Consider the following 52,930-nt stretch of genomic DNA (forward strand, 5'->3'; position numbering starts at 1 on the left):
TAGCGCCGCAGGCTGTTCACGAGTCTGGCCTGCGTTGCTTCGAGTGCTGGAAAGCACTTCCCGTAGCCGCCGAGACTCAGTGACGGCGGCCAGTTCAAATTCCCCACGTACGGCCAGATCCAATTTTACGGACAGCAGCCATCAGTTGGGGGGAGCGCAGATTGCGCTCTACGGGGTGGGAGCCTTCGTCCGTGGCGAGTGTTGCGTACTGCGTGGCGGGGTGTCAGCCTGTTTCCGTCGGCGCTGTGCCTGCCCACGCGATGTCGTCCACCGCCAGTCCTGGGTCGGCGGCCAGGGTTGCCGGAGTCATTCCTGTGAACGCCAGGATCTCCCGGTGGAGATGGGACTGGTCGGCGTAACCGCACTCCGTTGCGACCCAGGCTGCACTGTGGCCCGCGGTCAAGCGGTGGGCGGCATGGCGGAAGCGGACCAGCGTCGCAGCGCGCTTGGGAGGCAGGCCTATCTGCGACCGGAACCGGGACCACAGGCGTCTGCGGCTCCAGCCGACCTCGGCCGCCAGATCCTCGACCCTGACCGAGCCGCGGCTGACGACGATCCGGTCCCAGGCCCTGACCACTTCCGGTTCCGCTGGTGGCCCCGTCCCACGGCGACGGGAGAGCAGGGCATCCGTCATCGCGAAACGGTCCTCCCATGACGGTGCATCGCCCAGTTGTTCCCGGAGCCGTGCCGCGTCCCGGCCCCACAGGTCGTCGAGGGCGACCACGGTACGGTCCAGTTCCGCCGGGCGGACACCCAGCACAGCGTGCGCGACCACCGGGGACAAGCGCACCTCTACGCACGTGACGTTCTCGCCCCGCATACGGACCGCACCGGGCACGAGCCCGGCGACGAGACTTCCACGCTGCTGCCAGCCGCTGGCGTCGCCCATGACGAGCGAGCCGTCGCCGAACGCGACAACCACAGTGACGGCCGGGTGCGGGATCACCGGCAGGTCGGCAGGGACCGCACTCCGGTCCCGGAATCCGGCCAGGCTGATGCCGGCTGCCCGGCTGGGCCTCAGCGGCCTCGCGACATCCCACCCGGCCACAGCCCCATGCTCGTACACGGTCAACGGCATGCCCCCATGCTAAGAAGAGAGCGCCTGGAACATTTGTCCAAGACGCCGGCGCGGAGCCACGGTGACAGTGGACTCATGAGCCACAACATCATCCAGGACGCCTTCCAGGCGTTTGCCAGCAGCAACCCTGACCAGATCTCTGCGGTCCTCACCGAGGACGCCGAATGGCTGTCACCCCCTGGAAACGCCACTGCCGTCGCGCTCAAGTCGACCAACCACATGGTGGGCAGGAAGGCAATCGTGCACTTCTTCACCGAGGGCTTCCCCCGCCTGTTCGCGCGTGACGTCAACGTCACCTTCCACGGGTCTCACACCGACGGCGACCGGGTGACCGTGGAGGCGACCATGACAGCGACGCTCGCCAACGGCAACCCCTACACCAACGACTACTGCTTCCTCTTCGAGCTCCGGGACGGGCTGATTCACCGCGTCCGCGAGTACGTGGACACAGCCCGCGGGCACCGCATGATCTTTGGCAACGTGCCAGAGCAGACTCCCCGACCCAGCCGTGACCCGGCGGCCCCGACTGAACAGGCAGGCCGGAACGGCGAACTCGCCTCGGCACGCGACCAGCAGCCTGAGCAGGCTCCGGTTGCTCTGCCAGCCGGCCGGTGGCGAGTCCGTGCGGTTCACACGACAGGCGACTTTCCCTGGGTTGGTGTCGTCCAGCTACTGCCCGATGGGCCGTAGTAAATGGTGACGGGAGGCAGCGTCGGGGCGGGGGTCAGTGCGCGAGCAGGATGCGTCTTCGAAGGAGGTCGAATCCGGCACGTCCGTAGTCCTGGCGTTTGAGGAGCTTGATTCTCGTGACGTTGCCTTCGACGGCGCCGGAGTTCAGCGGGAGGGTGAGGCCGGCGGTGACGGCGGCGAGGTCCTTGCGGAGCCCGTTGGCGAAGGTGCGGATCTCCTTGACCTGGGACTCGTTGGCCTGGGTGAGCCAGTCGCCCAGGCGGTGCCCGTCGCGGCGGCGGAGGATGGTGGCGAAGCCTCTGGCCAGATGGCAGGCTTCGGCGATCTCCGTGCAGCGGCTACAGACGTCCTTGAGGTCCTGGCAGGCCTGGTCGTTTTGATTCTCTGGGCGGCCGATGATCCACCGGACGACGTCGGCGACCGCGGGCGGTGGCGGGGGCACGGCTCGTGGCCCGTTGTGCCGGGCGAGGGTGTTGAGGAAGCGGCGGACACTCTTGCGGCAGCCCTGGTAGCCACGGGCGGCGATCTCGTCACGCAGGGTCTGTGCGCTGTTGCATCCTTCGGCCCACCGGCGTGCGAGATATGGCTTGTGCGGTGTCAGCGCACTGGAGCGGCTGGGCCTCTCACGCATCAGCGACTCGGCAGTGGCGGCGCGGGCATAGCGGCGAACGGTCTTGCGGTCGAGCCCGAGCCGTGCACTGATCGCGTCGATGGTCAGCCCCCGCTGGAACAGCTCCTGGACATCGCGGTGCCGTTCACGGATCTTGCGCTCGTAGGGGGTCTCCTCGCCGGAGGCCTTGGCGGAGTCGGCAGGTTGCCCGACGTCGGACTGCGGGCTTTTCAGGCAGGAGCGATGCCGGGTGACGGTCTTCTCCAGCCCTTTGGTGAGGTTGTGGAGCAAATGCCACCTGTCTGCGACCTGCGAGATTCCGGACCGGCCCCGTTCAGCGCCCTCGGCGAAGGCCCCTCCGCGGTCCCGGCAGACCGTGCCGATCTGCGGTGCCCGCGGAGCCAGTCGGCGAAGGTGTCGGACGTGTGATCAGGCAGGACATCGACGGGATGGTGGGCGGCCATATCGATGAGGATGGTTCCGAAGCGCCGGCCTCGGCGGAAGGCGAACTCGTCGACACCGAGCACCCTCAGCGCGGGCACCTCCGGCAGTTCCATGGAACGGATCATCCGCAGCAGGGTGGGCCCGCTCACCGGGGCGGCCAGGTGTTGGGCGAGGCGTTCGCCGGCCTGTCCGCCGAGAGCCAACGCGACCTGCTGAAGTAAGCGTTGAAGCGATATGGTCCGTCGGCCGTACCGGAAGGTGAGGTGCTCGAGCTGCTCGGCGAAGGTCTTCTTCCCGCAGTCGGCGTGGTCGCAGAAGAAGCGACGGACCTCGAGGTCGATCGCTGTCTCCTGCCCGGCAACCGCGGCGTCGGCGAGCCTGCGGCCGTAGCGGCTGTGCACGCGCGCCGAAGGCGTGCCGCACCCCGGGCACCAAGCAGTCGGCGCGCTGCATCGGGCGGAGATCCGTACGGACCTGCCGACCCGGACGACACCAGTGACAACGACCTCCGCCAGATGCGGGAAGAGAACTTTCAGCAGCTCAGAACCATGATCCCCCACCGGGAGGAGTTACCCCAAGATCACCCGCTCACGGAAAGTGCCGAAGAGCCAATTCCAACTGGCCACTAACAACTCAGCGGGGCTTTCGGGCTTTCACCGGCCAGCCGAACCGCAGACTCAGGCGCTGGCGCAGGCTCAAGGGTGGCATGTCCTTGCGAGGGGCCGGTAGCGCAGGTGGTGGTGTCCACTGGTACCCGGCCTCGTCGATACGGCCCAGTATCCACGCCCGCCGCTCTTCACCGGCGGCGTTCCACGGGTAGATCATCGGCCGGTCGTGCATCGCCTGTTCCCGCCTGCTGGGGATGGGACGGCCGCGGGAGGGCCGCCTGGGACGCGGGGTGGCCGCGGCCTGCATGTCGCTGCAAAATTCGGCCAGTTCGTTGATCTGCTCGATGACCTCGGCGGACGAATTCTCATGCGGGGACATCTTGGCGCGCCGGGCCAGAACACGTATGGCCAGGAGAGCCTCGTGTGCCAGGAAAGCAGCCAGCTCAGTGTCGCTGATCTCCCGCACACGGGAGCGGGCACGGGGTGTCACCATTCGCACATCCTGGCATGGCTACCCGTGGCAGGCGTCTTGGCCGTCGACGGCGTAGGGCGGGATGCTCCATCGCATCACCGTCTCTCCTGCCTCGTCGGCTTCGAGGGTGACCGGGTAGATCTGACCGGCGGTCCGCTCGCCGTGGTGCCTGATCGCGTGGTCGCCCTGGTCCCATTCGATCCCGAGCGCCTGGCAGCCGCCGACCTCGATCGCGCCGACGCGGAGCGGGTGGTGCCATCCGGCCCGCTGGAAGCGGTGGACATCGGTGTGTTCGTCGACCGAGACCATGAGGCCTTTGCCGTGGTGGCGGTCGCGCCAGGCGGACAGTTCGGCCGCGCGTGCAGTCGCTTCAGCTACCGGGACGTCCAGCCAGCCGTGCGGTCCGTCGACGCCGTACTGCGCGATCCGCTCACCACCGAACCGGGCGTATGCCTCCTCCTCGCACCGGCCCCAGTAGAAGACATCGGCGAGCCCGTCGGCCGGCTCGTCGTCCATTCCCGTCCAGGCGTCCAGTCCGGCGGCGTCGCCTATCACCATGCCGCAGCGGTCGACAGGCAGGTCCCCGAGCCGGACCGGCCGTTCCGCGGTCCCACGCCACGGAAGTCCGACGCTAACCTCCAGGGCCGCGATCGTCGCTTCCCCGTCGAACGGGGGCGGAGAAGCACCATCGCTCACGAAGATGACTCCTCCCAGCGGCACGGCGGCCCTGGCCCGCCGGCTATCGCCCGTTCCTCCCACGGATACGGCAGGCCCGTAGTCGATGGGTCCGTCTGTCTCCTCTCACCGGGGAGCCGACGTTGCCGCTTCCTTGCCGGATCGCCGCCTGCTACGGGCTGGATGAGAAGGTGCTGTTGGCCTGCCGGCAGTCGCGCGGTCATCGGCCCCGGCACGACGGCGGGATGCCGCGCGCGGATGCGCAGGTGCTGCTGGATGAGGCGGGCGGCAACGTGCAGCAGCCGGTAACGAAGTTGCCGGGACTCGGCATCGGCCGGCCCACCGTCCCGTAGCAAACGCGGGTCCAGTCGAGGAGGCCGATCGCTGCGAGGCCGCGTCCGAGCCAGGCCGCATTGATGGCGAAGTGGCGGGACGGCAAGCGGCCGAATCCGGTGTCCTTGCCGCACCGAATGTGGTCTTCGACAGTGGCGTGTCCGCGGTGCCGGACCCCAGGAACCGGGCGGAGCCCCACCGGAGCAGGGGGTGCCGGACCCGCCACCAGGCAGGGCCGACCCATGTTCCAGCGCGCATCCCATGACCGTCAGCCTTTCGGGAGGACACCCTGCTTCCCGCTTCTCCCGAACAGGAAGTCGCAGGCATCCCGCCAGCATCCGCGGAAAGCCTCACCAGTCCCGAACTCAACCGACGTGACAGTGTTTGGCGCTCGCCCACGTCAGTCCTCATCGCTCTCCGGGTAGTCCGGCGGCTCGGGGGCGTCGCCGAAGAAGTAGTCGTACGACGCCTGGAGGAACACGTACATCTCGTCCTCGGTCGGGAAGCGAATCACGCCCTCCGTGATGATGTCCCAGTCCGTCAGCGACATATCGCGGTTACGGATCACCTCGGCGAACCCGTCGCGCTGAGCCTTACGGGTCTTCGTGAAGATGCCCGGCGCGCTGAGGCTGTGCACCAGGTTCGCCTTGAGAACCTCGGGCTCATTGATGTACGAGGGGCCGAATGCGCTGCTGATGAAGTCTTGAGTATTTTCGTCCATGGAGCTTCCTAAGGGTGTCGTCCGGCTCTGGGGTCGGGGTACATAGTATGCAGTCCGCCGGTACTTTCGTTGAATTCAGCGACAATGCGCCCTCCACGGAAGTCCACGGGAAGATGATTGACGGTTCCGTCTCTGTTCTTGGGTTTCGCGGGATCGACGTAATATCCCTCGAATTTACCTGAATGGTCGCCCGGGCCAAAGATCTCCTCGATAGCGGCGTTGACTTTGGGCTTTCCGGTCTGCTCCGCCTTTTGGCGCAGGTACTGCTCGGCTTTGACGTAGTCCTCGGCGTTCTCGAACTTTGTCGCATAATCCCCGCAACCGTGAGGCCTGGTTCCACCATTCGCCTTGACGTCCTTGACGCGGCCGGTCTCCGGGTTCACATGGCGCCTGGTCTCGACATGGCCGTTTCCCTTGAATTTCACGTCGCCGTTGTCGCCGACCTTCGGCTCGCCCTTCCGAGCCTTCAGAGCCTCGGTACTCGGGTGCAGGTGTCGTTGCGGACCGTGGCCTTGGCTTTCGAACTCTGCGATCTTGGCATCTGTCTCGGCCTTGCGTTCAGCATCGTCCTCGTCGCCGCCGCCCTCCGCGGACTCCGACTCCTCCTCGGCGTCTTCACCGTCTTCACCGGTGCCCGCTGCCTGTCCCTCCGGATCCCTGTCGTCGCCAGGCTCGTCGGTCCCCGCCGGCGACTCGGCGCTCTCCGCACCGTCGTTACCGGGCTCCTCCCCGGAGTCTGCGTCCTCAGCAGTCGCCGGTTCCGGAGCATCGCCCGCCTGCCCGGCACCCGCATCGTGCGCATCTACAAGGCCTGTTTCGGAATCCGCGTCCACCGCGTCAACGGATTCCGGCGCGTCGACGTCGGCCTGCTCAGCCTCCGGCTCCGGGATATCGGCTTCTTCTGCATCCGCTGGCTCCCGGGCGTCGTCCGCCTGATCAACATCCGCCCCGCGTACGTCCGCCGGGCCGGTATCGACGTCTACTTCCTCAGCACTCGCCGGCCCTGGAGCCTCAGCGTCCCACTGCTCGGCTTCCGGCTCCGGGGCGTCGTCCGCCTCCTCGGCACCCGTCTCCTGCGAGTCCTCCGCAGCCGTCGGCTCCGGAGCATCGACCGGCGCCGTCGGATCCGGAGCCTCATCAGCCAGGTCCAGACCGCCCGCAACCGGCTCCGGAGCATCGTCCGCCTGCTCGGCACCCGCGTCCTGCGCGTCTACTGGGCCTGGCTCGGAGTCCGCGTCCGCCGCGTCCACCGGTTCCGGGGCGTCGGCTTCTTCTGCGTCCCTCGGCTCCGGGGAACCGTCTGCCTGCTCGGCATCCGTCGTGCGTGCGTCTGCCAGAACGGCTTCGAAGTCTGCGTCTGTGTCTGCACCCTCAGCAGTCGCCGGTTCCGGGGCGTCAGCGTCCCAACGCTCGGCTCCCGGCTCCGGAGCGTCGGTATCCTCGGGCCCGCTGCCGGATCCCTCTACGGCCTCCGATGCCGGGATCTCGTCCGCTTCCCCGGCACCCGATTCCTGCGAGTTCCTCGCGTCTGTCGGCCCCGGGGGCTCAGTGCCTGGCCGCTCGGTTCCCGGTTCCGGGGTGCCGGTCTTCTCCGGTGCGCTGCCCACCTCCTCTGCAGCCGTCGGCTCCGGAGCGTCGTCCGCCTCCCCGGTGTCCGCGGCGCGCGCATCCCCCAGCTCCGGCACATCCGCCGGCCTTGCGCCAGACTCTGAGCCTTCCTCGCCCGTCGGCTCCGGGGCATCAACGGGCTCCGGAGGCGGGGCTTCCGGGCATGGCGGGGGCTGCTCAGGCCGACGGTCGTCCATGATCAATATTCTGACACTGTCACGTCAAAAGACTGAAGCCGCATACACATGCGCACAAGAAGGCTCGAAGCATCCCATGGCACCGCAGCACCCTCCAGAGGGCGGTGCCGGCGATTCACCGTTCAGGAAGGCCGCGTTGCCGTGGAGGGCCTTCCTCTCGACGGTGCCAGCCACACCCGCCACGCGCCAGAAACCCGGCAGGGGCCCCGACCACGGGCCGGGGCTCGGTCTGCCTGCATATCTCGCTAGACCATCCGCCGGGCAGCGCATCCCCCACCCTTCTGCCGGAACAGCAGAGCCCCTACCCTCCCCCACACTGATGGTGCGAGACCCTCGACCGGCACTCCGGGCAGCGCGGACGGGCAGGTCGTCGTAGGGCCGCCGTTGCCCGCGGCGGACAGGACCCGCGGGCAACGGCGGCCCTCTGCCCCTCGCACGTCGTATAGGGCCGCCACTCTTTCCCTCACGTCCGGTGCGTGAAGTGCAAAGAACGCGACGAACCCGCCCGCTATGCGGCCGGAAGCCGAGCTCCCGCGGCGGTGCGGGATGCTGCTGTGCGGGCGCGCCGGGTGTGGCCGTGGGGGATCCCGCGGCGGGCTGGAGTCGTGAACGTAAGCTTCTGGTGCAGCAGGCGGATCATCTGGTCCAGGCGCAGGTCGATGTGGTGACGGCGCTGGTAGCGGATTTCTGCGAGGGTGTAGACGCTGGTTCCGAGTTGCTGGGCGAGGTAGGTGGCGGGCCAGCCGCGTTCGGCGAGTTGCTGAAGGCGGGCTGCTGCGCTGGCGGCTGGGGCCCGGCCGGGCAGCGGGGGCCTGTCCGTGCGGCGGGGATGGCGAGGCCGAGCAGTGCCTCTTGGGTCGGCCGGAGAATCCTGGGCGGCCGACGTGCTTCCTCCGGCCGGAGGAGCCGGCGGACGAGTGTGTCGGCAACGCCGGAGCGCGCCGCGATGTCGCCGGCGGACATACCGGCTTCACGCAGCCGGTTCAGGTGAGCAGCTGCCGGAGCGGAGCTGACATGGGCCCGGCGGCCTGCCGCGCGATCGGCCTCACGGCGCGAGCGTGCCTGGCGCGCGGCACGCAGACACTCACTGCGCCGACAGCCGTAGTCAGCGCAGGACAGGCTGCCGTGGCGTACGCGGCTGCGCACCGGTCGCAGGCGGCCTTCACCTGTGGAGGGGAGCTGCATGCCCTGCGCGGCCGCGCCCGGGCCCGTGTGCGCCACGCCGGCAGGGCGGTTTCGCGTGCTGGGGCCAGGAGCTGGAGTATCAGCCATAGAGCGCCGCACGGAGGTCGTCGACCATCGCGCTGAACTTGCGGTTCTCTTCGACGCGCTGGTCCGGGTCGCATTGTGTGACATGGAACTCGGAGAAGCCGTCCCGCGGCGCCGAGTAGAGCATCGGGAACATCTCAGCTGCGTCCTTCAGTGCCGTCTCGGCCCCGCCTTCCTGCCGGGTAAGGACATCGCGGATGTCCTGCAGCATCAGATACGGGGCACTGTACCTCCGGTCGCCTTCCCGGTACACGACGTCGATGACCTGAGAGAGAAGGGCGGTGGCCTGCTCAAGGCGCGACTCGGGTGTGGGCAGTGTCATCTCAAAGGTTCCGTTCCCAGGACGTCAGCCCTGTCGATAGCCCCATGACTCTCAAATGAATATCAGGGCGCGCTGACAAATCAGTGTCGGCCATCCGGCCGCGGTCCTCCAGCAGTCCTGGCCTGGAGCTGAACGGTTGATCACGACCGGTCTCTTGCGGGCCACACAGGTCAGAATCGGCACGCAGGTACTCGTCCCGTGCTCCTCCAGGCCCACGGCCAGGATCCCTTCCTGACGCCCACACGTCGGCACGGGAGGACCACCGGGATAGAGGTCGTCGCGGGGTCGTGGCGGAGCGGCCGGTGATGCCGCCTGCTGGTTCAGGGTCGGTGCACGGCGAGGCTGCCGTATACCTGTTCGCCGTCGATCATGCGCACGAGGACACGGCACTCCCACGAGCGGCGCCCTGCATCCGGGCCGGACCCGCCGTAGATGCGTGGGTCCGGGAAGAGGTAGTGGATGGCGTCAGGGCGGAGGTGCGCGTACAGCCACGGGCTCGCCGTTCCCAGCCCCAGCTGCAATTGCTGCGCCTGCTGGTAGAGAGCGAAGAGCCCGTCGCGGTCGAGGGCCTTCAGGCAGCGGGCCCGGCGCGGAAGCGGTCGGCAGCCGGGCGGGGTTTTCACCGGCCAGCCGGCCAGCAGACTCAAGGGCGGCACGCCCTTGAGAGGGGTCGGCAGCGCAGGTGGTGGTGTCCACTGGTACCCGGCCTCGTCGATGCGGCGTAGGATCCACGCCCGCCGCTCTTCACTGGCGACGTTCCACGGGTAGATCATCGGCCGGTCGTGCATCGCCTGTTCCCGCCTGCTGGGGGCGTGCCGCCACGGGGTCGTCTGACGCAGGGTGGCCGCGGCCTGCATGTCGCGGCAGAAGTCGGCCAGCTCGTCGATCTGGTCGATGACCTCAGCGGGCGAAGCCTCCTCCGGCGACATCTTGGCGCGCCGGGCCAGAACACGTATCTCCAGGAGCGCCTCGTGTGCCAGGAAAGCAGCCAGCTCAGTGTCGCTGATCTCCCGGACACGGGCGCGGGCACGGGGTGTCACCGTTCGCACATCCTGCCATGGCTGCTACCTCTGGCAGACGCCCGTCACCGACCAGGACGACAAGCAGGACGGCGGCAAGTTCCCCGCCCGCAGGATGTCGCTGCCCGGCGACCCGGAGGACATGCTCATCGACGAGGTATGCCGCGAGCCTCGCCTGCCGGCGTTCGGCGAACGGTTCATCGACTTGGCCGCCAGGCAGCACGAAGGACCGGACCCTGCTGATGGCTGGTTCTGCGCATAAGAGCGGTTCTGGCTCAGCTTTTGTTTGCGCCGTGAGGCGCCGTTGGTTCAGTGCTGGAGGGCACAGTTGTCCGCTGCCAAGTGCAGGTGACGAAGAGTTTCCAGTTCGGTGGTGGGGAAGGCGTGCAGGCGCCACTTCTGGAGGTAGCCGTCCTCGCCGTGGGTTCGCCGCACCTTCTCGGCAGCCACCAGAACCGCATGTGCCAGGGAGGTGCGAGGACGTGTTGACGTCCACATGAGGGTGCCCTTCCCATCCGGTGCGTCGAAGCTCGTCGACATGTCCGGGAAGCGACAGATCGTGATGTGCACGTCGCTGTTTCGGCGACGAAGAATCCACCGTGCCTCTGCCGGTTCGAGGTCGAACGAGAATCGTTGGATGCTATGGGGGCCGTAGAGGCCCGTCACGCCTTTCAACAAGTCGGCGAGCGCGTTTGTGCAGTAGCTGACGATGTCCTGGTGCTTCGTCGAGCCGTCCCAGATCCTGCACGTCGCCCAGCCGGAGCCGCTCAGTTCCCAGCTGAAGTGCAAGGACCTCGTCACTGAATCCCCCTGATCTTTTACGGACAACGCTACCGGGGTGCTGAAGACGTGGGACGGCCGGGTACACCACTCATCCGTGCGTATCCAGTCGGTCTTCGCGGCTTCCGTGTGTCGTTCGGTGTCGCCGCTTTCGAGCATGTCGGATCAGTAGGAGTGGTCCACCACGTTCACGTTGCCGACGTGCGCAACGATAGTGGCCCCCTGCTCTGCCGGGGTCGGTGATCACTGATCCGGGGAACCCACAGGCCGGCGCGTATCCGCACGCCGCGGGTCCTGGCAGGTTGCGGAGGCAAGGGTTTGCAGGTGGGCTGCGAGGTCGTAGCCTGCGGCTGTCAGCGCGATCGGGTAGGTGGTCTGGGTCATCCCGGGTGCGACGTTCGTTTCGAGGACGTGGACCTGGCCGTCGGGGGTGACGATGGCGTCGGTGCGGGAGAGGTGACGTAGGCCGAGCGTGCGGTGGGCTGCCACGGCGACCCGGGCGGCTTCGGCGGCCACTGGCTGGTCGAGGCGGGCGGGGGTGTGGAAGGTGGTGGCGCCTGCGGTGTAGCGGGCGCTGTAGTCATACAGGCCCGGGGCGGCGATCTCGGCGGCGGGCAGGGCGGTGGGTTCGCCGTCAATGTCGGCGACGGCGACGGTGATCTCGGTTCCGGTGATCCACTGCTCGATGAGGACTGGGTGGTAGCCGGGTGCGTCGAGGTTCAGCGGGACCATGGCCTGGCGGTCGGGCACCCAGGCGTGCGGGGACCGGTCCCCGGACTCCTGCGCCGCGCGGCCCGCGGTGCGGAACCAGGCGGTGGATTCCTGCCGGTTGCCGAGGTCGTGCAGGACGATCGCGGTCATGCCGGCCAGCTGGGCGGTCGCCCGGCAGACCCGGGTGCGGTCGGCGACGATCAGCGGCAGACCCAGGAGCGGGCGCATGCTCTGGAAGTCGGCGGCCAGATCCGCGAGGCGCTCGGCCGGTGGTTGGCCGTAATACCGGTACCCGTACTGCTCGGCCCTGGACTCCCACAGGCCGATGTCGGCCGTGCCACTGGTCAGTGTGACGTCGACGGCCTGCCGTGCTTCGAACAACGCGGCGAGTCCGGCGGAGGTCAGTCCCGCGGCAAGGAAGCACTGGGGGTGCCGGTGGCGACCGAGGAGGACTGGATCGAGATCCAGCCGGCGCAGCCGAGCGCGTCCCGTGTGGCCACGCAGCGGGATCATCGGATCGCCATGGCGTTCTCCGTGCTGGGCCTGCGGGTGCCCGGGATCGAGCTGGATGACCCGGGTTGCGTGGCCAAGACCTGCCCCACCTTCCACGGCTTGCTCGCCGACCTGACCGCTCAGTGGGAGAAAGAGTCCGTTTCATGACGGCGGAGACAGGGCGGGCGCTGGTGGTCGAAGCCAGGCGGATCGCCCATCGGGTGCACCTGCCCTGTCTGGGATAGACACGCCGCCATAGAAACCGGGGACGCGGCGCCGTCGGCACGTACCGATCATGCCGGGGTCACGTGTCCGTGCTCCCCTGCCTCCAGCGCATCACTCCCGGGCCCGAGCTCATCACGAAGTACGTCTCGCCGTCGCGCGGTGGCCGCGTCCACGACCGGGTGCGGAAATGGTGCAGTCTGCAGTCTGACGTCAGTGCGAACCTGGGCAAGGAAACACCGAATGCGGCGGCGATGGCCTCCAGCGCCCGGCGTTCACCCGACAGCCATGCGTGCCTGTCCGAGGCAGAGGCGAAGAAGAGGTCCGGGTCGAGAGCCGACGGAACTTGGCCACTGCGCACGACGTCGGCCTCCTGCGCAGCCGTGAACGCATACTGCTCCGCGCCGTTCTCCGCCACGGACACATGGAAGACCGGTGGGCCGCTGTTCTCCGCGTGACTGCTCCAGACCACCACTGCGCGGCCCGCGCGTGATGCCGCGGCGGCCGGGGAGACGAAGCGCTGCCTGTCGATGCGTCCCGCCTCGCGGTCGAAGGCGAAACTCCACCCGGCGGCTGCACGGCCCACGGCCACCCTCGGCTGGTCACTGTACGACGAGCACTCCCGGCGCCCGGAGTCCTGTTGCCACCGTGCCTCCCATGACGTCACGGGCTCGTCGAGGACGGCCTCTTCGTCCGGGCCCAGGAGCCCGGGCAGGTCCACCGGGTCCACGCCCTCCACCAGCACGAAACGGTAGCCCTCCGCGCCGGGGCCTTGCGTTTGCCCTGCCGCCAGCCAGGCCAGGCCGTCGGGGGACGGGGCCAGGATCGTGGGGGCCTCGCCCCGCGCATGGGGCCCTCGTGGTACGGCCAGCAACTCGCGTCTGCGATCGTGTGTCATCAAAGGCCCGAGAAGGGCGTCCTGTATCAGCCCGAAGGGCGCTACGTGGCTGCCGTCCAGCGGTTGCCACCGGGGAAGAGCGGTGATGACCGTGCGCCATGCCGTCTCCGTGTCACCCCAGCGGGCGAGCTCACGGGCCTCTGCCACAGCGTCGCCGAACGGGCCCGGTGCGGTGTAATGGGTGGGCGGCCGCCGGCGTCCGAAGGGTCCGACGATCCCGGCGGGCGCGTTGTTGTCATGGCCGGCGTCCCCCTGCGGGGGCGGGCACTCCTGATGCCATACCGCAGCGGACATGCCCCGCCCACCGAGGAAGAAGGTAGTCTCGCCCAGCACTTGGCGAATCTGGCCGAGAAGCGCCTCCGCCCGGGGCCTGCCGAAGGAGTCCGGCTCCGCGAGTGCGGCCCTTGCCTGCTCGTACTCGCCGCGCAGAGCCAAGTGCCAGGCTTCCTCCGCGACCGCGTCCAGAGCCCGGGTTGTGGCGTTGACGAACTCCTTCTCCCCGCCCCCGTGCGCCTTCAGGCAGTGGAACTGGCGGTACATGGCCTCCATGAACGCCCGAAACGATGCGTACCGCTCAGGGGGAGCGGCTGCCCACACGGAGTGGCGGTACACAGCCCATTCACCGTCCTCGGACACGTCCAGCGGATCCATGAGCACGTACGTGGAATCCGACTCCACGTCCAGTTGCAGTGCGCGACTCCACATGCCCGCTCGCAGGACCTCCTCCGGCGCGGCGTCCCCGGTGAGTTCCTCCCGGTAGAACTCACCGAAGCCGGACTCGTCCTCGTACCAGCGGGCATCCGCGGTTCCGGCGAGCAGTTCGACGAAACCGCCGGCTTCCCGCCACCCGTCGCTCACTTCCAGGAAAGCGCGGTACGACGGCGGGAAGTGGCACCCCAGCCGCTCCTCAGCGGCCGCTATCCGTGCCGCGGTAGCAGGAGCGAACCCCAGCCACCGATCCCGCAGCGCCGTCTCGTCCGGGAAATCGTCGGGGTCGCAGGCATCCGCCCACTCCTCACTCCACTGCTGAAGGAAGAGCCGCCAGCCGAAGGTCGCTTCAGTCATGCCCGGATGCTCCCACCCGGCACTGACATCACCGCGGAAGGCAGCTACCCGTCCGGGCCCATCGGTCAACGACGCCGGACCCTGGGCCTCGTCACCGGCGCGCTGTCAGGCGCGCTCCCTCGCCCGCGGCCAACGACCTCACCCACTTAAGGGCCACGGGGCCGCAGCCAGGGCTTCGCCGCATTCCTCCAAAGCGACTGGGACGCCGCCGTCGACGGCGTCCCTCTGCCTGGGCCTGCGGCGTGGACGAAGGCCAGGACACGCGCCGACTGGTCAAACGCCGGTCGTACGGGCGGCGTCCTTCCTTCTCCTGCGAACCCTGGTACCTCGGCTCAGCCGCCGTGAGCGTCTGAACGACAGAGCCGCTCAGGGTCATCGGCCTGCTCGCAGTCGGCGGGGTACCGCTCCATCCCCTCGCCTGTCACTGAGCGGCATGTGGGCGGTGGACGGCGTCGAGGAGCTGGGCGGCTGCGGCTGTTTTGGCTGCTCGGGCAGGTAGCGGCTGGTGGCGGGCTCGTCCGCCAGGACCAGGGCCTGGCCGCCACGGCGGCCGACATCGAGGAGTCCGGCCCAGCCCTCGACGGCACACGCCCGGTCGTAGTCCTCCACGGGGCTCGATTCCTCGCCCCAGTTCTCTGAACAGCCACCCCATTCCGCCAGCAAGGACACGGGCACGGCGATCAACGGACCTCCCAGGGACTCCACTCACCCGGCAGACCTGCGGTTCGAAGCGGACACACCGCACGAAAAGTGATCCATGCGGGCAGTGTGCCGCCAGCCACTGACAACGCGCCGCTGGAACGGATCGGGCTCCCTGGCTGCCCACGCCTGACGGGACGGAGGCAGTACTGATCCGGGCGCAGAAGGGAGATGCCCCGCCCCCGCCTTGGGTCAGAAGGTGTCCCATCGCGCAGACTGATCGTTTGTGCGGAGTGTGCCGAGACGGTGCTGCAACTGCCTTGCTGCCTGGGTATCGCCTGCGTCGGCGCGTCGGATGAAGGCGCCGAGCGTGTGGAGATCTCGGATGGCGATGAGGACAGGGAGCCCGTCCCAGGTGCGCGGGTCGTACCCGTAGGCGCGGGTAAAGGCGGAGATCGCCTGCTCCGTCCGGCCAAAGCGCACTCCTTGAAGTGTGTTGGCGAGGTCGAGTTCGCGTGGGCCGATGGCGGCTTCGTCCCAGTCGCCGAGGCCGACGGTCGATGCGCCGTCCCAGAGGGTGTTGCCGGGGTAGGCGTCGCCGTGCACGAGGCCGGGGCCGAGCGGAGAGTCGAGGCCCTGATAGGCGTGGAGGAGGGTGTTGATGGTTTCCGTCAGCCAGGTGCGTATACCCTGCTGGAGGCTGGCACTGCTGGCGACTGTCTGCCTCAGGGAGGCCAGAGGATGGTAGGCCGGCAGCTCGATGGGCGGTGGCGTGAGGTCGTGGAGCTGCCGCAGGAGCGCGCCGAGGTGCTCGGCTGGCGGCTGTGCCCGCTCGTCTTGCGGATAGTGCTTCCAGAAGCTGATGGTGTAGGCATCGAGCTGCACTGGCTGGAAGAGTGGTTCGGTGGCGAGGAAGCCCTGGCCGGTGAGCCAGCGTGTCAGGGCGACAGTTGTCCTGACGTCGTTGGCCTTGTCTGATGGGCTGACCCTGATGACCGCGTTCTCGGCCGGCAGAAGGAAGACGGCTGTGGCGTGGTTGCGTAGTGAGGCGAGTCCGCGGGTGTCCAGTCCCAGGGCGCGGCAGGCGGCGTATGCGGCGTGTCCTGGTCGTGCAGGGGTGGTGGTCACCGCACGGACGGTACCGCGTTCGCGCCCTGGATGACGTGGTACCCGCGCGTGAGTTCGGCCAGGTGCCGGGCGGCTGGTACGGAGCGGAGCGCCGGTTCTCGCAGGAGGCTCTGGACACGATGGATTCCTGTGCTCAGCTGGCGGATCTGCAGCGCGGGAGGAAGTCCGATGATCTGTGGTAGGTGGCGGCCGGCTGCTTCGAAGTCGCCCTGGGTAAGGCGGGCGGTGATGAGGTCAGTTCGGGCGAGGGCTTCGTCGCCGTAGGAGCGTTCCTCGTCAGGACCTGCGCTGTACTGCCTGAGGGCGGCGGTCGCGTGGTATTCCGCCCGCTGGTGGTCGCCGAGCAGGCTGTTGGCTTTGTTCACGAGAACCGGTTCTCGTGAACAAAGCCAAGCTGTAGACCGTGCCGGTGTAGTAGTGCTGTTTGGCCCGGGGGAAGGTGAGGATCCCGCCGAACTGGGTCAGCTCGTCCTCCACCGGCACCTCGTCCTGGGCGGCGTGCATGGCCTTCAGGGCCGCGAGGGGGATATCGCCATTGGCACTTCCCGGGATACGAAGACCGCTGGGTCGACACCAACGACGTCTGGGGCTTCCCTGACTACCGCTCCAGCAACTACCCCTGGCTGGAAAAGACTGACCGCGCCGGCGCCGCGCAGTTCCTCGAAGTGGAGTACGGGTTCGTCGGCGTACTGGACCACTGGTGAATGAGTACGCGCGTATTCACACAGGACGCGCCTGGCTCGCCATGCTCGCCGAGTGCACGCCGTTGAGCCAGCCCCGGCCTGCGCACCCGGTGACGCGGATCGTGCCGAGCGAGGACGGGATGCCCTGCAGAGCAGCCGGCACTCGGCATTGGACTTCCAGCGTCTTGAGGCTTCGGCACAAGGGCGGCCCGCCCGGCCGACGTGCGAAGGACCAGTCGGGCTCCAGCAGCTACAGTGGCACTCCTCCAGCACGACCGCGCAGCGGCAGCCCGGCATACAGGGTGATGTCCACCAGATGGCCGGGCGCCGCCTTCACTGCTGACCCGTCCGGGGGGCTGCCTACCGTGGTGCGTCGACGCAGCAGTAAAGATGGTGTCCTTTGCACCTCAGCGAAAAGGACACTTTGATGACTGATCAGTTTGCATACTTCGTGGGAACCGGGCCGACCGCGATGACTCTGTACACGGAGGAACGGCCGTCGAGCCTCTGGCGGCGGTCGGGTGAGCAGTGGGAGTACCTGTCACTGCTCGACTGGGCGTGGCGCAAGGTGGAGGCCAAGGAAGAGGCACAGTTCCTGTTCAGGGCGGGGGATCTCCATCCGGTATCAGCACAGCGTGCTGCCGAGATTGAGGCCGACCGTCAGGTGTGTGTGCGGTACTGGGCGCGTTATACAGATCTGCAGGACTGGGAGGAGGGCGAGCCGCCCACCACGGTGGTCCGGCGCCGACGCAGCCCTGAGGACATTCGCGACGAGTCCTACCGAGATGCCAAGAACTTCTGGGGTCCCACCGATGCAATCCTCGACGTTCACGAGGGCCGGACCTCGGACTGGCCCCATCTGGTCGAGCTGAGCGCGAAGGAGGCCGACGCGCTGCTGCACGAGCTGTTCGGGATCACCAGTGCCATCGACCTGTAATGCAAGCGGCTTCGGCGTCTTCCAGAAGCGGCTCGGCGGAACTGGCTCGGCGGCCCCGACGGCGAGGATCACCTGCAGCAGCCCGCTCCCGGCAATGCCCTTCTTACCGTCCTCGTGTGTGCGGTAAATAGACATGGCACTGGTCAAGAAGGGCTCACGCAGCATCACCGTCGACGACGTCATGGATCCGGTCCAGCTCGTTTCCGATCGCCGTCCGCAGCACGTCGTGTTGCGGACCCAGTCTGAACTGTTCGTCTCTCCATCGGTCTGGCGGGTACAGCCACACGGGCTTGCCCACCAGCTCGGCTGGCTCCCACTCGAAGCGCGGCCAGATGTGAGCGTGCAGGAAGGGGTCGGTGTTCCCGAGGATCTCCAGGTTGACCCGGCGGAAATCGGGGTCGAGGCGTTGGCAGGCCCGCTCGACCGCTTCACCGAGCTGGTCCATATCGGCCAGGAACGCCAGCCTCTTGGGCTTGGGAAGGTCAGACAGTCGTTGGATGCCCGGTTCGTCGATGAGGAGCACCGAGTAGCCCGGCAGGAACTGGACGTCGCCCATCACCGCGATTCCGGCCGCAAGTCGTCGCAGGACTGTCGGGTTCTCGCCGCGCAGGGCAGTGCCGATCCGGTCCATCCGCCAGTCACCAGCCTTGTCTGAGGCCGGTCCGTCCTTTGTCTGGGGGCCGGTCACAGGATGTTCCAGGGCAGGTCGGTGTCGCTGTGACGGAGGCCTTCGATGCGGCGTTCGATTTTCGCGAGGCTGCCGGGGGTGCGGTGGGTTTTGCGGGCGTTGGTGGTGACCATGCGCAGTTCGCGCAGGTCGCGGAGGGTTTCATATCCGGGCAAGCTGGTCACGTCGTATCCGTATGCGGTGGCGAAGTCGTTGTAGTGGGTGGTGCCGTGTCCGAAGCGCCGGCAGTGGACTTCGATGGTGACGAGGGCCCATTCCGGCTGGCCGAGGGAGAGGGTGTCCCAGTCGCACAGGACTGCGCCGTCGCCGTCGTGGAGGGCATTGCGGTGCTGGGGGTCGCCTTGGAGGACTCCTTCGGGCAGGGCGGGATGCTCCATCGCATCACCGTGTCCAGTCACCGTCTCCGACGCCTCTGTTTGGCACCGAGGTACAGGTAGCTCTGCTGTTCCTAGGCCTTAGGGGTCCGGATGAGCGTCCCGTTCTCGTTGCGCTGGTAGACGCGATCTACGTTCTTCCGGATCTTTTTGTCGACTTCGTCGTCGAGGTTGATGCCGTTCATCTGAGCGATGGCCATGAGGTAGATGGCGACGTCGGCAAGTTCCTCGCCGAAGTCTTCCTTCTTCTTGCGCCAGGCCGTGAAAGCCTCGCCGACCTCTGCCGTCATCAGTCCGAACTCAAGGGCAACATCGCTGGTATTGAAGCCCTTTGCGAGCTTGTTTTCCCATGCGAGTTTCTGGGCTTCGCGGATATCCAAGGTTGCTCCAGCTCGGGTAAGGGCCTGTTCTGCCTGACGCTGGAGCAGCGTAGCGGGATATGTGGGGGCTATGCGCTGGTTTTGCTGATGTTGCTTGGTGGGAGCAGCGTGGTGTGTGCGGTGTCGATGGTGAGTACGGGTGCGTATGAGCTGAGTGCTTCGAAGACTCTGGTGTATCCGGCGAGGAGTTCGCTGATCTCGTCTTTGGCGGGGGCGGTGCCGTCGCGGTGGAGGAGGCGCTGGTGGACGAGGTCCGGAGTGGTGGTGAGGTGGATGAAGAGGCCCTGGCGTGCCGTGACGGTGTCGGCGAGGTCGATGACCTGGGCCCAGCTGAGGCGGGAGGTGCCTCGGAGTAGGGGGCCGTAGACGAGTTCGCTGAGGAAGCACCGGTCCAGGGCCAGGAGGCCGGGCTGGGTGAGGAGGGTTCGGTACCGGTCAGGCAGGTCTTGGTGGTCGGGGGTGCGGAGTGAGTGCACGACGGTGAAGCCGTAGCGTGCGGCCAGATCGTTGGCCATGGTGGTCTTCCCCACGCCGTCGCAGCCGTCGAGGACGAGGGTGCGCCGGTTGCCGAGTTCGTTGGCGAGATCGGGGAAGGTCACCGCAGTTCCCTCTCCAGGTCGTTGCTGGTGGTGATGAGCAGGGTGGCGGAGTACTGGATCATCAGGTTGCGGGCGTTGGGTTCGCGGCCGTCGGCGTGCGTGAACACGGTGCGCGGTAGGTAGGCGACGGATCGTTGGCCGCGGGCCGCGGCCGCGCCTAGCAGTACTGCTGCTCCGGGAGGGGACTCGGGGCCGGTGACGTCCGCGACGAGGAGTTCGGCCTTGAGCGCGGCGTTCCAGTCGTGCTGAGCGGCGGTGATGGGGTCGGCAGCGAAGAAGCGGCTGGCTATCGCAGGGGTATGGCCGCTGGCTCGAACGGCGTCTTCGACTTCGGGGCGGGGGCGTGAGAGGGGCGTGGGTTCGAGGTAGCAGGTGCCCGTGCGCCTCGGCGCCGGGGGTTCCGGCTTGGGTTCGGGGAGGTGCAGGGCTGCGCGTACGCATTCGTCTACGGCGGTGTTGATCTGCCGGAGATTGCGGGCGGCGAAGCGGTCGAAGCGTGAGGGGCCGTGGGCTGGTTCTTTTGGTCCCAGGCGGTGAGTGCGGCAGATGTGCGTGGCCAGGGTTTGCAGCAGGGGGTCGGGGAAGTGGAGGCAGGGCCCGTCGGGGGTGAGGGAGTAGGTCTGGAAGTCGGTGGTGATCAGGATGATGGGGACGCCGAGTGCTGCGGCGTAGCCGATCTCCATGCAGACGCCGTCGTCGAGGCTGGGGCCGTGGAGGATGGCGATCACGCGGTGATCGTGCGGAGCCGGTCGCTGTCGAGTTGGTAGAGGCGCTGTCCCTTGACGTCGGCGATGAGGTCTTCTTCGTTGGTGTCGCAGAAGGGGAGGAAGATGTTGTCGTGGCCCAGTTTGCGGCCGAGTTCGTCGGCGAGGCGGGCGGCCAGTGCGCGGTCGTGGGCTGCGAAGAGGCGGTGGGCGATGTAGAGCACCGATGGTCTCCCGGGGTGACGGCTCATGTGTGGTGTGGCAGGGGCAGGCGGGGCGTGGTGGTGTGGCGGCTGGCGGCCTGGACGGCGTGCGTGAGTGCCTCGCCGGGGGTTGTGCCGGCGGCGCGGTGTGCCAGGTAGGTGCCGGCGAGGGTGTCGCCAGCACCGGTGACGTCGATGGGGCTGGTGGCCGGTGGCTTGCATGAGGCGCGTTCGGTGCCATGGGTCAGGAGACGGGCTGGTCGGGGCCCGTCGGTGACGATCAGTTCCGCTATCGCGCTGGAGGTGGCGTGCTGGGTGAGGATGCGGTATTCGGCCTGGTTGACGAAGACGGTGTGCGCGGCGTCGAGCCAGGGTGTGGCGGCTTCGATGTACTCGGCAGCGCTGGGCAGGTGGAAGTCGAGGCTGAAGGCGCCTTTGCTGGCGGTGAGGGTGTGGAGGATGGCCGGGGCGTTCAGCGGCCGGCGGCAGCTGAGGTGGTAGAGGTCGCGCGGATGTCCGGTGATATGTGCTGTCGGCGTACAAGTGAACGTGCACCACTGCGTACGGATGAAAGTGCACCGTTGTTGATGCGGTGAGGTTGGTGTCGCGCGAGTCTTCTGTCGTCCTGTTCGGGGTCGGTGGAGGGCGGCGAGAGTGGTCTTGGATCCGCATCGCTGGTTGGAGCTGAGGCGGTTTCGCGGTCTGTATGAGTCCGGCGCGATGAGCCTGCGGGAGATCGCGAAGGAGACCGGGCTGAACCGGCGCACGGTCGCCAAGTACCTGTCGGGCGAGACTCCGGTCGCGCCGCCGCGAAGGGCGCCCAACGGGCAGCCGTACCGGCGGATCGTGGATGACGTCGCGCCGTTGATCGACGCGATGCTGCGGGCCGAGATCCTGCTCAAAGGGGCCGTGATCCACGAGCGCCTGGTGGCCGAGTACGGGTTCACCGGCAGCTATCAGCGGATCAAGATGTACTTGCAGGAAGCCCGCCCGCGGGTCGCGGAGGAAATGGGCATCAGCCCGAGTGAACTGGCGGGCCTGCACCGCAGGTTCGAGGTGGTGCCTGGGGCCCAGGCCCAGGTGGACTGGGGTGACGAGGGGAAGGTCCTCGCCCACGTCGGGATCCCGAAGGTCTACTCGTTCCACATGACCTTGTCCTACTCGCGCGATCCGTTCTGCTGCTTCACCACCAGCCAGGACCTGGCTGGCCACCTTCTTCGACTGCCATCGCCAGGCGTTCGCCCACTTCGGCGGTGTCCCGATGTCGATCGTTTACGACCGCACCAAAACGGTGGTCCGCCGGCACGTCGCACCAGGTGAAGCCGTTCCCCTGCATCCGGAGGCTGTCGCCTTCGCCGGGCACTACGACTTCGATCCCGATGTGCTGGCCGCCTACCGGCCCACGGGCAAGGGCCGGGTCGAGCGGCAGGTGCTGATCGTCCGCGAGCACGTCTTGGCTGGCCGGGCCTTCTCCTCGGTTGAGGAACTCAATGCCGCGTTCACCGCCTGGGTGCCGCTGCGGCGGGCGAAGGTGCATGGCACCCACGGAGAGGTCATCGGTCTCAGGGCGATCCGCGACCACGTGGCCCTCCGCCCGCTGCCGCCGGCGCCCTATGTGGTCACTCAACGACACTTCCGCCACGTCGGCAAGGACTGCCTCGTCGCCTTCGACGCGAATCTCTACTCGGTGCCGGCCCGCAAGGTCCGCCCCCGTCAACTGGTCGAAGTCAGGGCCACGAAATCCCAGGTCATGCTGCATGCCACCGCCCCCGATCGCACTGGCGAAACCCTGCTGGCCGCCCACCCGCGGGCGGTCGGCCGAGGCGCCCGCATCGTGGATGAGAAGCACTGGGACGGCCTGCCCACGGGAGCCGGCCGCCGCGTCACAGCCGGCGATGGGAGCCTGCCCCGGCCCCGCCGGCAGAACACAGGCCCCGAAACCGGGCCGCTGGCGGCCCTGCTGAACCGGGCCGCGGTCACCCAGATCGAGGTCGGCCGCCGGCCTCTGTCGGTCTATGACGAACTGACCGGCACCCGCCCCTTCACCACCAAGCCGAGCGCGAAGGAATCGTCTTGAGCGAGCTGGTCTCCACCCGCATCCGCAACACGGCCGGCAAGCTGGGCCTGCCGCACCTGGCCGAGGCCCTGACTCAGTACGCTCAGCGGGCTGACGAGGCCAAGATGGGCTACCTCGACTTCATCGACCTGGTCCTCTCCGAAGAACTCGCCGTCCGTGAGGATCGCCGCTTCCGCACCGGTCTGCGGATCTCGAAGCTGCCGCACCACAAGACACTGGACGACTACGACTTCTCGTTCCAGCCCGAGCTCGACCCGCGCAAGGTCAAGGACCTCGCCACATTGTCGTTCGTCGAGGCCAAGGCCAACGCTGCCCTGCTCGGGCCGCCGGGAGTGGGCAAGACGCATATCGCCGTCGCTCTCGCGGTCGCGGCCTGCCGGGCCGGGTACTCGATCTACTTCACCAGCCTCGACGACATGGTCCGCAACCTCAAGACTGCCGAGGGCACCGGACGGCTGACCAGCAAGCTCGGCAGCTACCTCCGACCGGCGGTTCTCGTGGTCGACGAGGTGGGCTACCAGCCCCTCGAGCGCGCGGAGGCCAACCTGGTGTTCCAGGTCATCTCAAAGCGCTACGAGAAGGGCTCGATCATCCTGACTTCGAACAAGACCTTCAGCGAGTGGGGACAGGTGTTCGGTGACGAGGTTCTGGCCACCGCCATCCTCGACCGACTCCTGCACCACTGCGACGTGATCTCCATCAACGGCCCCAGCTACCGGCTCAAGAACCGGCTCGCTGCCATCGAGCGAGACCAGGAAAGCGCAGCCTAATAGTTCGTGTGGTCGACAATGAGCGCATGGACGTCCCTGAGCTGCTCGAATCAGCTTCTCTGCTTGTTCCGGAAGAGACCGCCACCGAGAACGACATCACGGTGCGAGACATCTGGGACTACCTCGTCCACGACGAGTGGGAGATCGCCCTGGGCCTGCTGGAGGAACTTGGGGACGGTCGCTCGCTCCCGCTGGCGTTTTGGGAGAAGCTCGCCGACACGGCTGAGCAGCTCCGGCTTGAGCGGAGCGCGGCCTGGTGCCATTGGCGGTGCTCCGAGATTCGTCATGGCGTAATCCGGGCGGATCTGACGCTCCGTCCTGCCGCGGAGGCGCGACGCACCACGGCAATCTCCGGCGCCGGAGTTCTGCGACCCATGTGGGACATCGGACATCTCTCGCCCACCGGTGGACGTGCGGTCAGCATCGCCTCGCTTTGGGTTGAGGACATGCCCTATCTGGAGCCCGGCGGGCGAGCCACGGTTCGACTCGTGCCCCTCACTCCCTCCCACTGGACGCAACTCCAGCCCGGCCAGCAGATCGCGATGCACGAGGACCGAACCGTAGTCGGCACGGCAGTCATCCTGGAGGTTCATCGCCCTGCCACCGCCATGCCCGCAGGGTGACGTGACTGGCTCACAGCCTCCCTTCTGGTGCACGTATCTCCGTACTTGGTGGAGCACTCACAGGAGTACGCCAACATGTGCCAGGGCCTGCCTGGTCAGATGCCCGGATGCGCCGTAGGTGGAGTGACACGTGGTGACGTGGCCTTGCGGGTCGTAGGTGATGTCGAATGCCGCGGAGGCCGAGGGTGCTGGGAGCGTGGTCAGGGTGGACCAATCGAGGTTTTGGAGTGCCAGGACGGTGGGCAGCTGGGCGAGATCTGCGCCGACGACCGCGACAGGTGCCACGCGATGTCCGGCACGGGCGGCGGCGAGTGCCATGTGGAGGGCGGCTCCGCCGAGTTGCTCGCAGGCCTCGCGGCCGGGGCGGCGTATGAGGTCGCGGGAGATGTTCCCGATGACCGCGATCCGCTGCATGGCATGACGCCTTCCTGGTCGGGCTGGCGGCTCAGGTGCTGGTGTGGGGGCAGTTGACGACGCGGTTGCACAGCGGCCGCCGTCGCCAGAGGTGTCCGGGCGGCCGGTTGAGGTAGAGGCGCTTGAAGTAGATCAGGACCAGATGCATCCACCACGTGGGCTCCGTGTCCAGCGGGATGGTGACGTCGTGCTGGCGCGCCAGGTCGAGGAGCTCGGCAGCGTGGTGGTGGACCGCGTGCTGCAGGATCTGCCGCAGATACTCGTGTGCCGCGGGCCCGTGAGGCAGGCCGAAGCCGAGCGCGGGGGCGAGCTTGGTGACCATGCCGGAGTCCACGGGGATGACCCCGCAGTGGTAGCCGCGAGCGTAGAGGACGGCGCATTGCGCGACCTTGAACGAGGCGCCGCTGACACGATCGGCGAACTCCTCGATGAAGGCGTCGGTGCCGAGGGCGTCCAGGTTGGTGCCGTCCTTCTCCCAGCGCAGCAGGGCGTCGGCCAGGGAACGCAGGTAGGTGACGCGGGTACGGGTGAGACCCAGGGGGGTGATGAGCTTGCTGAGGTCATCATCCGGGAGTGCGGCCAACGCCTCGAAACCGAGCTCGTCGGCGCGGCGCAGGACGCCCGCGTAGGTGCTGATCATGCGGTAGCTGATGCGGGTGGACCAGCCGGCGGCGAGCATCCGCATGCGGGGGTCCGTGATGCGGGTGGGCCACCACCGGTTCTCGTCGTGGTTGGCCTCGACCTCCCGCTGGACGTCCGGAAGAGCTGCGGCGGCGGTGGCGAGAGCGTATACGCGAGCGGCGCTCGTAGCGTCCGGCAGGGTAGGGCGGCTGGCACGTCTCACGGGTCGGCTTTCTTGTGCGGGCCTGTGGCATAGCGGGCGATGGCGGCGTTGGAGGACACGACCGGGAGGCCGAGCTCGGTCGTGAGTTCGGTCAGGACGGGTAGCGTGCGCCAGCCGGTGCAGGAGAGCACGAGGGCGTCGGCCTGGCGCAGTGCCGAGGGCGGCAGGCCGGATACGAGGGTGCGGATGCCGGCCGGGGGGATGGCGGGGTAGCCGTCGGCCAGGTCCAGGGACGCTTCGGCAAGGATGGTGAAGCCGCGGTCGGTCAGGGCTCGGGCTTCGGCGCGGGTGACGTCGCGGGGGTAGGGGGTGGTGAGGACGATGCGCCGGCTGCCGTCGTGGTCGAGCACGGTGGTCAGGGCGTCGAAGGCGGTCACGACGCCGTGCGGCAGGGGCGGGCCGGCGGCGGTGAAGCCGGCCGAGGTGCACGCCAGCACGGTGGCGTGCAGGGGCAGGCGCTGGAGGGAGTCGACGGCGGTGGCCGCGGCGGCGCGCAGGCCGTGCCAGAAGGTGTCGTCGATGGCGGTGGTCCGGGAGGCCGGCACCAGGCGAGCGTAGTGGCACACCACGTGGGCGGACGCCAGGCGCGGCAGTTCCTCCTCCACCGCTTGGTTCGCCCAGGGGAGCAGGACGCCGACATGCCGCCGGAACGGCCCGGCGACGGCCTCCTCGGCGGCGGGCCCGTGCGTGGTCGGCCCGGGATCAGGCGGCATCGCGCTTGCCGTAGATCACGCGGGGGGCGTGGCCAGTGACCACGAGATCGGCCGGAGTGGCCACCGGCACGGCCGTGCCCTTTTCGACGACCTGGATGGAGTACGAGCCCAGGCGCCTAAACCAGGTGCCGTCCTGGTCGACGAAGTAGGAGTGCAGGCCCGGCAGGCGCAGGCCGGCCCGGTAGACGCGCTGCTTCATCGGCTCGTCCCAGCCGTGGTTGATGTCCGCTTTCCACGAGGCGAACTGTTCAGCGGATGCCGCGATCGCGTGGGCCTCCTCGGCCAATCGGGTACCGGGGAAAGCCCGCGCCCGGCGGACGTTGGTGCGGTGGCACAGGAGCCCGGCGTCGAGGATGCGGCCCAGGCCGCGGAGGTTGGCCATGTGGGTGGCGTGGCTCTCACCGGGCAGGCCGTAGATCAGGTTGAGGCCCGGCAAGAGCTTCGGCAGCCCGCCGGGACCGCGCTCAGCACCGGCGTCGTTCACGTTCTCGACGGCGCGCACCAGGATGTCGGGGGTGCAGGTGAGGCGGTTGCGTTCGATGACCACCGGGTCGAAGGACTCGATGCCCATGGGGGCACAGTTGCCTTCCGTGCAGAACTCCGCCACGGTTCGAGCGATGCGCTGGCCGGAGCGCGAGGCGACCGCGAGCGGGTCGGCATTGTCGATGTGGAGGACCTCCAGCTCCGCACACCGCTCGCGGATTCCGGCCAGCAGGGCACGGATCGCCTCAGCGTCACGGCCCCGGTAGGAGAAGAAGCACGTCTGCTGGCCGAGGCGGAAGTTGCGGACGCCGGCCGTGTAGAGCTGCTCCACCTCCTCCAGGACATCGTCCACGTCGCGGTGGAGGACCTGCGGCGACTTCACGGGTTCGTTGCAGAACGTGCAGAAGCTCCGGCGGGTGCACCCGCGGTAGAGCTCGATCTCGGCGATGGGCGTCCACGGCATCTGTCCGAGGAGGCCGTCAAAGCCCTTGCGCTCAGCGCCCAACTGCGCGTAGGGCGCGGCAGTCCGGCTGCCCTCCGTCACGTTGGCTGCGGTGATGGTGTGGGTGTGGACGGCGTCGAACAGGCCTGCGTACGCGGCGGAGCCCGCCACGGCGTAGGTGGCCAGGGGGCCGAGGAGATAGCGGCGGCCCCGGACGCAGGCCACCGCCCTGCTGATCTCCTGTTCGAATCCGTTGACGGCGTGCAGATGCACGGAGGGCACCTTGTCCCCCGCGATGACCACGACGGCTTCGGCATCCCGCAGGAGGTCGACCGCCTGATCCCGGTTGGCAGTCGTCGAGTACGTCAGGCGGTCGCTCAAGGGCGGCGGGACGGCAGGGCGATTCCCGGCCAGGCACCAGCGGACATCGTCGATGGTCAGGTACCGCACGTCCTTCCCCGGCCGCGCCGCCGCCAGCGCCGACCAGGCATTGCGGACATATGTCGAGAGGTAGGGCGGCACTCCCAGACCGCTGGGCTCGACGGTGTAGCAGTCCAGGATGACTAAAGGCCTGGTCACCGGTTACTACTCCTTCCCCTGGGCGGCCGCGTCCCGGCTCAGGCGGTGCTCACGGGCACCCGCCGCGACCCGGCCTGGCCTCCTTGGAGTCCCTCAGTGTCGTCGCTGGCGCAGCCGCGGTGGAGTAGGCGTGGAGGTTGTCCGGTTGCGCGCAGGTTGCACGGCTGGCAGCGCGGGGTCAGAACCCTGGGACACAGTGTGATCGACGCGGCATTATCAGGGGCATGACCGATGAGGCGGCGGCTACCCCACCCAACAAGGCTCTGCTGGGACTGATGAAGGAGGCCGGCTGCTCGAACGCCAAGCTCGCAGCGATGGTCAACGCACTCGGTGCTCGCCAGGGTGTCGTCACGCGCTACACCAAAGCCTCGGTAACCCGCTGGGTTCAGGGCATGCAGCCCCGCGACCACACCCCCGAGTTCATCGCCAGCGCGCTGGCGGAATTCCTCGGGCGTTCCATCTCGCCCGCAGATGTCGGCTATGTGACTGCAGCTCAGCGCCCTGTCATCGCACGCGCTATCACCTACTGTGATGATGTGGGTGAGACACTGCATACGCTGGCCGAGTTGGGCTCCACCGACGTCTCCCGCCGCAGCCTGCTGGGCTCCGTCCCGTTCGTCGCCGGCGCGTTACTCGATCCGCAGCGCAAGTGGCTGCTGTGGCTGCTGGAGAACGACCAAGCGCCCCGCCTTGCCGTGGTGGCCGACAGCGGCCCGCTTGAGCGCGTGGAGGCGATGATCTCCATGTTTGACGAGATGGACAACCGCTTCGGTGGGGCCGACGTGCGTACCAGCATCATCCAGTACCTCAGCACCAACGTCATTCCGATGCTCCAGCGCCGGGGGCTGGACGAGCACGATCGCAGCCGCCTGTTCACCGCCGGTGCCAAGCTCGCCGCGACCGCCGGGTGGTGTTCCTACGACGCGGCAGAGTACGGGCTCGCCGAGCGGTACATGATCCAGGCCCTGCGCCTGTGCGCTGAAAGCGGCGACCGGGTCCTTGGCGGGCAGATCCTGGCCGGAATGTCCCACCTCTGGCCACAAACCTCGGCCACCCCAGCGAAGGCGTCGCTCTCGCCAGTGCAGGCCTGGCCACCACCAAGCGCTCCGGCAGCCCCCTGGGCGTGATGCGCCTGAACGCCATGGCGGCCCGGGGGCACGCGGCCATGGGTCAGGGCCGCGAGACCGCCACGGCGCTCTCGGCAGCTCAGAATGCCCTGGACTCGAGCAAGGGCGCGCACCAGGAGTCACGTTGGGTGCGGTTCCTCGACGACCAATACCTCGAAGCCGAAGCCGCAGCGTGCCACCGCGACCTGGGTGAAGCGACGGCAGCGGAGCGGCTCGCCGAGGCGTCCGTACAGGCCAACGCCGACCGCCGGCGCCGCCAGGCCATCAGCCGCTCGGTCCTGGCCACCGCCCAGTTGCAGCAGAACCGGCTCGACGAGGCCCTGGACACCGCTGACCAGGCTCTGGCCGAACTCGGCGGCGTGCACTCCGAGCGCTCTGCCCAGGCGCTGCGCGACTTCAGGGCCCGCCTTGCTCCCCGCCGGGGCGAAGCCGTCGTTCGCGAGTTCGAACGCAAAGCCCTGCCACTCCTCGGGCCCGCAGCGTAGGACGCAACGGGTCAGTAACCCTGCGGCGTCGGAGCATTCTGTGCACGATCCACCGGGACATTCGCACCGGAAACCCCGCTGGCCAGGTCAGACAGGAGAAACGCCACCACCTCGGCGACCTCCTTCGGGTCCACCAGCTCCCCGCCGGGGAACTCACGACGGAAGTCCGCGAAGGCTGCCGGATCCTCACGGCGCATGCGGTCCCACCGTTTGCCGGGGATGAGCATGGAGCCGGGCGAGACCGCGTTGACCCGGATCCCGTCCGGACCCAGTTCCCGGGCCAGAGAAGCCGCAAGGTGAATCTGCCCGGCCTTCGCCATGCCGTATTGCGCCTGAGGGCCCGGTTTCCACCCCGAGATGGAGGCAATCAACACCACCGAACCGCCTCCAGCAGCGCGCAGATGCGGCACCGCCGCGGCAGCCAACCTCGCCGAATGCCAGGCGTTCAGCTCCCACGTCGCCATCCAGTCCGCCGGGGCAGCTTCCTCGACACCACCACCACGGGCGCCACCCGCGCACGCCACCACACCGTAAAGACCACCGTTCTCGGCTGCTGCTTCGGCAACGAAACGCTCCAAGCCCTCCGGGGCCGCCACATCCAGAGCCCGGGTGAAAGGCCGGGGCAGACCCTCGTCCTCCAAGCCGCGGCACAGCGCTTCCAGCGTTTCCTCCCGCCGGCCGCAGGCAGAGACGCGAGCACCACGGGCGGACAACAGCCGGACAATCTGCTGGCCCAAGCCCCGTGACCCACCGGTCACCACGACGTGACGGCCCTGAAGGCCCAGTCCTTGCCCTGCGTTCGCGTGCAACCCCTGCGTCACCATGCCCCTCCCATGCAACCCATGTATGCCGCCATGCTCGATTACAGCCTCCACGACTACTTCATATCCAGTCACGGTGGCGCTTCCCTGGAGCCTCCCCGTCCGGAATCCGTCAGCTGAACTTGCGCGGGCACCAACCTCCCCAGCCCGAGCCGGCGGACAGACGACAGACACAACGCGGTGAGGAGACACAGTTGATGGCCAACCCAGCGCCCCAGCCGACCAGGGAGTCACCCCGCCCCCTGGCCCCGGTCAACCGAGTGCTTATCACCAGCACCATCACAGCACGCCTACTCACCCCGCCACACTCTCGAACCAGCCCCCTCAGGGCTGAGCAGCAGCTCCCGGGCACGCACACCACCCGCCAGAACGTGCCCCAGACAGCCCACTACCTCAAGCCCGCCACCGCCGGCCTACCAGCAGGCAACGCAGGCACGGCCCTTACTTCGGAAGCGATCTCAATATGTCGACTTGCATGACCACGGCGGATGCTGCGCCCATCAGGCTCCGCGTTCCCGCTCGTGCCCGGTCAGCGTCCCCTGCCGTGCAGGCCCTGGGCAAAGAAGCCGTCCAGCAGTGCAGTCAGGAGCTCCGCCGGTGGGGCACCGTGCGGTTGGACGGTCTCACTGACCGGGATGCAGCAGCTCGATTCGCGGCGCGGGTCATGCGGATCCAGCGGAGCCCCGAAAGCGGTCCGGACGGCCTGGCGTCCACCGGCAAAACCAGCACGCGCCAGGCCGTCACCAGTACGAGGACCGTTGCGCCGGTGAGCCCCGCAACCGCAGGGGCCGGTCAGGCGGATCCGCCTCGGCTGGTGCTGCTCGCCTGCCTGCGCGCTCCCAAGCACGGGTTCCCGGTCCGTCTGGTGGACGGATGGCGGGTCTATCACGAGCTGCAGCGCCGGAACCCGGTGTCCGCGGTGGTGTTCTCGGATGAAGCGGCCGCCCTCTTCGCCGGCCGGGGCGGTGGTGCACGCAGCCCGATATTCGCACGCGGGACTGACGGGAGAGTGGCCTTCCGGATGGGAGCCAGGGGGGTGCGAGCGCTGGTGCCCAGCGGCAGCAGTGCGCCTGGGGGATCTGGAGGAGGCGGTGAGAATGGCGTCCTGCACGGTGCATCTGCGTGCCGGCCAGGGCCTTCTCCTGGACAACCACCGGTGGGCTTCGTGCCTTCTGCGTGCAGCCGGGCCGCACCGTATGGTCCACGCAGCCGGAGCAGAACAGCGCGCCATCACGCTGCCTTACGGCTTCCGTCCCGCTCCCCTGAGCGCGCGGAGTGGGCTGTGAGTGCGGCGGCGGAGGGGGTGCTCCCGGGGAGCGCGGTGGGAATGCGAGGCCGAGCCTCCGGTGTGTTGATGGCCGTGTGCCGCCGGGCGTGCGGGGCCGTCGGTGCGCCGGGTCAGCGTTAGCCCTGGGCGGGGGTGTCCCAGTAGCGGTGGAGCATTTCTGCGGGCCAGGCGGGGGTGGTGACGGTGGAGCGGGGTCCCATCTGCGGGAAGTAGGGGGCGAGGTCTACGACCGGGGTGCCGTCGATGGCGTCGAGGTCGGTGACGTGCAGGTCGCGCCCTTGTACGTGCAGGAGGCGGGGGAAGGAGAGGGCGAGCTGGTTGGGGCGGCGGTGGTTGCGGTGGACGAAGGTGCCGGTGGCCGGCCATCGGGCATCGCCGCGGGGGCTGCGTGCGTGCAGGGCGACGTCGTCGGGTGTGACGCGGTGGAAGTGCCAGACGACGGTGAGGTGGGAGAACTCCTCGATGCCTTGCAGGGTCTCCAGGGGGTAGTGGGGGTGGAGGCGGATGATGGATTCGACGCCGCCCTGGTGGTCGTCGGCTGGTGTGGTGTGGCCGCCGACGACGGTGGCGATGCTGTTGATCTCGAAGGACTGTGCGGTCATCGTCTCCCCTTCCCTCACCCTCGGCGGTCTCCGGTCGGGAGTGCCGGGGCGCTGTGCGCTGTCATGGCCGGGTCAGCCTACGCGGGTGAGTACCGCCCGGGCCCTGGCATCGAGGGCGGTGGCAGCGGGGTTTCCGCGGCGGCGGAAGGGCGACAGGGCGCGGCGCATGTGCACGACGGTGTCGCGGGCGCGTCCGGAGTGGATGCCGCCCATGGCGTCCAGGGCGTAGTTCCAGGTGGCGCAGGCGGCGTCGAGCGACCCTTGCTGGGCCTGGATGGCGCCGAGGTAGCCGAGGGTGACGGAGTGGGTCCGGGCGAAGGTCTGCTGGCGGCGGGTGCGTACGCTGCGCCGGAATTCTCGTTCGGCTGCGGAGAGGTCGGCGAGGTCGCGGAGGGTGCAGGCGGTTTCGTGGGCGAGGCTGGCTTCGGCGAAGAACCAGATTCGCCCTGGCTCGTGGTCGCCTTCCCGGGTGTTGCTCAGGTCATCCTCCGCACGGAGCAGCGCGTCGACTGCGTCGTTCTTGCGTCCGGCGGCGGCGAGGCTGCGTGCATGGACCACGCCCAGGAGGGCTTTTTCACGGTGGCTGGCCTGTGCGTAGCGTCCGCGGTCGAGGGAGGCGTCGGCCAGGGTGACTGCTGCGCGGGTGTGCCCGAGGTCGAGGGCCTGGTGGGCCATGGCGCGCAGGATGTGGCCGGCCAGGGGGGCATCGTCTGCTTCGGCGGCCAGGCGGACGGCCAGGGAGAAGTATTCCTGGGCCAGGGCATGTTCGCCGGCGTCGAAGGCTGTCCATCCGGCCAGGTAGGCGGCTTCTCCGGCGGCGGTGAACATGTGCTGGCGTACCTGTTCGGTGCGGAACCGGCCGTTGAGGTAGGTGGCGATGTCGGTGCGCAGGTAGGCCACGAGGGCGGAGCGTGCGTCGCCGCCGCCGCGGCGCTGGTCGCGGCGGGAGAAGAACGTCACCATCTCCTGCACGCTCTCCACGTCCCCGGCGTCGATGGGCCGGGTGGAGGTGGGGCGGCGTTCGCGGGCTGCGCGGGGGGCCTGGTCCCACCAGGCGGGATCGGGGAGTATCAGCCCGGCCACGGAGTAGGCCGTGCCGGTCAGTATCTGCCTGCGCTCCATGTCCAGGTCCTTCCCCGTGGTGTCGACCAGTGCGCTGAGCGGATCGGCGCTCCACAAGGCCGCCGGTTCGCCCTGACTGGCGGTCAGGCCGATCTCGGTCAGGGTGATGGTGCGGCCCAGGCCGCGCGAGAGCGTCTCGCACAAGATACGGGGCGCCTTCCCGCTGGGCTGCACGCCGCGGATCCACTGGTTGATATGCGAGCGCGTCGTGCCGGACAGCTCGGTGACGCCGGTCTCCTGTGCGACGTGGGCAACGTGCCGGGCCGTCTGTGCTTGAGACCAGCCTGCTTCTGCGATTGCCGCCTCGAGCTTGGTGTTGCGTGTGTGCGCCATGGGTGCGCCCCTGTCCGCGAAACGATCTTTACCAGCTTTACCCGGTTCCTCGCGCTCCCGGCAGTACCCGCGAGCGATCAGAGACGGTTTCCTCAGCACAACGATATCGACCAACTCCGCTTACATCACGGGAGGTTCACTCCCAGCGGCGCCTTGCCCAGTGTGCCTGGACGGCGCGCGGTGAGAGGCCCAGGACTCCGGAGGAGCAGATGACGGTGATCACCAGGCCGCGCAGGCACAGCGACGCCGCGCCCAGCTGCCAGCCGGAAGCCCCCGGCGCGGACACGGCGCCGGCGCTGCGCAAGCGCCCCCGTTTAAGGGCCGTGCGTATCGAGAGCCGGGGTGTCGCTCCGTGCCGGAAGGCGATCGGGCAGGCCCGCAGAGCGGTGCGCTGCACCCTCGCCCGCTGGGCTGTCGAGCCGGACATCGGCTTCGACACCGAGCTGGTCCTCAGCGAGCTGCTGGCCAACGCCCTTCAGCACGCCACCCCCGCCGGTGAGGAGATCGGACTGAGCGTCACCGAGGCCGGTGGCACAGTACTGGTCGAAGTCGAGGACGGCGGCACCGGCGGCGCCGCGGCGCTTCCGTCGCCAACCTGCCCGGACGACGACGCCCAGCACGGGCGCGGACTGCTGCTGGTCGAATCGCTGGCCCTGTGGGGCTGGCGCACCCTGGACAACGGCCACCGCATCGTATGGGCCATGCTCACGCCATCACCCGCCAGCAGCAACGGCAGCCGCGCATGACCACCACGACCGCGTCCCCCGCCCCCGTTGGGTGGGATACTCCCCTTGCGTCCTGCCAGAACAGCCCGGCCGTCCTGCAGCGCATCCTGACCAGCCTGTCCAGCCACCTCACGCCAGCAAGGCCTGCCGGCCGTCCGGGAGCGCACGTATGACCTCTTGGAGGAGGTCATGGGCCAGCACGCCACCCTCAGCCCCGCCCGCATCCCGGCCGTCACCGGCGAGCTGCTGCCCGTCCTGGCGGACCTGCTGGGCTACCTGGAGGTCCCGAAGCTGCGGCTCGGGGACATGCCCTCGGGCCGCAGCTTCGGCAGTACCGGGCCTGTTGCTGTCAGGGCTGGGACAGCGTCAGGCCGGGCAGCTGTGGGTGCCGCAGGTACTGCCCCCGCGGTCGTCGACGTGCAAGGTGCCCACACTTCGGCAGGGCCCGGCCGGCGCCACTTGGTGTCGGCGTGCGGGAGGATCTACAGGGCATGCGGCACCCGCATGTCGTGGGATCGGCGCACCCATGGGAACTCACCGAGGCGGGCGAGGCCGACCTCGGCGTGCTGGCCGGGGGCCGGCGCGTCGCCACCGTCCGCACCGGCCACGGCCTCTGGGCCGACCACATCATCGCCCAGCACCTCGTGCGCACACAGCCCCGCCACACCGTGGCCGAACTCGACGCCCTGGCCGAACTCGTCGACCTGCTGGATCACTGGGACAACCACGGACTGTCTTGCGCCCGGGAACTCCTCGCCGTGGTCCTTACGTTCGCCGCCCGCTACCGCGACCACCCCGACCACCCAGAGCGGAGACGGACATGATCCCGGGTGTCAGGCCCAGCACCTCTCCCGCGGGCGCGAGAGCGGCTGACCGTCTCGTCGCCCGCCGTGATGGACAGCAGGTTGGATCCGCTCGGACAGTCTGCGGCGTCGGTCCTCCAGTTCCTCATGGAGCTCTCTGGACGGCAGGCCTCCGAGGCCGTCCGCCGGTCGAAGGGCTTTCACGTACGCCCTTGGCATGGAAGAGAGCGTTCCTGGCTTCCGCCACGGCGTCACTCACCTACAGCAACGCTGCTACTTGCTGCCCTTCACCTTAGCTACTGCTTTGGCGAGGCTCTCCTCCACCATGTCCGGGGGGCCGGTGAGAATGAGGCCGACGTTGCCGACCCTCACCCCGGCTACCTCGGTCACTTCGGTCTTGCCATCACCGGTAGCCGTTGAGACAACCCGGTACTGCTCTTCGCCCAGTTTCTGTGCTGGCAGCGGCGCCTTCTCCATGGTGATCGAGATCTTGCCGTGCTGTCCCGGACTTTCCGGAACCTCCAAGGGACCACAGGTACTCAAGACGTCGAAGACAACCTTCAAGCCCGCCGCCAGCTTCTTGGAGGTATCGGAGGAGAGCTGCTCGGTCAGCACGGGACGGCCGTCTCCGACTTCCAGGGCGAACCCTGCGTTGACCTCAGCGGCCATATCGAGCTCTTTGGGGTCTTTGACTCCATAGCGGGCGAAATCTGGTTCACAGGGCCCGAAGGTACTGTTGTCCTTGTGGTCGCTCTCGGGGAGGGCCTTGTAGGCGGGCCCTACATCAGAGGCTGTCAGCAGCCGCTGCCGTAGCTTCTGGGCCGTCTCCGGGACGCCACCCGGGTGGACAGGGCGTTCCGCCGGCCCAGCGTGGGGGTCAGCCGGCTTGACATCAGTGTCGGGCGAGCGGCCGGGCACCTGCGAGGATCCACAGGCAGAGAGAGCCAGGACAATCGTGCAAACACCCGCCAGGCTCTTCAGGCGGGCTATTCCAGGGTGGGCCACAGTTCCTTCTACTCCTTCGGGATGCAATGTGCTTGTCCGATACAGGATCTCAGGCCGATGACGGCTCAAGTTGCCCTCAGCCCGGAACGTCAGGCCGACCTGACCGCGGTCGCGCCCACCGGATCCTTCGAACCTGGACGACACGGCCGATGTCGCCACCGCCGTCGACGGACGGGCGAACCCCGAGCCAGTCACCACCAGCGGCAACTACGAAGTCCCCGTTGAAGCTCCCAGCCGCAACGAGCCCGTCCACGCTCGCCTTGCTGTACTGACTTCCGCACCGCGATGCGGCCTGCGGGCACCGGTGGTTTCGCTGATGACCTCGCTCGCGCTTGCCGGTGCCCTGCGCGATGCCCTTCAACAAGGACACCACCACAGTATGCGGGCCGATGTACGTCGCCCAGGCAGCGAGGTTGTCCCGCAGGGACTGGGCGGGGATGGAGAGCACGAGGTAGTCCGCCCCGTCCAGGGCGGCAGCCGGATCGGTCGTCGCCGCCACGGCCGGCGGCAACTGGGCGTCGGGGAAGTAGGCGGGGTTGCGACCGCAGGTGTTGATGGCGTCGGCGATCTCGCTCCGGCGGGCGTACAGGACAACGTCGCTGCCTGCGTCGGCCAGCACCTGGCGAACGCGGTCCCCCAAGACCCGGCCGAGAACACCGCTGCCCGGGCTGGGCGCTGCTGGCTCACTGCACGATCCCTTCGCCGGTCGCGAGGCGTCCGTCTCGGCGGCCGGGTGCGGGGCACCCTACCGGCCCTCGCAGGGGTCGCTGGCGAAGTTTGCGGCGCCCGAGCGTAGGGGGGCCGCGCCAACAAGCAGCTCAAGCCGCCTCCTCCCTCTCCGTGTGCGGAGCCCTGTCCCGGCCTCCCGCGCTACAGGTCCGAAACCAGGTCACCCATGCCGCCACCCTGGCCCACGGCCTGGGCTAGAGGGATAGGGGCCCTCCCCGGCACTCCATGGCCCGGTGCCCGAGCGGAGGCAGTCACGCTCCCTGCCCGGCCGTCAAGGAGGCTGGGGCCCTGACCGGCTGTCAGGGCCCTGATCGGAGTCGAACCGGGCAGCTGCGAGTGCCGCAAGTGCGGCCCGCTGCGGCGGACTGGCCCGTATCCGCCTTCAAGGTTCAGCCGGTGAGCGGGCCGCCAACGGTGATTGCGGGCATGCTCTGGCGCCTTGGGGGGGCTGCGGGTGCCGTGACCGGCTTGCCGACATCCAGCAGGTTCATCGTGACAGTCGCGGCGGCGGCTTTGCCTTGCCCAAGCGGGCAGTGCAGGCGGGCGCGGATGACGCGTCCTTGCTGGTCCACCCAGGCCTCTGCGGTGGCGGGGATGTCCTTCCCCAGCTGGTCTCGCAGGGTGTCGAGCGCTACTGCCTTGTCCTCGACCATGCGGAGTTTGAGGGTCTCGTGGTCGAGCTTGCCCCGGTAGCGCGTGGCCGGCACGCCGTTGATGGTCTCTTCGCCGGCCTTCTTGGCGCCCCGCATCCGGGCTACCTGGTCCAGTACGTACTTGGGATCGTTGAGGGGCGCGCGGAACATGTAGTGGCTCTGTGTTTCCGCGCGGGGCACGGACCGCCAGGCGGTGTCCCCGTCGACGGCCTCCATCATCCGGAAGTAGGCAGTGTCACCGGCGAAGATCTGTTCCGAACGCGCGGCCTTGCCGCTGCCGTCCATCTGGAGGGCGACCTTCATCTGGCCTTTATCGGCACCCACGTCGAGGGCGCCCCGCATGGTGAGCACCATGGTCTTGGTGCCGTCCCCCATCTCGATCCGTTCGTCGATGCCAGCGGCGCTCTTCACTGTTGCCGCGACAGCAGCCCGCACAGTTGCCTCCTGGCCGCTCGACGCCTTGGAGGCCTCCTGCACCGAAGGCGCCGCGGGACGGGCGGAGCAGGCAGTGGTGAGCAGAACGACGGTGCCAAGGAAGACGATAGAACCTCTCATTTCCCCCCTGGGAAATAGAAGGATGCCGCGAAACATCCTGATTAACATAGAGTTGAGTATATATGTTAAATATGATGGTTTGGTGATCGTCGACAAGCTTGTGAACCAGGTGGATCAGCCCCGGCAGGTCAGGGGCAATTGCCGCCATCGGCGGTGGACTTTGCAACGACGCGACCCATTTCGCTCTCCGCGACAGCTGGCAGCACCGCGACGCCTCAACGACGTCCCCGATCGGCGGGCCTGACTCGCTTGTTAGGATCCGGGGACCTCGACGGAAAGGGTTCCATGAGCGACGGATACAAGGATGTCAAGGCAGCGGCGAAGGATGCGCGCAAGAACATCTGGAACATGTGGCTGTTCGCCGGCGTAGTGGCGGTCGCCGTCGCCTGGTTCACCGACGATGATTCGGTCATGGGCACGATCGCCGACTTCGTCGCCAAGTGGGGATGGATCCCCTCAACCATCATTGCCGCTTAGGGTCGGTGATCTCGCCATAGAGCCCTGAGACAATCATGGTCTGCGGTCCCTGGCCGGAAATGTTGGCGTACTGCCCGCCTGCTCCCTTCATGTTCCGTTCGTTGCCGCCGCTCCGCTGCCCCGCCATGCCCTTGTCCAGATCCTGGCTGAGGTCCTTCTCCATCGTGTAGTCACCTCCCAGGAGAGAAGACGGCACGGAAAGCCGGTATCGCGTAGAAGAGCTGTCACCCTCGCGCGAGTCGCCACTACCGGACCCGCTGGGTGCCGGCGCCGCTATCAGGCCCGGCTCGTCATTCCCACCGAAAACCAGGAGCACGACCGTGCCCACAGCAACCACACCGGCCAGCGCTCCCACGACGATGCCAGTGATCGCCCAAGGCCCGATCCTCCGAGACACCGGTGCGGCAGGCGGTGGTCCCCACATGCCCGGCTGCGGGTGTGCCGGCCACTGCTGCGGCGCGCCATACGGCGGGGCCGGAGGCTGGGACGGCTGATGAGGCGGCGGCATCGTCACAGGTCGGGTGTCCTTTCAGGAACTTGAATCGCTGTGATGCAGTGGGTTTCGCCGGTGCTCCCCCGCACCGGCGAGATCATCTAGTCAGATGATCTCGCACTCCGGCTCTCCATTGCTGCGCCCCAGGGCTTGCCGATCCTGCTGAGGCAGCCGACATCACGGTGCCAACAACGTCGGCCTGCACGGTCGGGGCTCCGAGCCCGCGCCCATCCATGTCCAGCAGTTGACCACCGGACCCCCTCGACCTCGCCTCCGGCCCGGAAGCAGTCCACGTCCGCCACCATCGCAACCTGGCCAAGCAGTTAGCCCTGGACATCCTCAATATCGCTACCCCGAGCAGACCCACGTGCAGCACCGCACCAGTCCAGGGCGCTGATGGCCCGGTCAAGCCGGTGCCGGTCGGCCGGACTACCGACGGCGCGGCGCGGCCTGGGAAGATCACTTCATGCTGCGAACTCTGGAGATCACCGCCGAAGTGGTTGTGCCCCGGCACGATGAACCGTTCCACAACCTGCACTGGCAGAAGCAGTTGGAGCTGAGCCTGGACTGCTTCATCTGCCGGCGTACCGACCGCACCACCCTCTTCCGCCACGGTGAGGAGCAGGCGCTCTGCTCGGGCAGCTCGGATGCGGAGCACCCTGCCGCCGGCCGCATCTCTGCCTTCGACGTCACCACAGAGCCCGAACGGCAGATACTCCGGACGGTCATCGACTTCTGGTGGGCGCCCTTTCAGGACAAAAAACGAAACCAACCCGCCGTCGCACCCACCCGCGCGCCCTGGGTACGCCTCTACCTGGGTTACCTGTGCCCCGAGGCACGGCAGACCAAATCCCTCGGCGTGCAAAGCAACGTGCAACGCCCCGCGAGCGAAAACTGCACACACTGCGCTCACCCACTCGCCACCAGCACCCAGGCCCCCCGTATCCGCCTGCTCACCTGAGCCCACGGCAGCAGGCAGCCCCCTGGGGGCAGCGGGAACGGAAAGCAGCCCGGCGGTAATCCGGGGCGCTACGGGCCGACGTCAGCCGACGACCAGCACATCAGGACTGCGACGAGAGAAGGGGACATCCCGATGGGAACTTACATATCAGTCAGAGGATGGCTGGAGTGCGACGACAAGCAGCTTGCCGCCATCCAGGAGATCATCTCGGCCCACGAAGACGATCACTACTCAAACGGGTGGAGCACACCCCGTCGACACATCAACTGGACCCACTACCTCTTCTACGGCGCCGACGTCCGCGAATCAGCCCTGGACTGGTTCACTGACCAGATCACAGAGATCGCCCAAATTCCTGACACCGACGGATACCTCGTCCGCGGACTGTTCCTCGCCACCCATGAAGTCACCGGGACCATGGAATGGCAGATCCGCAACGGCCAGCTCTTCGCCTCCCCAGCCGGCACCAGCTACCAGTACCTGACCGAATAGCCTTGGTAGGCGGCAGGGAGGGCGTGGCCACCGCAGGCGGCGACAGCGCGGGGACCGCCGAGTACCCCGGGCTGCGCCAGACCCACCTGTACAGGACGAGTCGGCCATGTCCGTCCCACATCGGCAGGCTCACCAGGACCACCCGGACGTCCTCGCCGTCCTCCACGCTGTCCAGCCGCAGGCCCGGGGCTCCCGCCACGAAACAGTTCTTCCCCAGCGGGGACGCAGAAATCCCTCAGCGCCGACTCGTGCGTGACGTCCAGGACGGCCGACGCCCTGCTTCCCCGCCAATGCGAGTCCGTCGCCCTCTCCCGCTTTGACCGGGGCGCGCGTGAGGTCATTCCGCGCCACTCGTCGAACACCGCGGGGGAGTTCAGGTTGGCGACCAGGCCGGCGATAAGGTGCGCGTTGGGCGATCCGATCTGGGGGTCGACCTGATCGACCCCCTGGTGGCGGGTCATGTCTCCGTCAGCCGGGGCGAAAGGGCCAGCTACCTCGACCCCCAGGCCGGGGAGATCACCTACGCCGACCTCCCGGAGGTAGCCCCGCGGATACGTCGGCGCCATCAGGACAGCAGGCGTGCCCGAGGGCGCCCGCGGCCTCCTGGTCGCCGACGACTCCGTGGCGACCGTCGTCGCCGTCCTCGGCCTGTGGTGGCACGGCTGCGTCCCCGTGGTGATCAGCCCGATGTTCGCCGCGGCGCTGGCCGGGGCGAGGAGGTAGGCGCGGTCCATCTGCAGGACGTCGATCTCGGTGGCGTCGACGAAGAGGCGAGTTCGAGGAAACCCTGGTGGAGGTCGGCGCGTATCTCGTAGCGGATGCGCAGGCGTTTGAACTGGTGGAGCCAGGCGAAACTGCGCTCTACCACCCAACGGGCCTTGCCCAGTCCGGAGCCGTGTGGGGCACCTCGGCGGGCGATCTTCGGGGTGATCCCTCGGCTGCGAAGGAGCCGTCGGTACTTGCCGAAGTCGTACCCGCGGTCGGCAAACAGCTTCCTGGGCCGGTGTCGGGGCCGCCCGCGTCGGCCGAGGATGCGGGGAATGGCATCGAGCAGGGGCATAAGCTGAGTGACATCGTGTCGGTCCCCGCCGGTCAGCGACACCGCAAGCGGAGTGCCGCGTCGGTCGACGATCAAGTGGTGCTTGCTGCCCGGGCGGCCGCGATCGACCGGCGACGGCCCGGTGCGAAGCCCCCTTTGAGGGCGCGGACGTGCGAGCCATCGACGGCGCAGTCGTCCATTTCCAGCAGGCCAGCGCCCCGGAGCTCGGCAAGCAGGGCGGCGTGCAGCCGGGGCCAGACGGCGGCTTCGGTCCAGTCCCGCAGACGGCGCCAGGCCGTCACCCCGGAGCAGCCCACCACCTGACGTGGCACGTCACGCCAGGCCACTCCGGTGCGCAGCACGTAGAGGATGCCCGCCAGCGCGATGCGGTCCGGTGTCCGGCGCCGTCCCGCGTACCGGTGTCTCCGCGCTGGACAGGCCGGGAGTAGCGGAGCCACTCGCGTCCACAGGTCGTCAGGCACAAGATCATCTTTCACGCCTGGCAGAGTGCCAGAAGAACGCGTTTGAAGTGGGCGTTTCCGCCCGGCACACTCGTCCGATGAGCGAGAGCACACAGCCGAGCGGCTGGGACGGCCCCTGGTACCGAGTCCGCACAGAACAGTTCGAGGCAGCGTTCCTGCCAGACGCTGATGAAGACCTGGACGCTGTGAATGACATTGACGTCCAGGTACACCTGCGCGACGGCTCTCGGTGGAGCGCGACCATCTGCACGGTTGGCCACGTTCAGACGCTGATGGAACGGTGGGCGACGAGCGGGGAGGCCCTCGACGGGCGCTACTACTGGTGCTCGGACGGTCTCATCGTCCGCGATGCTGGCATCAGCAACATGGTCGAGGTGCTCGCGGGCCTGATCGACAACGGCGAGTTCACCCAGGTCCTGAATCGGCTTGATGACTGACACCGCCTGACAAGCCTCCCCAGCTCGCATTCTGAAACGATCAGTTACTCGGCAGAGGCAGCTCAGCCATACCCTCCTCGGTCAGGACCGCTTGCTTCCCACCCCGCTCAATCCCCCGAGCCACATGCTCATACGGCACGTCCTCACCACACACACTGCACTCCCGCCGACGGCGCACCCGCCCGCCGTCCGCGTCATGCACCTCGTGCAGCTCCAGGCCGTGCTCGCTGATCGCGGGCACCAACTGCACCGGCACGGACACCAGCCAGAACCCGATCGCACCCGACCACAACGCATGCCCTCTCGGCATGCCACCAGCCTGCGCAAGGCAACGACATCCCGCAGCTCGGTGCCCCCTCCGTGGACCGCTACAGCGTGGACTGAGGCGGGTGTGCCGGTGCCAGAGGGGTCCGGGTTTGCCTGGCTGCTGACGACGGTGAAGACGCCGGTGGTGGTGGCAGCTGGGCCGACGGAGGCGGCGCGGTCCAGGCTGTGGGCGCCCGCCTCCGCTACCTCGCCGGGGGCCTGCAGTACCGCCACATGGTCCGGGCCCTCGTCGGCACGGTGGCCTCCCGCGTAGCCGACGGCGACCCAGGGCCCCGGCCCGGTGCGGAGCGGCCCAGGCAGGGGACACGGCCGCGGATCACGGCGCATCCCGCATCCCACGGGCGGACTGCTCATCCCCTGCCGCCTGGGCGGTAGGCGTTGGTGAGTGCGGGCTAGAGCCGACTCTAGCCCGGGTCCTCGCCCGGGAGGCCGGTGGAGAAGGCGGGCCGGCCCTGCACTGGGTCGGCCGGCCGGAGGTCGTGTGCTGCTGCGGTCACGGCGCGCTCGACGATGGTGTAGGCGAGACCGGCGTCCATGCCGTCGGCTCCCAGCCCGGCCAGAGGGACGTGGACCTCCACCACGTCGCCGCGTGAGGTGCGCCCCACGGCGACGTCCGTGGTGCGGTGGCCGTCGGTCTCCACCCGGAGCAGTTCGATCGGTTCGGCGAGATACGCGTACCAGGCGTCGCTTCGCCGCCCGAGTTCGTCGAGGAGCCAGCCGTGGCCGGCGAGTGGTGAGGGTGCGGAGTCCGCCGGTTCCTCCTCGTCGGCGAGCCGGGCGGGGCCGGCCGTGGCGATCGACTCCAGGAGTGCGTCGCGGCCGGCCTCGGGGTCGGGCAGGAGGGTGACGGCGGGGGTGCCGGGCCATTGCACGGTTACCCGGGCGCGGCCGGAGGTGAAGTCGGCGCTCCGGACGCACAGGCCGAGCCCGGCACTCCCGCGCTGAACGGCGCCCAGGTCGACGAGCAACGGCGCCCACCACTCGGCCGCGGGCAGTGTGCGGGACGGCCGGACCGGGCGTCGGCTCATCGGGCAGACCCTCCTGGTGCGGGGCGGATCAGATGTTGACGGCGTTCTTGACCCAGTCGGGGCAACGCCCCTGCACGCCCTCGCAGTAGGCGGTGATGACGCCCTTGGGCAGCATCGGGACCTTGAAGCTGAAGTCTACTCCCGCACGGACGGGCTGGACCTTGTCGACCCGGCAAGTCCTGAAGATCCACCAGCCGCTGCACTTCACGTGCAGCACGTCGGTGAAGTAGTTCCAGGTGTCCGGATACCCGGCGAACTTCTGCTTCCCCGCCGCCCCCGGGCGCGGGTACTTCGTGGTGGCCTCGACGGCCTTCATGGTGAGGTTGTGCTTCTGTTCTATCTTGGCGAGCCCGAAGCCCTTGTCCCTGACGGGGTCGTAGTAGCCCTGCCGCATGTAGACGGTCCAGCCGTCACGGTCCTTCCACTGCCCCACCAGGGTGTCGGGGCCGCTGAGCTTCTTACTCTCCGCATTGCTCTCCGCTCCGGCGGTACGGGGTGCCTTCCCGGCGCCGAGCTGTTTCACTGCGGAATCCGCAATCCCGTGCTTCCGGCCGAGGTCGGCCAGCTGGAACGAGGAGTTCCGCGGAATTCCGGATCCGTTGTCGAAGACGGAGAACTCCACGTCTCCGGACGAGCCTTCAGTGGAGGGCGCCGCTGCCATTGCGGACGCCGGCGCCGCTGCGAACAGCCCGGCCGCGAGGCCGAGTGCCGCCGAGGCGACGGCGTACCGACGCGCATTCACCTTGTACATGATCCCCCTTGAGGTGCCTGCCGTGCACTTCCGTTGCTGCCGGACCCTCACGGTGTGATCCGGCCACCAGCAAGCTAGGTAGACCACGCGTGACGCGTCGACCCCTGTGGGAACGAATCGGCCAGCCGCAGCAGCCGTCGGCAGCAAAGGCCATTTGCAACAAGGGGGTTGTCCGCATCACAGCTCATGCGCTTGGGGTCGTACGCTGAGAGTAGGTTCCGTTTTCAGCAGACCAGGGCCTGCAATGTGACCGAAAGCTTTCGGACATGGCCGGACAGCGACCGTCTTCCGGTCCGCCCGGCACGAGCGCGTGCCGGGCGGACCAGGCCGGCCCGGGGGAAGGACACGTCAGGTAAGCTCCCCCACGGTCGTCGTGGCGCAGTTCTTGAGGGCGTCCCAGATGCCCTCGCCCAGGGACTCGAAGAGCTTCTCCGGGTTGTTCTGCAGCCAGGAGACGCTGTCGTCCTACTTGCCGATCGAGAACTGCTGTTCGAGGTGGAACCCGACCAGGTGCACGTCCAGCAGGTAGGCGTCGCAGCTGGCCGTCAGGCACAGGCTGACGCCGTGCCCGTCGACGGTGAGGTCGAAGCCGCCCTGCGCGTGGATGCCGACCAGGGGTCGAGGTCGAGGTGGGCCGTGTTGTCCGTGCCGTGGACGGTGAAGACGGTGGCTGAGGACTGGGGGTCGCGCTGGATGGCGAGTGCCTGATGGACTGCGTCCGCGTGGCCGTGGGCGTCCAGGTCGATTTCCCAGACGACGGTGAAGTTGGGCATGGCGGTGCCTTTCGCTGCCCAGGGTGAGGTGCGCCAGCCGGGGGGCCGGGGTCAGCCGCTCCGAGAGGTTATGCGGTCAGGACGAGGCGTGCGGCGTCGAGGCTGCGGTCGTTGACGCACAGGTATCCGTTACCGCCGGAGGGGTCCAGATCGTCGAGCCAGCGGTCCTCGTCGTGGCGGAGATGCTCCAACAGCACGTCTTCGTCTGCGGCCACGCGGGAGGTGACCTCGACCTGGGCGGTGAAGACGTACTCGACTTCCTCAATGACCGTGAGCTCCACGGCGACGCTCACCTCGGTGTCGTCTTCCGGATCGGGGGCAGGGGCGAGGTCGGGGCGGCGGACGGGGATGAAGGTGCCGGGCTCCAGCACGGTGGAGCCGTCGCCGGAGGTGTCGAGGAGCAGGGCGGTCCAGCCGGGATCGGTGTGCGGCTGGGCGTCGCGGACGACGGCGAGCGCTGCGCCGCCGAGGACGGAGATCTGGTCGCCGGGCTTGACGCCCTCTGCCCGGATGCAGGTCTCGCCGGGGAAGTGATCGTCGGGACGGTGTGCGCAGGGCATGATGCAGCCTCCTTCGGGAGGGGTGATGGCTACGGGGGGCGCCTCTCCCGGCTGCGCCGGTGGATCCGCTGTCGGCGGACAGGAACTGGTTGACGGTGCGCTGCCAGTAGCCGGGCGGGGCCTCGCTGGCCCGGGTCGGGTACGAGAAGCCGGTGGCGCCGACCATGGAGCCGTCCTCGCAAAAAATGGCCTGGGCGCCGGGGAACAGGCGGGGGTCTCGCAGTCAGCGTCGTAGCCGACCAGGCGCGCGAAGGTGTGCGGCTCCTGGCCGAACCAGATCACGTCGCCCCTGGGCATAGTCGGCGGGGCGGACGAGCAGGGTCTCGCCGGGGCGCACCGTGCTGTAGAGGCGGGCACCGAGGTCCAGTCAGACGGCGACCAGCGTCTCGTGCAGGGCCACGAACGTCTCGTGGTCCATGCCCTGGGCCGCCTCGCTGTCGTGGGTGGGGCCGGTGATTTCGGCGGTCCCCCGGATGTCGGGGTTCTCGAATCTAGCGCTCGGCCAGGGCCGTGGCGATGGCGTTGTGCTGCTCGGGCCTGGCGGGCTGGTAGTGGAGCTCGATGTCGTCGGTGAGGCAGAGGGTGACGTACGCCCCGTGTAGAGCCCGAGATTGGCGTCGGCGTCGTCGAACCGTGCGCTGATCTGGCCGTCGGGGTTGAGCGAGCTGAATCAGCCGAGTTCGGCCACGGGGAACTCCCTTGGTCGCGTGCGTGCTTTCGGTTGCCGGGGGCTTTGCCACAAGCCCTGCCGGCATCTGCTACGCGCAACGGCACGCCGACGCCGGTGTTCCCGTGGACGTCCTCAAGGAGCTGATGGACCACCGGCTGATCTCCACTCCCCAGGGCTACTACCGGGTCGGGGTCGAACGGCGCCGCGAGGCCGTCGACCGGGTCACTCCCTGCAATTCGACCGCCACGGCAACCGGGACTGGCGCCCACAGAGACTGCTGGACTCCGAACACGTCCGCCGCGCGATCGGCAAAGTCGCCACCGCCTACGGCGTCTGCCGCGAACCCTCCAACGTCGCCGCCGGCGGCCACGCCTGCCCCCTGCGGTTCCGCTGCCTGGGCTGCGAGCACTACTCCACCGACGTCTCCTACCTCCCCGACCTCCAAGCCCACCTCGACGACCTCCTGCGCAGCCGCGAACGCCTGATGTCCGCGTTCGAAGCCGACGACTGGGCCCGAGACAAGCCAAGCCCTCGGACGAGGAGATCCGCCGCGTCCGCCGGCTCATCGACCGTGTCCGGGCCGACCTTGACGACCTCGCCCCCGAAGAGCGCACTCAGAGCAGGCCGTCGCGGTGGTCCGCCGCAGCCGCACCGTCATGCTCGGCATGCCCCGCGTCCACCAGCCCCGGCCCGATGTCCGACCCCCGAGGACTCCCCAGTCGTGACCACCACCATGAACGACGGCCGCCACGTCGACACCGACCGCCGCCGCGAACGCGTCACGGCCGCCATCACCGCCGCGGCCCGGGACCAAACGCCGCTGACGGCCTCCGCGATCGCCCGGACTGCAGGCGTCGACCGAGCGTTTCTCCGCCTGGACCGCGGTCACGCTTCCGACCCGCCGACTGATCTGCACGACGCCACTTGTCTAACGGCCTCAGGTCGCCCTGCGCCGTCTGCGGCAGCGGCTGGCGGCGGGCGGCGGGCGGCTGTGCAGGACGGCGTCGGCGGGCGGGAGTGTCTGGAGTGCGGAGTCCGTTGGTTGGTGGGGCTGGATCAGCGGTCGACGGCTGTTTTCTGCTCGCCGCGGTGCAAAGCCCGGGCCTGGCAGAGGCGGAAGGACCGCTCAGTAAACGGTCGCAGTAACCGCATCGTGAACGGCCAGCGATGGGGCCGCTCAAGGCTCGCGTACAGACCCCACCAGAGCCGCGCACCTGCGCCGCCCCGCCGGGCGGGGCGGCGCCAAGCCGTTGACGTCACGGTTCGAGGTCGGTGATCCCCTTGCCGCCCAGGGTGTCCAGCGGCACGGAGATTTGGTCGTGCGTGATCAGCCATTCGCCGTCGATCTTCCGGAAGCAGAAGGTGACCCGGACCCACATGCCGCCCGCCGCCGTCCCGTCGGGCAGCGTGCTGCTGAGGCGACCGAAGCCGTGTGTGAACGCCACCTCTTCGCCCACCGTGGGCATCAGGTCGCGCACCTCGTAGGTCACCTCCTGGCAGAACGTGAACACGTTCGCCCAGTTCTTGAGTTTCGCGTCGATCCCCAGATGCTGGAGCGGCGGATCGATGTCGAAGGACACGACGTCCGTCGAGTAGTGCTGCCTCAGACCCTCGAGATCCTTGGCCTGGATCGCGTCGATGATCCCGTCGATGTGGCGGAGGATCACGGCTTCGTCTGTCTCACGCTGTGTGGGGGTGGCTGTCCGCCCTGCCGTGCTCTGGGCGATGACGTGGTCCAGCAGTGTGTCGAGGGCGCTGACGTGGTGGGCGCCCGGCTTGAGTGTCGCGTTGTCCTCGAAGTCGGTGTGCAGGGACAGCGAAACCTGCGGGGTCACTGCACCCATCTGGAGAAGCTCACACAGTGCCCGCAGTTGCCGGGCCGCATGGACACCGCCCGCAGCGCCGTAGGAGACGAACCCAACGGCCTTGTGGGTCCACTCTGCGTACAGGTAGTCGATCGCGTTCTTGAGCACGCCGGGGATGGAGGCGTTGTACTCGGGGGTGACCATGATGAATCCGTCGCAGCGGGCGATGGTGTCAGCCCATGTCCGGGTGTGCTCGTGCTGGTACCGCCCAGCGAGCGCCGGCAGCGGCTCGTCCAGATGCGGCAGCGGGTGGTCGAGCAGGTCGATCACCTCGAATGCGGCGTCACCGCGGCGGGCCGCCCGCTCGTGGACCCACCGGGCGACCTGGTCGCCCTTGCGGCCGGGGCGGGTGCTGCCGATGAGTATTCCGATCCTGGTCATCGCTGTCTCCTGAAGTGTCCTACCCGGTTTCTCCGGGCCGGTGGCGTCTCTGAGCGGTACGACGACACGACCCCGCGGAACGTCAGGGAGAGTCGAGAACCTGACAATCGGATGTGTTGTCTCGTCGGACTACCGAAGGACGATCCGAGACCAGGGAGCCACCGGAACCATGACTGATCACGCGAAGTCACGGCACGACGAGTCCGACGCAGGCTTGGACGCGGTCATCAGCGAGCGGCGGCGGCTGATCGGTCTCGCCTACCGGCTCCTCGGTTCCCTCTCCGAGGCCGAGGACGTGGTCCAAGAGACCTACACCCGCTGGTACGCCATGTCCCGCGAGCAGCAGGACGCCATCGAGTCCCCCGGCGCCTGGCTGACGACGGTGGCCACCCGCGTGTGCCTGGACCTCCTCGGCTCGGCGCGGGTCCGGCGCGAGCGTTACACGGGCGAATGGATACCGGAGCCGCTGCCCGAGCGGACCGACTGGATCAGCGGGCGCCCAGGCACCGCCGCGACCGATCCGGCGGACCCGGCCGACCGGGTCACACTCGACGAGTCGGTGAGCATGGCGTTCCTCGTCGCCCTCGAATCCATGACCCCGGCGCAGCGCGTCGCGCTCATCCTGCACGATGTCTTCGGCTACCCGTTCGCCGAGATCGCCGGGATCACCGGCCGCACCCCGGCGGCATGCCGCGAACTGGCCTCCTCCGCCCGGCGCCGCGCCCGCGCCTCCCAGCCTCCAGCGGCCACGACAACCCATCAGGCGGCCCTCGTCAGGGACTTCAAGCAGGCCTGGGACACGCAGGACATCAACGCCCTCGTCAGACTCCTCGCCCCCGGCGCAACGTTCACGGCGGACGGCGGCGGCGTGGTCGCCGCCGCGCTCCACCCGATTGAGGGCGGCGAAGGGATCGCGCGCTACCTCACCGACCTCGCCGTCCGGGCGTCCGGCGGCCTGACGGTCCTGGAACGCACGGTCAACGGCCGGGCCGGTCTGGTGATCGAGCACGAAGGCGTCACCGTGGCGGTATACGCGTTCGACGTCGCGCAGGACCGGATCACGCACATCTGGGCAGTGCGCAACCCCGATAAACTCCGCCCGTGGACGGCGGGCTGACCGGCTGGACTTCGACAGCGCGGCAACCTCAAGAGTTCCCACACAATCACTCAGCACCGAAGCCAGCAACAGATGAAGCCCTTGCCCTTGTTGGCTTTCGACGGTCGGTGCTGCTGAGGATCCTCGGGTGGAGCGAGGAGCGGCGGCGAGGACGGTGTGCTGGGCAGGGCATGGGCGGAATCGAGGGAGCCGACGCCGCGGGCGGTGCGGCGGGTGGAGCAGGGTACGGAAGCGGCTTCTCCACCGTTGCCGAACTCTCGACGGGGCCTGCCGCGGCGGTAGGGCGGGCTGCCGGTGGTGGACTGTCCTGAAGGCTGAACGGCGTGGTCATTACCGCAGGCGCTGGCGTGTTCCCCAGGTCCGTGCCGCCGTCGCTTGTGTGCCGGCCTTCTTCCCGTACGGGAGGTTTCGGGCGCGTCGGCCGAGGAGGGCGGGGCGTGGTGACGGCGGGCGGCCGGTTGCCGTGTCCGTGGTCCAGTAGGCGAGTTGCCGGTGGCGTCACGACGTGACCGGGGACAGGCTTGTGGACACCGGCGGCAGACGGTGATCGAGATGAGCGCGCGGGGGGGCTCCGCGCCGATTGGCGACCTGCGGCAGGATTGAGCCGTGCCAACTGAGTCAGACAAGATTGAGCTGAGCGAACCCGAACTTCGTGAGATCGCGGGCTACGCGGCTGATTGTGCGCGCAGGACGCTGTCGATCTTCGAGCAGAGTCATCCGGCTGACACGCGCCCTCGCGACGCCATCGAGGCCGCATACGCTTTCGCTGGGGGCGGCCGACGCACGGCCGCTCTGCGGCAGAGCGCGTGGGCGGCGTTCAGAGCGGCACGAGAAGCCACTTCACCCGCCGCGGTTGACGCAGCACGAGCGGCAAGCCATGCGGCCGGCGCTGCCTACCTGCATCCCCTGGCAAACGCACATCAGGTGAAACACATTCTCGGTGCGGCTGCACATGCGGCACGAGCAGAAGAGTTGAAATCCGGAGAAGACCCGTGTGCCGACGCGGACACCCTGGAATGGGCGCGTCATCACGCACCGGCAGCGGTCACCGCGGTGCTCAGCCGTCTGCCCGTCGCACCACCGGGAGGCGGCCGCGTGGGAGAGCTCATTCGCGATCTCGACGCCGCTCTCCGCGCCTGAGGGTGATCAGACACCAGAGGCCCGCAGGGGGATCCGTCAGCGGGCCTCATCGACGGTCAACGGCCGCCGCACCGAAACGGTCAGCTTAGCTTCCATACCGGCCCGCACCCCCACTTCCGCGTGACTACGGCATCCCAGCGGACCGCTACTTCCCTCGAAACGAACTGCATCCAATCCGTTTTACGGCGGTAGAACGGATCGCCCCCTGCTGCTCACGCCCGGCGGGCGGACATCATTCCAGGGACGGAGCCCCCTGGCCTCGGGTACCCGTCTATGCGATCATGCCCAGCACCGGCACTCAGATGCGGGCGTGCAGGGTCATGAAGGACCGTCGCTCAATGAAGCGGTCGAAGGCCGGCTGTACCTCGCTGCCCACGAGGTCAACGCCACACATGTACAGCTCCGGACGGTTGGACAAGAGTTCGAAGCCCCTCACAGCATCCTCGAAACAGCACACCACTCCCGGCTCGGATGCCGAATCGATCAACAGCACATGATCGTGCAAGGCCATGGGCGTCTGCCGCGCCCACTCCACCGCCGCATCATCCGAAACGCCCTCCAGCACCAGCGAGCGGTGCGGGATCCCCCGCCAGTCGATGCCCGATCCCGCCCACGACAGCGTGCAAAGGTACGCATCAAACTCGGCCGAGAGAGCCACAGACCCCGCGCTCGCGCCATGCTCGTCAAGCCAAGAAGAAATCTCGTCCATACGCATGCACATAGGCTAGAACAACGGCTCTCCCAGGGCTTTTCGGGCGATCATGCGGCGATCACAGTCCGGGGACAACGGCCAGCCGAAGGCGATCGAGGCCGTTGAAGTCCTCTGCTTGCACCACGACAGCTGATGCTTCGGAGCGAAGGGTGAAACACGGGCCAGAGTCGATGAGCTGCTTCAGGTCTTTGAGAGCGCCGTGGTCGAGAGTAGGCGCGATCACGGCTTCCCACACGCCTGTGTCGGCAGTGGCCGTCACCCTGACCGGGATTTGGGCCAGACAGGTTGCTTGGTTGGCCCACCACTCCAGATGCGCCGTCTCGTAATGATCCATCCCTCGAGCGTAGACGCTGGCACTTCGCGTGGGGGCGGGGTGATCTCACGGACGCCGATTGGGAACGCAAGTGGCTCCCTCCGGCCTGAACCGCAGCACCGAGACTGGAGGCCTGCCCTTCGATCACGCTGTCCACGGTCAGCGCTCCGCGGCGGACACCGGCTCGCTGAACACCGAGACGATCGGCCAGCGGATCGAGGACTTCATCAACTGGGCCAACGGCGAGGCCGCCCGCCTGGATCTGCCCGCGCACACCATCCCACCGGATGCTCACAGCGCCATCGGCGCGATCTGCTTTCGCCGCACGCTGACCTGGCACATCGCCCGGCGTCCCGGCGGGCTCATCGCGCTCGCCATCCGGTACGGCCACCTGCGCACTGCGATCAGCGGCAACTACGCCTCCCGCAGCCGCGACGGCATCCACGACCTCCTCGACGTGGAGACCGCGCTGGCCACCGTCAACACCATCACCCGCCTGAGCGACAGCCTCGACGCCGGCGCCGGAATTTCCGGGCCCGCGGCCCGGCGCGCCCTGCACGCCGCCACGCAGGCCCGCCGTTTCCAGTGCGCCACGATCACCGCCCGCACCGCCCGCGATGTCCTTCAGAACCCGAACCTGGCGCGGCCGTCTACGACAATCCCCACACCCTGCTGATGTGCGTCTACAAACCGGGCAAGGCGCTCTGCCGACGCGGCATGACCGGCAACGCCCCCACGCGGGATGACTGTGTCAGCACCTGCACCAACATCGCCCGCACCGATCACCCGGCCGCCCGACTCCGCAACCGAGCCGACACTCTGGCGACCAAAGCCGGTCTCGTACCCGGCCCGCTCGCCCAGCGGCTGCAGCGCAGTGCCGCCACCCTGCGCGCCGCCGCCGAACACCACGACGGCACCCGCCTCACGACCGACGGCAGCTGACCAGTGCCTCCCAGCCCTTGACGAACGCGACCGCATCCAAGCCGCCATGGACCGCATCCTGGCCGGAACGGCCCAGCACTCGAACGGAGCGTTGACGATCGTCGCGCTCGCAGCCGAGGCCGACGTACCCCGCAACGCGCTGACCCGACGTCACCTGTACCTGAAGAACGCGTTCTACGCCAAGGTCAAGGAGCGGGGGCAGCCCACCTACGCCGAGGCCCGACTGCG

64 protein-coding genes and 2 pseudogenes (1 of these 66 cut by a window edge) are annotated in these 52,930 nt (G+C 68.3%); 23 read left to right on the top strand and 43 right to left on the bottom strand.

Annotated features, from left to right (window positions below; translation table 11 throughout):
* Positions 1–223: 223 nt before the first annotated feature.
* Positions 224–1,072: a helix-turn-helix domain-containing protein gene (locus tag NQU55_RS25290; protein WP_168097042.1), complete on the bottom strand. Its 849-nt coding sequence runs from the start codon at positions 1,070–1,072 to the stop codon at positions 224–226.
* 81 nt (positions 1,073–1,153) lie between these two features.
* Between NQU55_RS25290 and NQU55_RS25295 the strand changes: the two genes are divergently transcribed.
* Positions 1,154–1,768 (top strand): nuclear transport factor 2 family protein, encoded by a 615-nt coding sequence (locus NQU55_RS25295; protein ID WP_256791188.1) that lies wholly within the window; start codon positions 1,154–1,156, stop codon positions 1,766–1,768.
* Positions 1,769–1,802: 34 nt separating this feature from the next.
* On the opposite strand, the gene NQU55_RS25300 is transcribed toward NQU55_RS25295, so the two are convergent.
* Positions 1,803–2,669 carry a transposase gene (locus tag NQU55_RS25300; RefSeq protein ID WP_168096997.1) on the bottom strand — a complete coding sequence of 289 codons (867 nt, stop codon included), beginning with the start codon at positions 2,667–2,669 and terminating at the stop codon, positions 1,803–1,805.
* 134 nt (positions 2,670–2,803) lie between these two features.
* Here NQU55_RS25300 and NQU55_RS25305 point away from each other — a divergent pair, with 134 nt between their 5' ends.
* A complete protein-coding gene (locus NQU55_RS25305) occupies positions 2,804–3,043 on the top strand; it encodes a hypothetical protein (protein WP_256791189.1) in 240 nt (79 codons plus the stop codon).
* Between the two features lie 96 nt (positions 3,044–3,139).
* On the opposite strand, the pseudogene NQU55_RS37175 reads toward NQU55_RS25305, so the two are convergent.
* From NQU55_RS37175 to NQU55_RS25315, 3 genes and pseudogenes are all read right to left on the bottom strand, one after another.
* Positions 3,140–3,382, bottom strand: a pseudogene (locus NQU55_RS37175) (transposase family protein); the annotation flags it as partial.
* A gap of 73 nt (positions 3,383–3,455) precedes the next feature.
* Positions 3,456–3,896, bottom strand: a complete 441-nt coding sequence (locus NQU55_RS25310; protein WP_256791190.1) for a hypothetical protein — start codon at positions 3,894–3,896, stop codon at positions 3,456–3,458.
* Between the two features lie 45 nt (positions 3,897–3,941).
* Positions 3,942–4,460, bottom strand: coding sequence for a hypothetical protein (locus NQU55_RS25315; protein WP_256791191.1), 519 nt, complete (start codon positions 4,458–4,460; stop codon positions 3,942–3,944).
* Between the two features lie 260 nt (positions 4,461–4,720).
* Here NQU55_RS25315 and NQU55_RS25320 point away from each other — a divergent pair, with 260 nt between their 5' ends.
* The gene (locus tag NQU55_RS25320) at positions 4,721–4,930 is read left to right on the top strand and encodes a hypothetical protein (protein ID WP_256791266.1); all 210 of its coding nucleotides are present in this window, start codon (positions 4,721–4,723) and stop codon (positions 4,928–4,930) included.
* A gap of 380 nt (positions 4,931–5,310) precedes the next feature.
* Here the strand turns inward: NQU55_RS25320 and NQU55_RS25330 are convergent, their stop codons facing one another.
* The 6 genes from NQU55_RS25330 to NQU55_RS25355 all read right to left on the bottom strand — a co-directional run bounded on the left by NQU55_RS25330 (position 5,311) and on the right by NQU55_RS25355 (position 11,918).
* Positions 5,311–5,631, bottom strand: a complete 321-nt coding sequence (locus tag NQU55_RS25330) for a hypothetical protein (RefSeq protein WP_256791192.1) — start codon at positions 5,629–5,631, stop codon at positions 5,311–5,313.
* 8 nt (positions 5,632–5,639) lie between these two features.
* The gene (locus NQU55_RS25335; RefSeq protein WP_256791194.1) at positions 5,640–7,436 is read right to left on the bottom strand and encodes a midas domain-containing protein; all 1,797 of its coding nucleotides are present in this window, start codon (positions 7,434–7,436) and stop codon (positions 5,640–5,642) included.
* Between the two features lie 1,264 nt (positions 7,437–8,700).
* Positions 8,701–9,027, bottom strand: a complete 327-nt coding sequence (locus NQU55_RS25340) for a hypothetical protein (RefSeq protein ID WP_256791196.1) — start codon at positions 9,025–9,027, stop codon at positions 8,701–8,703.
* Positions 9,028–9,347: 320 nt separating this feature from the next.
* Entirely contained in the window at positions 9,348–10,067 is a 720-nt protein-coding gene (locus NQU55_RS25345) for a hypothetical protein (RefSeq protein ID WP_256791198.1), read from the bottom strand.
* 288 nt (positions 10,068–10,355) lie between these two features.
* The gene (locus NQU55_RS25350) at positions 10,356–10,985 is read right to left on the bottom strand and encodes a hypothetical protein (RefSeq protein ID WP_256791199.1); all 630 of its coding nucleotides are present in this window, start codon (positions 10,983–10,985) and stop codon (positions 10,356–10,358) included.
* An 84-nt stretch (positions 10,986–11,069) separates the two neighbouring features.
* Positions 11,070–11,918: a D-alanine--D-alanine ligase family protein gene (locus NQU55_RS25355; RefSeq protein WP_256791200.1), complete on the bottom strand. Its 849-nt coding sequence runs from the start codon at positions 11,916–11,918 to the stop codon at positions 11,070–11,072.
* 48 nt (positions 11,919–11,966) lie between these two features.
* Here NQU55_RS25355 and NQU55_RS36900 point away from each other — a divergent pair, with 48 nt between their 5' ends.
* Entirely contained in the window at positions 11,967–12,197 is a 231-nt protein-coding gene (locus NQU55_RS36900) for a carboxyvinyltransferase (protein ID WP_168096740.1), read from the top strand.
* 136 nt (positions 12,198–12,333) lie between these two features.
* Here NQU55_RS36900 and NQU55_RS25365 read toward each other — a convergent pair whose 3' ends face one another.
* The 4 genes from NQU55_RS25365 to NQU55_RS25380 all read right to left on the bottom strand — a co-directional run bounded on the left by NQU55_RS25365 (position 12,334) and on the right by NQU55_RS25380 (position 16,346).
* Positions 12,334–14,214 carry an SMI1/KNR4 family protein gene (locus NQU55_RS25365; RefSeq protein WP_256791201.1) on the bottom strand — a complete coding sequence of 627 codons (1,881 nt, stop codon included), beginning with the start codon at positions 14,212–14,214 and terminating at the stop codon, positions 12,334–12,336.
* Positions 14,215–14,586: 372 nt separating this feature from the next.
* Positions 14,587–14,919: an Imm21 family immunity protein gene (locus NQU55_RS25370; protein WP_168096553.1), complete on the bottom strand. Its 333-nt coding sequence runs from the start codon at positions 14,917–14,919 to the stop codon at positions 14,587–14,589.
* A gap of 186 nt (positions 14,920–15,105) precedes the next feature.
* A complete protein-coding gene (locus NQU55_RS25375; RefSeq protein WP_256791202.1) occupies positions 15,106–15,981 on the bottom strand; it encodes a phosphotransferase enzyme family protein in 876 nt (291 codons plus the stop codon).
* The gene (locus tag NQU55_RS25380) at positions 15,978–16,346 is read right to left on the bottom strand and encodes a hypothetical protein (RefSeq protein WP_168096554.1); all 369 of its coding nucleotides are present in this window, start codon (positions 16,344–16,346) and stop codon (positions 15,978–15,980) included. Before NQU55_RS25380 ends, NQU55_RS25375 begins: the two co-directional genes overlap by 4 nt.
* Before the next feature lie 745 nt (positions 16,347–17,091).
* Between NQU55_RS25380 and NQU55_RS25385 the strand changes: the two genes are divergently transcribed.
* Positions 17,092–17,601, top strand: coding sequence for a hypothetical protein (locus NQU55_RS25385; protein ID WP_168097073.1), 510 nt, complete (start codon positions 17,092–17,094; stop codon positions 17,599–17,601).
* Positions 17,602–17,755: 154 nt separating this feature from the next.
* Here NQU55_RS25385 and NQU55_RS25390 read toward each other — a convergent pair whose 3' ends face one another.
* From NQU55_RS25390 to NQU55_RS25420, 7 genes are all read right to left on the bottom strand, one after another.
* On the bottom strand, positions 17,756–18,232 hold the full coding sequence (locus NQU55_RS25390) for an HIT family protein (protein ID WP_256791262.1): 477 nt from the start codon (positions 18,230–18,232) through the stop codon (positions 17,756–17,758).
* 53 nt (positions 18,233–18,285) lie between these two features.
* Positions 18,286–18,666 carry a hypothetical protein gene (locus NQU55_RS25395; RefSeq protein ID WP_168096243.1) on the bottom strand — a complete coding sequence of 127 codons (381 nt, stop codon included), beginning with the start codon at positions 18,664–18,666 and terminating at the stop codon, positions 18,286–18,288.
* 71 nt (positions 18,667–18,737) lie between these two features.
* On the bottom strand, positions 18,738–19,043 hold the full coding sequence (locus NQU55_RS25400) for a MazG-like family protein (RefSeq protein WP_168096244.1): 306 nt from the start codon (positions 19,041–19,043) through the stop codon (positions 18,738–18,740).
* Between the two features lie 68 nt (positions 19,044–19,111).
* Positions 19,112–19,642 carry a P-loop NTPase family protein gene (locus NQU55_RS25405; RefSeq protein ID WP_168096245.1) on the bottom strand — a complete coding sequence of 177 codons (531 nt, stop codon included), beginning with the start codon at positions 19,640–19,642 and terminating at the stop codon, positions 19,112–19,114.
* Entirely contained in the window at positions 19,639–20,370 is a 732-nt protein-coding gene (locus tag NQU55_RS25410) for a nucleoside 2-deoxyribosyltransferase (protein ID WP_240976974.1), read from the bottom strand. Before NQU55_RS25410 ends, NQU55_RS25405 begins: the two co-directional genes overlap by 4 nt.
* The gene (locus NQU55_RS25415) at positions 20,367–20,597 is read right to left on the bottom strand and encodes a hypothetical protein (protein WP_240976975.1); all 231 of its coding nucleotides are present in this window, start codon (positions 20,595–20,597) and stop codon (positions 20,367–20,369) included. Before NQU55_RS25415 ends, NQU55_RS25410 begins: the two co-directional genes overlap by 4 nt.
* Positions 20,594–21,316: a carbohydrate kinase family protein gene (locus NQU55_RS25420; RefSeq protein WP_168096246.1), complete on the bottom strand. Its 723-nt coding sequence runs from the start codon at positions 21,314–21,316 to the stop codon at positions 20,594–20,596. The genes NQU55_RS25415 and NQU55_RS25420 overlap by 4 nt, the downstream gene beginning before the upstream one ends.
* Here NQU55_RS25420 and NQU55_RS37280 point away from each other — a divergent pair.
* From NQU55_RS37280 to NQU55_RS25435, 4 genes are read left to right on the top strand one after another with little or no spacing between them, the layout of a single operon-like run.
* A complete protein-coding gene (locus tag NQU55_RS37280) occupies positions 21,270–21,869 on the top strand; it encodes a hypothetical protein (RefSeq protein ID WP_443744705.1) in 600 nt (199 codons plus the stop codon). The two genes, NQU55_RS25420 and NQU55_RS37280, sit on opposite strands and share 47 nt — an antisense overlap.
* A complete protein-coding gene (locus tag NQU55_RS37285; RefSeq protein ID WP_443744706.1) occupies positions 21,811–22,626 on the top strand; it encodes a Mu transposase domain-containing protein in 816 nt (271 codons plus the stop codon). The genes NQU55_RS37280 and NQU55_RS37285 overlap by 59 nt, the downstream gene beginning before the upstream one ends.
* Positions 22,623–23,396: an IS21-like element helper ATPase IstB gene (gene istB / locus NQU55_RS25430; protein ID WP_256791203.1), complete on the top strand. Its 774-nt coding sequence runs from the start codon at positions 22,623–22,625 to the stop codon at positions 23,394–23,396. The genes NQU55_RS37285 and istB overlap by 4 nt, the downstream gene beginning before the upstream one ends.
* Before the next feature lie 26 nt (positions 23,397–23,422).
* Positions 23,423–24,019 (top strand): hypothetical protein, encoded by a 597-nt coding sequence (locus tag NQU55_RS25435; protein ID WP_256791204.1) that lies wholly within the window; start codon positions 23,423–23,425, stop codon positions 24,017–24,019.
* Between the two features lie 57 nt (positions 24,020–24,076).
* Here the strand turns inward: NQU55_RS25435 and NQU55_RS25440 are convergent, their stop codons facing one another.
* Genes NQU55_RS25440 through NQU55_RS25455 form a run of 4 tightly spaced genes read right to left on the bottom strand, consistent with a single transcriptional unit; the run spans position 24,077 to position 27,494 of the window.
* Complete coding sequence (locus tag NQU55_RS25440; protein WP_256791205.1) at positions 24,077–24,433, bottom strand: hypothetical protein; 357 nt, start codon at positions 24,431–24,433, stop codon at positions 24,077–24,079.
* 31 nt (positions 24,434–24,464) lie between these two features.
* The gene (locus tag NQU55_RS25445) at positions 24,465–25,277 is read right to left on the bottom strand and encodes an HhH-GDP family DNA glycosylase (protein WP_256791206.1); all 813 of its coding nucleotides are present in this window, start codon (positions 25,275–25,277) and stop codon (positions 24,465–24,467) included.
* The gene (locus NQU55_RS25450) at positions 25,274–25,990 is read right to left on the bottom strand and encodes an aspartate racemase/maleate isomerase family protein (protein WP_168096929.1); all 717 of its coding nucleotides are present in this window, start codon (positions 25,988–25,990) and stop codon (positions 25,274–25,276) included. Before NQU55_RS25450 ends, NQU55_RS25445 begins: the two co-directional genes overlap by 4 nt.
* Complete coding sequence (locus NQU55_RS25455) at positions 25,980–27,494, bottom strand: radical SAM protein (RefSeq protein ID WP_256791207.1); 1,515 nt, start codon at positions 27,492–27,494, stop codon at positions 25,980–25,982. Before NQU55_RS25455 ends, NQU55_RS25450 begins: the two co-directional genes overlap by 11 nt.
* 224 nt (positions 27,495–27,718) lie before the next feature.
* On the opposite strand from NQU55_RS25455, the gene NQU55_RS25460 reads away from it, so the two are divergent.
* Together NQU55_RS25460 and NQU55_RS25465 are read left to right on the top strand one after the other, a co-directional pair.
* The gene (locus tag NQU55_RS25460) at positions 27,719–28,621 is read left to right on the top strand and encodes an NsdA family TPR-like regulatory protein (protein ID WP_240977026.1); all 903 of its coding nucleotides are present in this window, start codon (positions 27,719–27,721) and stop codon (positions 28,619–28,621) included.
* The gene (locus NQU55_RS25465; protein ID WP_505017603.1) at positions 28,582–29,106 is read left to right on the top strand and encodes an NsdA family TPR-like regulatory protein; all 525 of its coding nucleotides are present in this window, start codon (positions 28,582–28,584) and stop codon (positions 29,104–29,106) included. Before NQU55_RS25460 ends, NQU55_RS25465 begins: the two co-directional genes overlap by 40 nt.
* Positions 29,107–29,117: 11 nt before the next feature.
* Here NQU55_RS25465 and NQU55_RS25470 read toward each other — a convergent pair whose 3' ends face one another.
* From NQU55_RS25470 to NQU55_RS25485, 4 genes are all read right to left on the bottom strand, one after another.
* Positions 29,118–29,930, bottom strand: a complete 813-nt coding sequence (locus NQU55_RS25470; protein WP_168096572.1) for an SDR family NAD(P)-dependent oxidoreductase — start codon at positions 29,928–29,930, stop codon at positions 29,118–29,120.
* 1,401 nt (positions 29,931–31,331) lie between these two features.
* Entirely contained in the window at positions 31,332–31,817 is a 486-nt protein-coding gene (locus tag NQU55_RS25475; protein WP_168096220.1) for an SAM-dependent methyltransferase, read from the bottom strand.
* Between the two features lie 72 nt (positions 31,818–31,889).
* Positions 31,890–33,272, bottom strand: coding sequence for an NsdA family TPR-like regulatory protein (locus NQU55_RS25480; protein WP_168096221.1), 1,383 nt, complete (start codon positions 33,270–33,272; stop codon positions 31,890–31,892).
* Between the two features lie 136 nt (positions 33,273–33,408).
* Positions 33,409–33,576, bottom strand: coding sequence for a hypothetical protein (locus NQU55_RS25485; protein ID WP_168096222.1), 168 nt, complete (start codon positions 33,574–33,576; stop codon positions 33,409–33,411).
* A 19-nt stretch (positions 33,577–33,595) separates the two neighbouring features.
* Here NQU55_RS25485 and NQU55_RS25490 point away from each other — a divergent pair, with 19 nt between their 5' ends.
* Positions 33,596–34,018, top strand: coding sequence for an ATP-binding protein (locus NQU55_RS25490; RefSeq protein WP_168096223.1), 423 nt, complete (start codon positions 33,596–33,598; stop codon positions 34,016–34,018).
* A 470-nt stretch (positions 34,019–34,488) separates the two neighbouring features.
* Positions 34,489–34,821, top strand: a complete 333-nt coding sequence (locus NQU55_RS25495) for a DUF6221 family protein (RefSeq protein ID WP_168096224.1) — start codon at positions 34,489–34,491, stop codon at positions 34,819–34,821.
* A 252-nt stretch (positions 34,822–35,073) separates the two neighbouring features.
* On the opposite strand, the gene NQU55_RS25500 is transcribed toward NQU55_RS25495, so the two are convergent.
* From NQU55_RS25500 to NQU55_RS25510, 3 genes and pseudogenes are all read right to left on the bottom strand, one after another.
* On the bottom strand, positions 35,074–35,805 hold the full coding sequence (locus NQU55_RS25500; protein ID WP_256791208.1) for a hypothetical protein: 732 nt from the start codon (positions 35,803–35,805) through the stop codon (positions 35,074–35,076).
* Positions 35,806–36,105: 300 nt separating this feature from the next.
* Positions 36,106–36,492, bottom strand: a pseudogene (locus NQU55_RS25505) (2-dehydropantoate 2-reductase N-terminal domain-containing protein); the annotation flags it as partial.
* 431 nt (positions 36,493–36,923) lie between these two features.
* Complete coding sequence (locus NQU55_RS25510) at positions 36,924–37,790, bottom strand: SCO4651 family lipoprotein (protein WP_256791210.1); 867 nt, start codon at positions 37,788–37,790, stop codon at positions 36,924–36,926.
* Positions 37,791–38,027: 237 nt separating this feature from the next.
* On the opposite strand from NQU55_RS25510, the gene NQU55_RS25515 reads away from it, so the two are divergent.
* Positions 38,028–38,219 carry a hypothetical protein gene (locus NQU55_RS25515; RefSeq protein ID WP_256791211.1) on the top strand — a complete coding sequence of 64 codons (192 nt, stop codon included), beginning with the start codon at positions 38,028–38,030 and terminating at the stop codon, positions 38,217–38,219.
* Here NQU55_RS25515 and NQU55_RS25520 read toward each other — a convergent pair.
* Positions 38,206–38,382, bottom strand: coding sequence for a hypothetical protein (locus tag NQU55_RS25520; protein WP_256791213.1), 177 nt, complete (start codon positions 38,380–38,382; stop codon positions 38,206–38,208). The two genes, NQU55_RS25515 and NQU55_RS25520, sit on opposite strands and share 14 nt — an antisense overlap.
* Positions 38,383–39,178: 796 nt before the next feature.
* Here NQU55_RS25520 and NQU55_RS25525 point away from each other — a divergent pair.
* The 3 genes from NQU55_RS25525 (at position 39,179) to NQU55_RS25535 (ending at position 40,888) form a co-directional block, all read left to right on the top strand.
* Positions 39,179–39,673 (top strand): hypothetical protein, encoded by a 495-nt coding sequence (locus NQU55_RS25525; protein ID WP_256791214.1) that lies wholly within the window; start codon positions 39,179–39,181, stop codon positions 39,671–39,673.
* Positions 39,674–39,805: 132 nt separating this feature from the next.
* Positions 39,806–40,165: a hypothetical protein gene (locus NQU55_RS25530; RefSeq protein WP_256791215.1), complete on the top strand. Its 360-nt coding sequence runs from the start codon at positions 39,806–39,808 to the stop codon at positions 40,163–40,165.
* 579 nt (positions 40,166–40,744) lie between these two features.
* Positions 40,745–40,888, top strand: a complete 144-nt coding sequence (locus NQU55_RS25535) for a hypothetical protein (RefSeq protein ID WP_256791216.1) — start codon at positions 40,745–40,747, stop codon at positions 40,886–40,888.
* Here NQU55_RS25535 and NQU55_RS25540 read toward each other — a convergent pair.
* Positions 40,845–41,701, bottom strand: a protein-coding gene (locus NQU55_RS25540) for an IS5 family transposase (RefSeq protein WP_256791217.1) whose coding sequence is annotated in 2 segments (ribosomal slippage) — positions 40,845–41,353 and positions 41,353–41,701 — 858 coding nt in all. Because the reading frame shifts where the segments join, the coding sequence is not laid out codon by codon here. The genes NQU55_RS25535 and NQU55_RS25540 overlap by 44 nt on opposite strands.
* A 62-nt stretch (positions 41,702–41,763) precedes the next feature.
* Here NQU55_RS25540 and NQU55_RS25545 point away from each other — a divergent pair.
* Positions 41,764–42,123 carry a hypothetical protein gene (locus NQU55_RS25545; protein ID WP_168096496.1) on the top strand — a complete coding sequence of 120 codons (360 nt, stop codon included), beginning with the start codon at positions 41,764–41,766 and terminating at the stop codon, positions 42,121–42,123.
* A gap of 40 nt (positions 42,124–42,163) precedes the next feature.
* Here NQU55_RS25545 and NQU55_RS37180 read toward each other — a convergent pair whose 3' ends face one another.
* The 6 genes from NQU55_RS37180 to NQU55_RS36905 all read right to left on the bottom strand — a co-directional run bounded on the left by NQU55_RS37180 (position 42,164) and on the right by NQU55_RS36905 (position 48,478).
* Positions 42,164–42,433, bottom strand: coding sequence for a Ku protein (locus tag NQU55_RS37180; protein ID WP_168096495.1), 270 nt, complete (start codon positions 42,431–42,433; stop codon positions 42,164–42,166).
* A gap of 421 nt (positions 42,434–42,854) precedes the next feature.
* The gene (locus NQU55_RS25550; protein WP_168096494.1) at positions 42,855–43,478 is read right to left on the bottom strand and encodes a hypothetical protein; all 624 of its coding nucleotides are present in this window, start codon (positions 43,476–43,478) and stop codon (positions 42,855–42,857) included.
* Positions 43,479–43,506: 28 nt separating this feature from the next.
* Positions 43,507–44,220, bottom strand: a complete 714-nt coding sequence (locus NQU55_RS25555; protein ID WP_168096493.1) for a hypothetical protein — start codon at positions 44,218–44,220, stop codon at positions 43,507–43,509.
* Positions 44,221–44,774: 554 nt separating this feature from the next.
* Positions 44,775–45,002 (bottom strand): hypothetical protein, encoded by a 228-nt coding sequence (locus NQU55_RS25560; RefSeq protein WP_168096344.1) that lies wholly within the window; start codon positions 45,000–45,002, stop codon positions 44,775–44,777.
* 68 nt (positions 45,003–45,070) lie between these two features.
* Positions 45,071–45,562, bottom strand: coding sequence for a hypothetical protein (locus NQU55_RS25565; protein WP_168096345.1), 492 nt, complete (start codon positions 45,560–45,562; stop codon positions 45,071–45,073).
* Positions 45,563–47,488: 1,926 nt separating this feature from the next.
* On the bottom strand, positions 47,489–48,478 hold the full coding sequence (locus NQU55_RS36905; RefSeq protein ID WP_168096346.1) for an NAD(P)H-dependent oxidoreductase: 990 nt from the start codon (positions 48,476–48,478) through the stop codon (positions 47,489–47,491).
* Between the two features lie 169 nt (positions 48,479–48,647).
* Here NQU55_RS36905 and sigJ point away from each other — a divergent pair, with 169 nt between their 5' ends.
* Complete coding sequence (gene sigJ / locus NQU55_RS25580; protein WP_256791218.1) at positions 48,648–49,595, top strand: RNA polymerase sigma factor SigJ; 948 nt, start codon at positions 48,648–48,650, stop codon at positions 49,593–49,595.
* A gap of 606 nt (positions 49,596–50,201) precedes the next feature.
* Entirely contained in the window at positions 50,202–50,735 is a 534-nt protein-coding gene (locus NQU55_RS25585) for a putative immunity protein (protein WP_256791219.1), read from the top strand.
* Between the two features lie 298 nt (positions 50,736–51,033).
* Here NQU55_RS25585 and NQU55_RS25590 read toward each other — a convergent pair whose 3' ends face one another.
* The gene (locus tag NQU55_RS25590; RefSeq protein WP_168095077.1) at positions 51,034–51,450 is read right to left on the bottom strand and encodes a hypothetical protein; all 417 of its coding nucleotides are present in this window, start codon (positions 51,448–51,450) and stop codon (positions 51,034–51,036) included.
* A gap of 55 nt (positions 51,451–51,505) precedes the next feature.
* The gene (locus tag NQU55_RS25595; protein ID WP_168095076.1) at positions 51,506–51,781 is read right to left on the bottom strand and encodes a hypothetical protein; all 276 of its coding nucleotides are present in this window, start codon (positions 51,779–51,781) and stop codon (positions 51,506–51,508) included.
* Between the two features lie 70 nt (positions 51,782–51,851).
* Here NQU55_RS25595 and NQU55_RS25600 point away from each other — a divergent pair, with 70 nt between their 5' ends.
* The 3 genes in view from NQU55_RS25600 to NQU55_RS25610 are tightly spaced (at most 46 nt apart) and all read left to right on the top strand, a layout consistent with a single transcriptional unit that may run on beyond the window.
* Complete coding sequence (locus NQU55_RS25600; RefSeq protein ID WP_168095075.1) at positions 51,852–52,436, top strand: hypothetical protein; 585 nt, start codon at positions 51,852–51,854, stop codon at positions 52,434–52,436.
* Positions 52,436–52,702: a hypothetical protein gene (locus NQU55_RS25605; protein ID WP_168095074.1), complete on the top strand. Its 267-nt coding sequence runs from the start codon at positions 52,436–52,438 to the stop codon at positions 52,700–52,702. Before NQU55_RS25600 ends, NQU55_RS25605 begins: the two co-directional genes overlap by 1 nt.
* A gap of 46 nt (positions 52,703–52,748) precedes the next feature.
* Positions 52,749–52,930: the 5' portion of a hypothetical protein gene (locus tag NQU55_RS25610; protein ID WP_206329822.1), read on the top strand. 103 nt of this gene lie beyond the right edge of the window; the window shows 182 of its 285 coding nt (coding positions 1–182); it begins with the start codon at positions 52,749–52,751; the stop codon falls past the right edge of the window.

Source organism: Streptomyces telluris (assembly GCF_024519335.1).
GTDB lineage: Bacteria > Actinomycetota > Actinomycetes > Streptomycetales > Streptomycetaceae > Streptomyces > Streptomyces telluris.

Excerpts from the sequence above, each read along its gene's own strand:
- NQU55_RS25510 (WP_256791210.1), bottom strand. The coding sequence starts at position 37,790 with ATGTTAATCAGGATGTTTCGCGGCATCCTTCTATTTCCCAGGGGGGAA.
- NQU55_RS25450 (WP_168096929.1), bottom strand. The coding sequence starts at position 25,990 with ATGCCGCCTGATCCCGGGCCGACCACGCACGGGCCCGCCGCCGAGGAG.
- NQU55_RS25525 (WP_256791214.1), top strand. The coding sequence starts at position 39,179 with ATGCTGCGAACTCTGGAGATCACCGCCGAAGTGGTTGTGCCCCGGCAC.
- NQU55_RS25415 (WP_240976975.1), bottom strand. The coding sequence starts at position 20,597 with ATGAGCCGTCACCCCGGGAGACCATCGGTGCTCTACATCGCCCACCGC.
- NQU55_RS37180 (WP_168096495.1), bottom strand. The coding sequence starts at position 42,433 with ATGCCGAGAGGGCATGCGTTGTGGTCGGGTGCGATCGGGTTCTGGCTG.
- NQU55_RS37285 (WP_443744706.1), top strand. The coding sequence starts at position 21,811 with ATGTCGATCGTTTACGACCGCACCAAAACGGTGGTCCGCCGGCACGTC.
- NQU55_RS25315 (WP_256791191.1), bottom strand. The coding sequence starts at position 4,460 with ATGGTGATAGGCGACGCCGCCGGACTGGACGCCTGGACGGGAATGGAC.
- NQU55_RS25590 (WP_168095077.1), bottom strand. The coding sequence starts at position 51,450 with ATGCGTATGGACGAGATTTCTTCTTGGCTTGACGAGCATGGCGCGAGC.
- NQU55_RS36905 (WP_168096346.1), bottom strand. The coding sequence starts at position 48,478 with ATGACCAGGATCGGAATACTCATCGGCAGCACCCGCCCCGGCCGCAAG.
- NQU55_RS25295 (WP_256791188.1), top strand. The coding sequence starts at position 1,154 with ATGAGCCACAACATCATCCAGGACGCCTTCCAGGCGTTTGCCAGCAGC.
- NQU55_RS25335 (WP_256791194.1), bottom strand. The coding sequence starts at position 7,436 with ATGGACGACCGTCGGCCTGAGCAGCCCCCGCCATGCCCGGAAGCCCCG.
- NQU55_RS25595 (WP_168095076.1), bottom strand. The coding sequence starts at position 51,781 with ATGGATCATTACGAGACGGCGCATCTGGAGTGGTGGGCCAACCAAGCA.
- NQU55_RS25460 (WP_240977026.1), top strand. The coding sequence starts at position 27,719 with ATGACCGATGAGGCGGCGGCTACCCCACCCAACAAGGCTCTGCTGGGA.
- NQU55_RS25530 (WP_256791215.1), top strand. The coding sequence starts at position 39,806 with ATGGGAACTTACATATCAGTCAGAGGATGGCTGGAGTGCGACGACAAG.
- NQU55_RS25495 (WP_168096224.1), top strand. The coding sequence starts at position 34,489 with ATGCGGCACCCGCATGTCGTGGGATCGGCGCACCCATGGGAACTCACC.
- NQU55_RS25395 (WP_168096243.1), bottom strand. The coding sequence starts at position 18,666 with ATGGAGCATCCCGCCCTGCCCGAAGGAGTCCTCCAAGGCGACCCCCAG.
- NQU55_RS25330 (WP_256791192.1), bottom strand. The coding sequence starts at position 5,631 with ATGGACGAAAATACTCAAGACTTCATCAGCAGCGCATTCGGCCCCTCG.
- NQU55_RS25480 (WP_168096221.1), bottom strand. The coding sequence starts at position 33,272 with ATGGCGCACACACGCAACACCAAGCTCGAGGCGGCAATCGCAGAAGCA.
- NQU55_RS25605 (WP_168095074.1), top strand. The coding sequence starts at position 52,436 with ATGTGCGTCTACAAACCGGGCAAGGCGCTCTGCCGACGCGGCATGACC.
- NQU55_RS25385 (WP_168097073.1), top strand. The coding sequence starts at position 17,092 with ATGACTGATCAGTTTGCATACTTCGTGGGAACCGGGCCGACCGCGATG.
- NQU55_RS25520 (WP_256791213.1), bottom strand. The coding sequence starts at position 38,382 with ATGGAGAAGGACCTCAGCCAGGATCTGGACAAGGGCATGGCGGGGCAG.
- NQU55_RS25365 (WP_256791201.1), bottom strand. The coding sequence starts at position 14,214 with ATGACTGAAGCGACCTTCGGCTGGCGGCTCTTCCTTCAGCAGTGGAGT.
- NQU55_RS25470 (WP_168096572.1), bottom strand. The coding sequence starts at position 29,930 with ATGGTGACGCAGGGGTTGCACGCGAACGCAGGGCAAGGACTGGGCCTT.
- NQU55_RS25565 (WP_168096345.1), bottom strand. The coding sequence starts at position 45,562 with ATGCCCTGCGCACACCGTCCCGACGATCACTTCCCCGGCGAGACCTGC.
- NQU55_RS25550 (WP_168096494.1), bottom strand. The coding sequence starts at position 43,478 with ATGAGCCGACGCCCGGTCCGGCCGTCCCGCACACTGCCCGCGGCCGAG.
- NQU55_RS37280 (WP_443744705.1), top strand. The coding sequence starts at position 21,270 with ATGAGCCTGCGGGAGATCGCGAAGGAGACCGGGCTGAACCGGCGCACG.
- NQU55_RS25545 (WP_168096496.1), top strand. The coding sequence starts at position 41,764 with ATGAGCGAGAGCACACAGCCGAGCGGCTGGGACGGCCCCTGGTACCGA.
- NQU55_RS25340 (WP_256791196.1), bottom strand. The coding sequence starts at position 9,027 with ATGACACTGCCCACACCCGAGTCGCGCCTTGAGCAGGCCACCGCCCTT.
- NQU55_RS25475 (WP_168096220.1), bottom strand. The coding sequence starts at position 31,817 with ATGACCGCACAGTCCTTCGAGATCAACAGCATCGCCACCGTCGTCGGC.
- NQU55_RS25350 (WP_256791199.1), bottom strand. The coding sequence starts at position 10,985 with ATGCTCGAAAGCGGCGACACCGAACGACACACGGAAGCCGCGAAGACC.
- NQU55_RS25560 (WP_168096344.1), bottom strand. The coding sequence starts at position 45,002 with ATGCCCAACTTCACCGTCGTCTGGGAAATCGACCTGGACGCCCACGGC.
- NQU55_RS25435 (WP_256791204.1), top strand. The coding sequence starts at position 23,423 with ATGGACGTCCCTGAGCTGCTCGAATCAGCTTCTCTGCTTGTTCCGGAA.
- NQU55_RS25440 (WP_256791205.1), bottom strand. The coding sequence starts at position 24,433 with ATGCAGCGGATCGCGGTCATCGGGAACATCTCCCGCGACCTCATACGC.
- sigJ (WP_256791218.1), top strand. The coding sequence starts at position 48,648 with ATGACTGATCACGCGAAGTCACGGCACGACGAGTCCGACGCAGGCTTG.
- NQU55_RS25390 (WP_256791262.1), bottom strand. The coding sequence starts at position 18,232 with ATGGACCGGATCGGCACTGCCCTGCGCGGCGAGAACCCGACAGTCCTG.
- NQU55_RS25515 (WP_256791211.1), top strand. The coding sequence starts at position 38,028 with ATGAGCGACGGATACAAGGATGTCAAGGCAGCGGCGAAGGATGCGCGC.